This is a genomic window from Nonomuraea rosea, assembly GCF_039539705.1.
GTDB lineage: Bacteria > Actinomycetota > Actinomycetes > Streptosporangiales > Streptosporangiaceae > Nonomuraea > Nonomuraea rosea.
In genome coordinates this window covers 114,484-171,355 of record NZ_BAABDQ010000026.1, presented here as the reverse complement: position 1 = coordinate 171,355, position 56,872 = coordinate 114,484, and the positions used below count along the sequence as shown (strand labels likewise).

Sequence of the window (56,872 nt, the reverse complement as noted above, 5' to 3'; positions counted from 1 at the left end):
GTACACCTTGACCTTGTCCTTGTCGAAGGCCGGGTCGAGGCCGTTGTGCCCGTTCTCGTCCACCGTGAGCTTGGCGATGACCTGCTGGAGCGTGCCACCGTCGGCGGGGTTCCAGGTGAGGTCCGCCATCTCGCCGGCCTTGACGCCCTGCTCCTCCAGCATCGTGGTGTTGTAGACGACCGCCACGGTGTCCCAGTCCTTGGGCAGGCCGAACCGCTTGCCGTCCTTCGCCCACAGGTCGGCCAGGCCGTCCTGATACTGCGTCAGGTCCACCTTGTCGCGGTCGACGAACGGCTGGATGTCGAGGATCTGCCCGCTGCCGACGAACTGCGGGTAGTAGGAGCCGTGGTCGGTCCACACGTCTGGGGCCTGGCCGGCGGCGAGCTGGGTGGTCAGGCCCTGCCAGTACTGGTCCCACGCCGTCTGGGTGATCTTGACGGTGATGTTCGGGTTGGCCGTGTGGAAGGCGTCGGCGCAGGACTGGTAGGACGCGAGCTGGTTGTCGTCCCAGAGCCAGTAGTCGAGGGTGACGGCGCCGCCTGCCGCGCTGTCGTCGCCGCCGCCCGAGCCGCACGCGGCGAGCGTGCCGGCGAGCGCCAGTGACAGTATCGCCAGACCTGTCCGCTTGGTGGTGTTCATGATGCCTCGCTTTATGGGGGGTTATTTGATTCCGGAGAAGTTGAGCGACTGGACCAGCCGTCGCCCGAGGAAGATCAGCAGGAGCAGGACGGGAAGGACCGACAGCGTCGAGCCGGCCATGAGCCCGGTCCAGTCAGGAGCGGTGTTGGGCGACTGCTGCAGGAAGACGCCGAGCGCGACAGTGAGGACGCGGGTCTCCTCCTCGCGCCCGGTCAGCAGCGGCCACAGGTAGTCCTTCCACGCCCACACGGTCGTGGTGAGCCCGATGGTGATCAGCGGCCCGCGGCTCATCGGCAGCACGATGCGCCAGAAGATGCCCCACGCGCCGTTGCCGTCGAGCCGGGCCGCCTCCTCCACGTCCCGGGGGATGGACAGGAAGAACTGCCGCAGGAAGAAGACCGCGAACGGGGTCATCAGGATCGACGGGGCCACCATCCCGGCGAAGGTGTTGACCAGGTCGAGGTTCTTCACCAGCACGAAGTTGGGCAGCAGGGTGAAGACCGGCGGCACCATGAGCGCGGCGATCACGATGCCGAAGACGACCTCGCGGCCCGGGAAGCGGAGCCGGGCGAACGCGTACCCGGCCATCGCGCAGAAGAACGTCTGCAACGTCGCGATCAGGCCGCTGTAGACGATCGAGTTGAGCAGGTAGCGGGCGAAGTCGATCCGCGCGCCGGAGCCGCCCGCCGCGCGGGCCTCCTCCTGGCTGGTGAGCCCGAGGATGCGCAGGAAGTTCACCATCGTGGGGTGCGACGGGAACAGGGCGCCGCTGTCGGCGTAGAGGTCGGCGGCGGGGGTGATCGCCGTACGGACCATCCAGTAGAAGGGGAACAGAGTGAGTACGAGGGCTCCGGCCAGGATGACCCAGGCCCACGCGTTGCCGATGCGCCGCAAGATGTGTCTCTCCTCAGGCCAGGTCCGAGCGGGACGCCCGCAGCAGCCGCATCTGCACGACCGTGAGCACGCCGAGGACGAGGGCGAGCAGGAGTGCCGCCGCCGAGGCGTAGCCCATGTGGAAGTACTGGAAGGCCTGCTGGTAGATGAAGTAGTAGATGACCCTGATCGCGCTGGTCGCTCCGGCGCCGCCCGCGGCCACGGCGACCGTGTCGAAGATCTGGAACGAGCCGATCATCGACACGACCAGCACCAGGGCCAGGACGGGCCGCAACATCGGCAGCGTGATCGAGCGGAACATGCGCAGCTCGCCGGCGCCGTCGAGGGCGGCGCTCTCGTACAGGTGCGGCGGGATCTGCAACATGCCGGCGTAGAGCAGGAGCGCGGTGTAGCCGGTGTACGCCCACGAGTTGACCAGCCCGATCGTCGGCATGGCCCAGTCGGGTGAGACGAAGAAGCCGACCGTGCCGAGGCCGAGTGCCTTCAGCAGGTGGTTGACGAAGCCGAGGTCGGCGTCGAGCAGCCAGATCCAGAGCAGGGCGACGGTGACGTTCGGCACCAGCCAGGGCAGCAGCAACATCGCGCGCAGCGCCACCGACCGGGTGAGGCGATGCATGATCCCGGCCAGGAGCAGGCCGAACAGCATCTGCGAGCCGATGTTGATCACCACGTAATAGGCGGTGACCTGGATCGAGTGCCAGAACTGCGGGTCCTGGAGGACCTTGGTGTAGTTGTCCGCGCCGACGAACTCGGGGTCGTTGAGCAGGTTGAAGTCGGTGAGGGAGTACCAGAACCCGCGGACGCTCGGGTAGCCGTAGAAGATCACGAAGCCGGCCAGCGCGGGGATCAGGAAGATCCAGGCCGCCCGGCGATCGTCACGCGGCCGGGCTCGGCTTCGCCGGGGTGTGCCGGCGTCGTCGCTCGGCTCGGCGACCTGCGACCGTTCCTCGGCTCGCATCGTTCTCATCATCGTCCTCGGCGCTCGGTGAAATTGCCCTCTTGTCACGGGGTCACTTCCGAATAATGATGTGTGGCATCGGAAGTTTGTCAAGGGCTCCTCATATTTTGGCGAGCGCTCTGTAGCTGCTCCGAAGGCTTCCGTCCCACGTCAACCCCCATGTAGCGGGCCTTGCACGGCTCGCCGCAGGCTTCGGCCGCTCACGTATCTCGGAGGTTCCTCAGTCATGCCTGCCCCAGTTCTGCCATCGCGGCGGCGTCGCCAGGCCGTTCTCGCGGCCTTCGCCGCCGTCGCGCTGGCTCTGTTCCCGGCCGCCCAGGCGTGGGCGTTCGCGCCGGTCCCCGGCGGGGTGCCGTCCCGGCCCGCGGTCCCCGCGTCGCCCGACCCGTCGCTCCAGGCGCATCCGCTGGCGTCCGCGCCCTCGCCGCTGGACAATCCGCTCAAGGGGTTCGCCCGCTTCTACTCGCCGGGGAGCGACCAGAACACCGGCTACCCGCGCTCTCTCGCGTGGAGCTATTTCGGCCTGTCAGAGGTGATGACCGACGCGGCCGACTGCTCGAAGTACAACTGGGCCATCGTCGACAGCGCGCTGAACGAGATCGCCTCGTACGGCAACCAGGCGGCCGTGCGGCTCTACATGGAATATCCCGGCGGCACCGGAAGCCACCCGGGCAACGCCATCCCGCACTGCTTCGACGGGCACGTCACGTACCGGACCAACACCACCTGGGGCACCACCAGCCCGGACTACGACAGCCCGTACCTGCTCAGCGCGCTGAACAACTTCATCGCGGCCTTCGGCGCCCGGTACGACGGCGACCCGCGCATCGGGTTCATCCACCTGGGCCTGATCGGGCTGTGGGGGGAGTGGCACACCTGGCCGTACGACACCGACACCAGCGGTGACACCTTCCCGAACTTCATGCCGACCGACGCGCACGCCGCGCAGATCCTCCAGGCGTACGACAACGCGTTCGGCACGACCAAGCTGGAGCTGCGCTACCCCGACTCGGCGGCGGGCGCGGCCACGAACCGGGACATCGGCTACCACGACGACTCCTTCTGCTACCGCGAGGGCTCGCCGCTGGCCGGCGTCACGCTGCCGCAGTCGCTCGGCGGGGCCGGCTGGGCCCAGCTCCAGCGGGCGCTCAACGCCGGCGCGGAGAACAAGTGGATCACCAACTCGATGGGCGGCGAGGTGCGGCCCGAGATCCAGCCCTCGGCGTTCGCGTCCTGGCCCGGCGGCTCCGGGCAGGTCGACAACATGAAGGCGTGCATCGAGCTGGAGCACACCACCTGGAAGATCAACGAAGGAAGCCAGAGCTACGCGCCGGGAGACCCGAACGTCGCGGCCGCCGTCCGGCTGATGGGGTACGACCTCACCGTCGACAACGCCTACTTCAAGAACACCGCGAGCGGGACCACGAACGTGGGCGTACGGGTCAGCAACAAGGGCGTGGCGCCGTTCTACTATCCGTGGACGGTCACCCTCGGCCTGAAGAACAGCGCGGGGACCGTGGTCAAGACCTTCGACACGCCCTGGGACCTCCGCACGGTCATGCCGCTGAAGATCCGCGCGTTCCCCGACTGGGGCGTCGGCTCAGACCCGACATATCTGGACTACGGCTACCCGCAGTACTTCCAGACCGGCGTGAGCCTCACCGGCGTGCCCAACGGGAGCTACCAGTGGGTCCTGCGGGTGAAGAACCCGCTGGAAGCCGTCTCCGCGAACGCCAAGAAGCTCCGCTTCGGCAACGCCACCCAGGGCGGCGACGGCTGGCTCGGCCTCGGCTCGGTCACCGTCGGCACGGGCGGCGGCACGGACACCACGGCGCCGACCGCGCCCGCCTCGCTGACCTCCCCGTCGCGCACCACCAATTCGGTCACCCTGTCCTGGACGGCGTCGACGGATGACGTCGGCGTGGCCGGATACCGGATCTACCGCGGCGCCACCCAGGTCGGGACCTCGGCGACGACCTCCTTCACCGAGACCGGGCTGACCCCCGCGACCTCCTACACCTACACCGTCAAGGCGTACGACGCCGCGGGCAACGCCTCCGCCGCGTCGTCGGCCGTCACCGTCGTCACCCTGCCGTCCACGGCCGCGGGCCTGGTCGTGGACGACTTCGACGGCAACCCGGCGTACCCGTCCGCCGCGCGTAACGACCTCGGCAAGTGGACCGGCGGCAACGGCTTCGTCAACGGCGGCGGCTCGGGCGCGGTGTCCGGCGGGGCGCTCAGCCTGCGGTACGCCAACGGCGGCTGGTTCGGCAGCGACGTGAACACCGGCCTGTCCGCGCACACCTATCTCGTTCTCCGGATCAAGGGCGCGGCAGGGGGCGAGCAGAGCCACTTCCACGTCAGCCTCGGCGGGGTGACCAAGCTCCTCGGCGACTACACGCTCGACGGCGGCGGCCATCCGGCCGTCACCACCGCGTACCAGGACATCAAGATTCCGCTGTCCGCCAACGGGATCAACCGGGCGTCTCCGGGACAGCTCTCGATGGGCTTCTGGTACGGCGGCAACAGCACCGTCACCATCGACTCCCTCTCCTTCCAGTGACGCGCCGGGGAGGCCGGACCTGCCGGCCTCCCCGGTCACCGGTTGTAGAGCCTGCGCGCCCACAGGTAGCCGCCCAGGGCGATGACCGCGCTCCAGCCGGCCGCCGCCGCGAAGGCGGCGCCGGCCGGGCGACCGGCCAGCAACGCGCGCAGGGTCTCGATGACGGGAGTGAACGGCTGGTGCTCGGCGAACCACTGCAATCCAGCCGGCATCGACTCGGTCGGGACGAAGCCGCTGCCGAGGAAGGGCAGCATCATCAGCGGCATCGGCAGGTTGCTGGCCGTGGTGACGCTCTTGGAGACCATGGCCAGCGCGACCGACAGCCAGGTGATGGCGAACGTGAACATGGCCAGCACGCCGATCACGCCGAGCCAGTCCAGCGCCGAGGCGGCCGGGCGGAAGCCGATCAGCACGGCCGTCAGCGTCGCCGCCGCGATCGCGATGAACGTCTGCACCATCGCCCCGAGCACGTGCCCGGTGAGCACCGAGACGCGGGCGATGGCCATCGTCTTGAACCTGGCGACGATGCCCTCGGTCATGTCGGTGGCCACCGAGATCGCGGTGCCCTGCGCCGCGCCGGCGATCGTCATGATCATGATGCCGGGGGCGAGGTAGCCGACGTAGGCGGCGCGGTCGCCGCCGATGCCCGCGCCCATGGTGCCGCCCAAGACGTAGACGAACAGCAGCAGGAACACCACCGGGACGCCGGCGAACGTGAGGATCAGCGACGGGTAGCGCCAGATGTGCTTGACCTGGCGGCGCAGCATCGTCGCCGAGTCGGCGATCACTCTCATCGGGAGGACTCCTGGGTTGAGGGCTCCTGGGTCAGGCTGAGGAAGACGTCGTCCAGATCCGGGGTGTGCATGGTCAGCTCGGCGACCTCGATGGCCTGGGCGTCCAGCCACTCCAGGAGCTTCTTCAGCGTCTTGACGCTGCCGGAATTGGGGATCTGGACGGTGAGCGCCGCGTCGTTGCGCGAGGTGGCGCCGACGTGGGGCGCCGCCCTGCGGTAGCCGTCGGCGTCGGCGAAGCGCACGACGATGTGGCCGCCGGGGACCAGCCGCTTGAGCTCCGCCGAGGTGCCCTCGGCCACCAGCGCGCCCTGGCTGAGCAGGGCGATGCGGCCGGCGAGCTCGTCGGCCTCCTCCAGGTACTGGGTGGTCAGGAAGATGGTCACGCCGTCCTGATCGACCAGGTCCCTGACGATCTGCCACATGGTGCGGCGGCTGCGCGGGTCCAGTCCCGCGGTCGGCTCGTCGAGGAAGATCAGCTTGGGCGTGCCCACCATGGTCATGGCGAGGTCGAGCCGGCGGCGCATCCCGCCCGAGTAGGCGATCGCGGGCTTGCGCGCGGCGTCGGTGAGGTCGAAGCGCTCCAGCAGCTCGCGGGCGCGCTCGCGGCCTCTGGACCGGCCGAGGTGCAGCAGGTCGGCCATGAGGCGCAGGTTCTCCTCGCCGGTGAGGAGGCCGTCGAGGGCGGAGAACTGGCCGGTGACGCCGATCGAGGCGCGCACTTGGTCGGGCTCTCTGGCCAGGTCGTACCCGGCCACCCTGATCTCGCCGGCGTCGGCCTTGATCAGGGTGGACAGGATCTGCACCGTGGTGGTCTTGCCCGCGCCGTTGGGGCCGAGCAGGGAGAAGATCGTGCCCTGCGGGATGGTGAGGTCGATGCCGTCGAGGACGCGGTGCGTGCCGTACGCCTTGCGCAGTCCCCGTACCGAGATGGCGGGGGTGTGGGCCGGCATCGCGCTCACGCCCGGTCCCAGGTGACGGGCAGGCTGAGCACGCCGTGGATCAGCGAGGGGTCGGTGCGCAACGGCACCTCTTCCGCCGGTACGGCGAGCCGCAGCCCCGGGAACCGGGTGAGCAGCGCGGGAAAGGCGACGCGCATCTCGACGCGGGCGAGCTGCTGGCCGAGGCACTGGTGGACGCCGTGGCCGAAGGCGAGGTGCCCGGCGGCCGAGCGGCGCAGGTCGAGCAGGTCGGGGTCGGAGAACTTGGCCGGGTCCCGGTTGGCGGCGTTGAGCGCGATGACGACCGTGTCGCCGGCCTTGAGCAGGCGGCCGTCGAGCTCGACGTCCTCCAGGACGCCGCGCAAGCCGGTGCCGGCGATGGTCAGGTAGCGCAGCAGCTCCTCCACGGCGCCGTCGGCCAGGCCGGGGTCGGCCCGCAGAGCGGCGAGCTGGTCCGGGTTGCGCAGCAGGGCGAAGGTGCCGAGCGCGAGCATGTTGGCGGTGGTGTCGAGGCCGGCGCCGAGCAGGAAGGCGGCCACGCCGCCGAGCTCCTCGTCGGTCAGGTCGCTGCCCGCCAGGTCGCTGAGCAGGTCGTCGGTCGGCTGCGCGCGCTTGGCCAGCCCGAGGCTCCGCAGGTACTCGCCGAGCTCGATGAAGGCGGCGTACTGCGCCTCGGGCTCTTCTGCCTCCGCGAGGGCTCGCGTCTGGCCCTGGAACTGCTCGCGGTCCTCGTACGGCACGCCGAGCAGCTCGCAGATCATCAGGGCGGGGACCGGCTGGGCGAAGACCTCGACGAGGTCGGCGGGCGGCCCCTGCCGCTCCATCGCGTCGAGCCGCTCACGGGTGATCTCGGTGACTCGCTCGGTGAGCAGGTTCATCCTGCGGACGGTGAACTTGCCCGTGAGCATCTTGCGGAAGCGGGTGTGCTCGGGCGCGTCCATGCCGGTCAGGTCGCCGACGGGGGCCGGCGGCAGGTGCCCGCCCAGCGCGGGGTGGTACTGGGTCTCGTACCGGGAGCTGAACCGCGGGTCGGCGAGAATCCGGCGGACCAGAGCGTAGCCGGTGACCAGCCAGACGCCGGGGGCGCCCTCGGGCATGGCCAGAGGGACGATCGGCTGCTCGGCGCGCAGGGCGGTGACCTCGGGGGCCGGGTCGAAGGGACAGGCGGGCGCGCGGTCGAAGGACGGGGAGACCGGCTGGTCGCGATAGTACGTGTTTGACATGCTCTGAAAGCTACGTTGCGTTCAAAATAATTGTCAATCTGGCAGAGTGTATTTGCCCAGCTCAAAGCGATGAAATTGGTGCAATGACGATGAGCTTGAATGCAATGAAACGTTGCAATGGATGGCGGCGAACGCAATACTTGGCGGCATGCCAGGAGGAAGGTTGACCCAGCGGGACCGTCAGCGCATCGCGGCCGGTCTCACAGAAGGACTCTCCTATGCCGAGATCGCCAGGCGGCTCGACCGGCCGACCTCGACGATCGGCCGGGAGATCGGGCGTAACGGCGGCCCCGGCGGCTACCGGCCCGAGCAGGCGCACCGGGCGACGGAGCGGCGGGCGCGGCGCGGCACGCCCTCGGCCACGGGTGGATCGCGGGGCGGCACGCCGGGCGCGGTGGAAGACGGGATCATCGAGCTGGTGGTCGGCATGGGGCTGCCGAAGATGATGGCGCGCGTGCTCATCGGCCTGTGGCTGAGCGAGGACGGCAGGCTCGCCGTGGCCGACCTGGCGCGCACGCTGCAGGTCAGCCCGGCGTCGGTCTCCATGGCCGTCAACTACCTGATCCAGCAGGGGCTCATCAGGCGCGAGCGCGATGCGGGGCGGCGCCGCGACATCTACGTGGTCGACGCCGACACCTGGTACCACTCGACGATGATCAGCTCACGGCAGACGCTCAAGGCGGCGGCGATGGTGAAGGAGGCGGCGGAGACGTTCGGGCGCGACACGCCCATGGGGCGCCGGCTGGCCGGGGGCGGGGCGTTCCTGGAGCGGATCGGCCTCGACACGCTGGAGTCGGCCGAGCGCTGGCGCGGCCTCCTGTCCTGATCAGCCGGCGGCGGGTCCGGCCCACGCGAGGTCGTCGACCGCCAGAAACGGCTCGGCGGCCACGGTCGCGGGGGTCGCCCCGGTGAACGCCTTGACGTCCCGATGCAGGTGAGACTGGTCGACGTAGCCGGTGTCGGCCGCGACCCTGGCCGCGGCCTCACCCGCGACCAGGCGGTGGGCGGCATGGTCGAAGCGGACCAGCTTCACCGCGCGCTTGGGCGGCAGGCCCAGCTGCGACCGGAACCGGGACCACAGGCGCTTACGGCTCCATCCGAGCTCGGCCGCCAGGTCGTCGACCCGGACCAGGCCGCGGTCGCCGACGATCCGGTGCCAGGCCCAGGCCACCTCCGGGTCCACCGGCGGCCCCGCCTCGTGCCGGCGGGCGAGCGACGCGTCGGTCAGCGCGAAGCGATCCGCCCAGGAAGGGGTCTCGCCCAGCCGCTCACGGATCCGTGACGCCTCCCGGCCCCACAGGTCGTCGAGGGCGATCACGATGCCGTCGAGGTCGGCGGGGGAGGCGCCCAGCACCGCGCGGGCGATCACGGGGGACAGGCGGATCTGCACGCATTCGATGTTCTCGCCCCGCGCCCAGACCGCGCCGCCGGACCCGATCCCGGGGCCGGCGACGACGCTTCCCCGCTGCTGCCGTCCACCGGCACAGTCCATGACGGGCGAGCCTGCGCCGAACTCCAGCAGCAGCGTCACGGCCGGGTGCGGGACCATCCGGAGCGCGTCCAGGTCACGGACGCGGAACCCGGCCATGGTGACACCGGCGACCCGGCTGGGCCGCTGGGGGCAGGCGACGTCCCAGACAGCCGCACCGTGGACGAATGTCCGCATCGTCCCATGTTATGCGGGCCGGCTGAGGGAACATTTGTCCAATCCACCGGCGCGTACCAGCGGCGACACTGGGCTCATGACCTCTTCTGACCGCGGACCGCACGTGAACGGCGAGACTTCTTCTGTGGACGGCGACATCCACGTGCGCCAGGACGGCCCTCGCGACGCCCCCGCACTCCTGCTCATCCACGGGTCCGCCTCCTCCACCCGATCGTGGGACCCGCTGGTCCCGCTGCTGACCGGCTCCCACCACGTCATCAGGATCGACCTGCTCGGGCACGGCCGGTCGGCCAAACCGGCCGACGGCAGCTACGCGATCCCGGACCAGGCGCGCCGGGCCGGCGCGGCCCTGGACCGGCTCGGCGTCGAGCGCGCCATCGTCGTCGGCCACTCCAGCGGCGGCGTGGTCGCCACCGCCCTCGCCGAGCAGCGCCCCGAGCGGGTGACCGCGCTCGCCCTCATCAACACCGGTCCCAGCCTGGACGCCTTCATCGCGCCGCAGTCCGCCGCGATCGACCCCGCGCAGTGGCCGCCGACCGACGAGCAGATCCGCGAGTTCGCGAGCACCGGGTTCAGCCGCGCGGGCTACCGGATCCCGCAGGAGCTCCTGGACGAGGTGCGCGTGATGACCTTCCACTCGCTCACCGCGACCATGCAGGCCGCGCGCGGCTACCTGGCGGAACGGGCGCTTCCGGACCGGCTGGCGGGCCTCGGCAAGCCGCTGCTGGTGATCTTCGGCGAGGACGACCGCCGGTGGCGCTCGTCGTCCGCGGCCGGCTACCGCGTCGTTCCCGGCGCGAAGGTCGAGTTGCTGCCCGGTCTCGGGCACTCACCCCTGCTCGAGGATCCGCCCAGGACCGCCGCGCCCCTCCTGGCCTTCACCGCGATCCACGCTGCCCCGTCGGCGGCCGGCCCACGGTAGGGCCTGGGCGCCAGCTTGGGGTCTCAGCTGTCCAGGAGGCCGGCGGGGACGACGGTTTCCCGCCTTTTCCGCTCGGCGTGCATGTCCCAGAGGAGGCCGGCCAGCTCGGCGGGGTCGGCGGCGGGCATGTCGGGCACGGGCTCGCCCTCGGCCTGGCGCCGCTGGTAGTCCTCCTCGAAGGGGGTGCCCAGGATGCGGGCGCCGATGTAGAGCATGCCGACGTAGACGCCCTGGCCGGCGACCTCGGCCGCGAGCGACTGAAGGTAGTTCCGCTGTGCGGCCAGGACGGTGGGCCAGCCGCTCATGTACGGCCGGCCCTGGACGGCGGCGGCCCCCTGGGCGCTGAGGATGGCGCCGTCGCCCCGCTCGGCCATGGCGGGGAGGAACTCCCGGACCAGGGCCATGAGCGTGTACAGCGTCATCGGCAGGCGGTCCTGGATCCGCTCCGGGGTGAGCTCCACGGCGGGCACGAACGCCAGGTCCCTGGGCGCCGGGCCGTAGTAGAGGGCCGTGGGGTTCCCGGCGCTCGCGCGGATCCGCTCGGCGAGCGCCGGGACGGCATCGGTCCTGTCGAGGTCGCCGGTGATCACATGGGCGTTGACGCCGTCGGCGGACAGCTCCCGGGCGAGCAGGTCCAGGGGCTCCTGCCGGCGGGCGACCAGGACGACGTCGTACCCTTCCTTGCCGTATCGGCGGGCGATGGCCTGGCCGACACCCGGACCGGTGCCGAACACTGCGATGGATTTCGTCATGCCGTCCAGCCAACCTCACCGGCGTGCAGACGATCCATGGGAGAACGTCTGAAATGCCTTTGCGTTCGTCTAGGTTGGGTGGGTGGACGTCCTGACAGACCTGCTGCATCGAGCCCGCGCGCAGAACGCCCTGGTCCGGCAGCTGATCCAGCGGCCGCCGTGGGCGATGACGTACGCCGACGCGCCGCCGCTCACGGTCGCGGCCACGCTCGGCGGCCAGGCCTCGATCCGGCTCGGGGATTCGGCTCCCACACGACTTGCCGCGGGTGACATCGCCCTTATCACCGCTCCCGGCGGATACACGATCGCGGACGATCCGGCGACCCCGCCGCAGTTCGTGATCAGGGACGGGCGGAAATACCTTCCCACCGGCGAGCCGGTGGACTCCGTCCCGGAGCTGGCCCCGCGCACGTACGGCACCGGCCTGCCCGGAGCCACCGTCATGCTCCGTGGCGCGTACGAGCTCCGCGGCGACGTGGCCGCCCGCCTGCTTGAGCTGCTGCCGCCGCTGGCGATCGTGCCCGCGGGACCGCGTACCCGGGCGGCCCTCGATCTGCTCTCCGCCGAGACCGCCCGCGACGAGCCGGGCCAGGACGCGGTCCTCGCCCGGCTGCTGGACCTGGTCCTCGTGATCGCGTTGCGGGCCTGGTGCGCCAGGCCGGAGACGACGCCGCCCGCCTGGTACCGGGCGATGGCCGACCCCGCGATCGGGGAGGCGCTGCGCCTGCTGCACGAGGATCCGGCCCACCGGTGGACGGTCGCCGGGCTGGCCGCCAAGGTCGGCATGTCCCGCGCCGCCTTCGCCCAGCGCTTCGCCGCCCTGGTCGGCCGGCCGCCGCTCGGCTATCTCACCGACTGGCGCATGACCCTCGCCGCCGACCTGCTCCGCGACACCCGGCAGACCGTCTCCACCGTGGCCCGCCGGGTCGGGTACGGGGATCCGTTCGCGTTCAGCGTGGCGTTCAAACGCGCCCGCGGACGCACGCCCTCGGACTGGCGCGGCAATGTTTAGCAATCACGAGCCGGTTCTCCATCAGCGGGCCGTCCATCTCCCGCCATCTCGGCGTCCTCAAGGGCGCCGCTCTGGTTCTCAACGCCGTCCGTCCCGAGCAGATCGTCCTGCGCCACACCAAGTGGCGTAACAGCACGAAAGGTGAAGGAACATGAGGTACCCCAGCCTGTCCAGCGTGGTCGAACGACGCCGACCCCGAGAGGACGCTCCGTGGCACGCTCCACCGGATCCTGCACTGACGTGACCTGGCACGAACCCCTCCCACCGGACAGGACGCGGGGGGCAGGAGCCGGGCGCCCCGGCTGTCTCATGGGCGCCGCTCAGCGACCGGACCGGGTGACCGGAGGACGTCGTATCGCAGGTGGGTGACCCGGTCGCCGTGGACGATCTCCGGGTCGCCGAGAAGGGCGGGCGGGCCGTCGTACGCGCCGAAGAACCGCACGCCCTTGCCGAACACCACCGGGACCAGGTTCACCTGCAGCTCGTCCACCAGGCCGGCGGCCAGAGCCTGGCCCAGCAGGTCACCGCCGGTCAGCGACACCTCCTTGTCCCCGGCGGCGGCCTTGGCCTGGGCGATCGCGCCGGCCAGGCCATCGGTGACGAACGTGAACGGCGCGTCGGGGAACGGCCAGTCCTTCGGCGCTTCGTGCGTCACCACGAAGACGGCGTCGCCGGCGGCGGGGCGGCCGTTCCAGCCGTTGGTGAGGTCGAACAGGCGACGGCCGATCACCGCCGTTCCGATCCGCGACCAGGTCTCCTCCATGTAGGCGGCGCTGGCGGCCGAAACGTGGAAGACCCGCTCGGGGTCGCCGCCGTTGAAGGCGACGTCCCCGTTGCCGTACCAGTCGAAGAGCGGGCCCACCTGATCCGACTCGTCGGCGATGAAGCCGTCCAAGGAGACCGTCGCGCTCGCGATTACCTTGCCCATGGCCTGTGACTCCTTTTCCGAAGACCAGATTCGCCTGGGACGTCGGAGCCGGTGCCCCGGATCGGACAGCGGGCGGGCTCGTCACCCGCAGTCGGGAACGACCGCCCCATTGTTGTCGCGGGCCTCGTCGTTTCCCCACCGGCTGAGGTAGTACGCGGAAACGTAGGACCGTCCGCTCGCCCCGGAATTCACCGCGTCCAGGTCGGTCAGCAGCCACCAGTGGTGGTGATTACCGGAGGAATCCCTGATCTCCCTGCCCCATTTCTTGCAGAAGACATAGTTGGTCGCCGCCCAGAGAGTGCCCTGTGGAGTCGCGCCGGCCCCAGGGCGTCACACGCCCTGGCCTGCGCCGGGCCGGAATCACGCGGAATCGGGGGATCAGGACCGTTGAGGTCGTTTGGTTCGCGTCCAGTCTCTGACTGGCGGATGTCTCCTTGTCTGGCCTACTGTCAGCGAGGCCGCACCCCCCTCAAGGAGGTTTCGTCGATGGAACGCCGTAATTTCCTGCGTGCTTCGGTGCTCGGTGTGAGCACCGTCGCCTTCTCCGGCAGTCTCTGGCAGAGCGCCGCTCTGGCCGCACCGGCTCAGAACGCCACCGGTCCCTACGGCGCGCTGCAGGCCGCCGATGCCAACGGCATCCAATTACCGGCCGGCTTCACCAGCCAGGTGATCGCCCGCTCCGGTCAGACCGTCCCCGGCACGTCCTACACCTGGCACAACGCTCCCGACGGAGGCGCCTGCTTCGCCGACGGCAGTGGCTGGATCTACGTCTCCAACTCGGAGATCAACCCCGGCGGCGGCGCTTCGGCCGTCCGGTTCGACTCCGGCGGCGGAGTCACGTCCGCGTCCCGGATCCTGTCCGGCACCAGGACGAACTGCGCGGGCGGCAAGACGCCCTGGAACACGTGGCTGTCGTGCGAGGAGGTCAGCAGGGGCTTCGTCTACGAGACCTACCCGTTCGGCGGCACCGCCGTACAGCGGCCGGCGATGGGCCGGTTCAAGCACGAGGCGGCCGCCGCCGACCCCGTACGGCGGGTGATCTACCTGACCGAGGACGAGACCAACGGGCGGTTCTACCGGTTCGTCCCTGCGACGTGGGGCGATCTGTCCTCCGGCACGCTCCAGGTCATGGTGGCCGGATCCGCTACATCGGGCTCGTTCACCTGGGCGAACGTCCCCGACCCCGACGGCTCCCCGACTGTCACGCGGAGTCAGGTGTCCGGCTCCAAGTCGTTCAACGGCGGCGAGGGCTGCCACTACGCCGGCGACACGGTCTGGTTCACCACCAAGGGCGACAACCGGGTCTGGCAGGTCGATCTGACGAACAACACCTACGAGCTCGCCTACGACGACAGCCTCGTCAGCCCCGGCACCCCGCCGCTCACCGGCGTCGACAACGTCACCGGCTCCACCTACGGGGATCTCTACGTGGCCGAGGACGGCGGCACCATGGACATCTGCCTCATCACCCCGGACGACAAGATCTCCCCGTTCCTGCGGATCACCGGCCAGAGCGCGTCGGAGATCACCGGGCCGGCCTTCAGCCCCGCGGGGAACCGGCTGTACTTCTCCTCCCAGCGCGGCACCTCGGGATCGTCGTCCGGCGGCATCACCTACTGCGTGACCGGCCCGTTCAGGACCTGAAGCTCGCGCGCGAAGGCCGTCGTGTATGTGCCGGTGCATGCCCACCGGTTGACTCGTGACGCATTTGTTCCTGTCTCGTGATAGATGACCAGAATGAACTGATCGTTATCCTTCTCTTCAGCCTCTCTATGCACATCGTTCACATGGGCACTCCAACGTGTCCGCCCGGGAGCAGGCTGTCTTGCCGGTCTGTTCCGGCACGGTAAGAGAAGGGACAGGCCCTGATGCGGCCAGCAGTACGAACATTCCTGAGTGGTTTATCAAGCTGGGGGCGTCTCGCCACGGCGGGCGCGGTCGCGGTGGTGCTCGTGAGCACCCTCGTGACGGCGGCGTACGCCGACCCCCAGCCGGCCACTCCTTCCCCCACCCCATCGGCCTCCTCCTCAACAGGGCAGGAGCGGGGACGGCCCAGCCCGACGCCGACCAGCTCCAAGACCCCGCCGGCGCTCACCCCCGCCGCGGGCTCCTATCTGGAAGGCACGGTGAAGGTCGCGGCGGTCCCGGCCGCGGCCGGTGACAGCGTCACGAAACTCGCCGTGGACGACACCGCCCTCGAAGCCACCAGGACCGTGGGCGTCTCCAAGCTCGGCTTCGACGTCGGCTCGAACTCGACGGAGGCGCAGTACCACAGCTACGTGCTCGTCAACGGCACCTACCGCAGCGACATCGGCGACTACGTCAACCAGCGGGCCTCCATCGAGATCCCCAACGAGAGCCTGGTCAAGGGCGAGAACACCGTCGAGTTCGTGGTCGGCTCGATCACGTCCTCCTGCGGCGTCAACCACGACGACTTCGTGCTCTCCGACGTGGGCCTCGAACTGCTCGGCGAGGTCGCGGACGGCGAGGACAACCCGTACACCTTCTCCTTCGGCGACGGCAGCTGCGGCACGAACACCACGCTGCTCAAGCGGGCCACGCTCAAGTTCTTCGTGCTGGGCGACCCGCAGGGGACCAGCGGTCTCGCCGCGGACGTGGACACCACGAAGCTGGCCAACGGCGAGCACGCCATCACCGCGACCACCGCGTCCGGGGCCAGCGTCAAGAACACCGTCACCGTGAACAACGCCCCGGCCGGCGCGCCGCGGCTGACGCCCACGGACGGCACGCTCGTCGCAGGCACCAAGTCCGTCTTCGCGACCGTCCCGGCAGCCGGTGCGGGCGGCGTCAAGTCCCTCACCGTCGACGGCGACGAGCCCGCCACGAAGGCCACGCTCGGCAACGGCGCCGCGAAGCTCTCCTTCGACGTGGGGGCGGACTCGATCGACGACAAGTTCGACAACTTCCTGCTCGTCAACGGCAAGCGCATCGACCTGGGCGGCTCCTGGGCCGGCCAGCGGGTGACCGTGGGGGTGCCGGCCAGGTTCCTGGTGCCGGGCGACAACACGATCAAGGTCGTCACCGGGGACTACAAGGAGTCCTGCGGCAACAACCGCGACGACTTCACCATCGCGAACCTCGCCCTCGACCTGGACGGCGCCACGGTGACCGGCCAGGACATCAAGGCGTCGTACGAGCTGGGCGACGGCGCCTGCGGCAGCAGCCAGACCGCCCTGCGCGAGGCCGAGCTGCGCTACACGATCGACGCCCCGGCCGTGCACGTCACCGAGACGCTCGGCTCCGGCGACGCGACCCTCAGCTTCAACGTGGGCAGCAACTCGATCGAGGCGCGCTACCAGAACCACGTGCTCGTCAACGGCCAGAAGATCGTGCTCGACGGTGACTTCGTGAGCCGCCGCGTCGATCTGACGGTCCCGAACGAGTTCCTGGTGCCCGGCTGGAACACGATCGACTTCGTGGCCGGCACCTTCCCGACGTCGTGCGGCAACAACCGCGACGACTTCACGATCTCGAACGTCGCCCTCACCCCCGCGCAGGGCACGGCGGCCGGCCAGCTGCTCAAGGCCTCGTACGGCATGGGCGACGGCAACTGCGGCGACACCGTGAACCCGCTCATCGAGATCGACCTCGAATTCCTCGTGGACGGCCAGGCCCGCGGCCTGCGCGCGGACCTCGACACCACCGCGATCAAGGACGGCAAGCACACCCTGTCGGCCACGTCGGTCACCGGCGAGGTCGCCACCCGTCTCCTGATCTCCGACAACTCGGCGCCGAAGGTGGGCAAGAGCGTCCCGGCCGCGAAGGAGCGGATCACCGCCTCGGTCGTGCTCGACGTCAAGCTGGAGGACGCCTCAGGCGTCGTGTCCGGCCCTGACGTCAAGCTCGACGGGCAGCCGATCGAGCTCGGCGCCCAGGTGGGCCCCGGCCTCCGGGCCGGTGCGCACACGCTGACCGTGACCGGGGCCGACGGCCTCGGCAACACGGCGGTCCGCGAGATCGTCTTCGAGTCGGCGGGCATCCCGGACGTCCCCGCCGAGCTGAGCCCGGCGCTCGGCGCCGTGGACGTGTCGGACCCCGTCAAGCTCTCGGCGAAGGTCGCCGAGCCGGACGGCGGGCAGGTGACGGCCACGTTCTCCGAGGCCAAGATCCTCGCGCCGGAGCAGGTGTACCAGGGCACGGCCCAGACCCTCCCGACGACCCTGCAGGTGCCGGGGGAGAAGCGGGTCAGGACCGACGGACTCGACCCCGCCGACGGCAAGACGCTCGACGCGCCCGCCGGTCAGGAGCTCACCTACCAGCGGTTCGACGTCAAGGTCGAGGGCCACGTGGACGCGCCGGTGCTGCGCTGGGAGGGCGTCATCGACCCCCAGCGGCTGGCCTCGCTCCGGGTCTGGAACACCAAGGCCAAGGCGTGGGACCTGCTGACGAGCGCCCGCGGCGTCGCCACGGGCAAGACCGTGCTGACGGCCGTGGTCGACGAGAAGTACATCGACCGGCGGGAGGTGCACGTCATGGTGACGGGTGAGGACCCGTTCGCCGACGACATCGCGCCGGGCGACCCGAACGGCTTCGCCGACCCCGCCACGTACGACTTCTCGATCGTCCACTTCACCGACACGCAGTACATCTCCGAGGGCGCGGTGGAGCAGGAGACGCCCGAGGAGCGCGCGGTCTGGGAGTCCGCCTACTCCGGCGTCGTCAACTGGATCAGGGACAACAAGGACCAGCGCAAGATCTCGTACGTCGCCCACACCGGCGACATCATCGAGAACAACATCCGCAAGCCGGCCGACGAGGCCACGCAGCGGCAGATCACCGGCGAGTTCGAGGTGTCCTCGAAGCAGCAGCGCGTGCTGGACGACGCCGCCATCCCGAACGGCGTGATCGCCGGCAACCACGACAATCAGTCGGGCACCGAGAACGGCCCCGAGGCGATCTACAACCAGTACTACGGCCCCGGCCGTTACCAGGACGCCGCGAAGGGCTGGCAGCACGCCGAGTACGGCGGGCCGTGGAAGGAGGGCGACAACCAGAACCACTACGACCTGTTCTCCGCTGGTGGCCTGGACTTCGTCGTGGTCGGCCTGTCGTACGGGGTGACGAGGGAGGAGGCCGAATGGGCCGACTCCGTCTTCAAGAAGTTCCCCGGCCGCAACGGCATCCTGCTCTCGCACGACTACCTCGTGCCGAGCACCAACCCCGACGGCCGTGGCGCCGGATTCGCGGCGCCCGACGGCTCGATGCTCTACAAGACGGTGGTCGAGAAGAACGCGAACGTCTTCCTCATCCTCGCCGGTCACGAGCACGGCGTGGGCACCAACGTGAAGCCGAAGGTCGGCCAGGTCGGCAACGGCGTCGTCGAGCTGCTGGCGGACTACCAGTTCTACACGGTGTCGGCCGACCGGCTCGGGCTCACGGAGATCGGCGGGTACAACCCGCAGGACCAGCTCCAGTTCGGGGCGAGCTTCTTCCGGCTGCTGCAGTTCGACGTCAAGCGGGCCGAGCTGAGCGTGGACACCTACTCGCCGCTGCTCAACGACTTCGGCGCCGCCGAGTTCGACCCCCTGCGCCGCTACAACGGCCTGGAGGACAACATGGTGCTGCCGGTCGATCTCACCTCCCGTACGACGACCTTCCAGACCGACTCCCTGGCGCTCTACAAGCCCAGCCGGATCATCGGGAAGAGCAAGGTCGCCTCGGGCCAGGTCGCCTCGGTCACCTGGAACCGCCTCAAGGACGACACGGCCTACGCCTGGTTCGTCACGGCCCGTTCAGCCGGCGGCGGCGTGACCGCTTCCGAGCCGAGCGTGTTCGTCACGAAGGACGAGCACGGCCGTCCGGGCAAGTGGGGGCCTGACTCGCCCATGTACCACTGGTTCAACCGCTGATCCAGCGCCGCCCCGGACCTCGTCCGGGGCGGCTTCTACCCCTCTGACCGGGAGAAACGACACATGTTCCGCTGGCTCAGGCTGTCCGCCGTCGTCCTCGCCGTCCTGCTGGCCGGTCTGGCGCGGCCCGCTCCGGCGGCGGCGCACGACGCCACCACGACCGCGCAGGCCGTGGTGACCGGCACGGGCGCGAACGTCAAGGTCGTGCTCGACCTCGAATACGACCTGCTCATGAAGTCGGCGTGGCTCTACGCCGAGGCGTACGACGCGAAGGAACGAGCCGAGCAGCTCCGCCAGCTCACGATCAACCGGGCCGCGGTGAACGACTACATCACGGCACGCTTCGCCGTGGCGTACGACGACAAACCGTGCGTCCCCACGCAGACCGGCGACGCGGACGTGCGCCCGCGCGGCAAGGTGCCCTTCGCCGTGGTGACGCTCGCCTACGCCTGCGCGGGCGGCAGCGGCGGCACGTACGCGATCTCCAGCGCGCTGTTCCCCGACTCCGAGACCTTCGTGCACAGCACGAAGACCATGCTCACCTACGACCTCGACGGCGAGCGGGGCTCCGCCGTCCTCGCCGCGCTGAGCCCCACGGTGCGGGTCGGCGAGCAGCGGACGGCGAGTCAGATCGGGGAGTTCTTCCTGCTCGGCGCCGAGCACCTGCTGTTCGGCCTGGACCACGTGCTCTTCCTGCTGGCCCTGCTCATCGGCGCGCGCCGCCTGCGCGACGTCGTCGTCACGGCCTCCGCCTTCACGGCCGCGCACAGCATCACGTTCCTGCTGGCGGCGATGGGGGTCGTGACGGTGCCCGGCGCGATCGTGGAGCCGATCATCGCCGGCTCGATCATCGTCGTGGCGCTGGCGAACCTCCTGGGCCGGGACGAGGACCGGCTGGGCAGGTGGCGGCTGCCGATCGTCTTCGCCTTCGGCCTGGTCCACGGGCTGGGCTTCGCGGGCGCGCTGGACATCGACGAGAGCGGGTCATGGGGGCTGCTGCTGTCGCTGCTCAGCTTCAACGTCGGCATCGAGGTCACCCAGCTCGTGCTCATCGCGGTGCTCTTCCCGCTGCTGGTGCTGCTGCGCCGCACGCCCGCGACCCGCTGGGCGGTGGCCGCGCTGTCCGTGCCGATCGTGCTGGTCAGCCTGTACTGGTTCCTCGACCGCATCCCGCTGACCCTCTGAGTCGCCCGAACACTCAGCGCAGGCGGAGCAGGGCGGGGATGCTCGCGACGCCCGCCAGGAGGTGGGTGTGGCGGACGGCGCCGAGGGTGGCGGCGTCCTGGCTGCCGGTGAGGACCCCGGCCACGATGCGCGCGCCCGCGTTGGTGCCGGCCTGCAGGTCGCGGACGGTGTCGCCGGCGGTGAGGACGCGGCCGACGTCGCGGACACCGGTCGCCTCCATCGCCCGGAAGATCATGTAGGGCGCGGGCCGGCCGGCCGCCACGTCGTCGACGCACACCACCGCGTCCAGGACCCCGTCGTCCCAGCCGACCGCCGCCAGCAGCGCCGTGGTCACCTCGCGGTCGAACCCGGTGGTGAGCGCCACCTTGACGCCGGCCGCGCGCAGCGTGGCGATCGCCTCGGGAACGCCGGCCAGGGGCGACGGCGGCCGGGCGGCGTAGGCCGCGCTCAGCCGGGCGCGGAAATCGGCGAACGCGGCTTCGACGGTGCCGGGGTCCGGCGGGCCGCTCGGTGACTCGGCCAGCAGCGCGGTGATGGCCTCGCGCTTGTCGGCCCCCATCCAGCGCTGGATGGCGGCGGTATCGGGGGCGCCGCCCGCGGCGCGTACGGCCTCCTCCAGCGCGAGGTAGACGGCACCGTGCTCTTCCACGGTGGTGCCGGCGACGTCCAGGACCGCCAGTTCGATCATGGGGTTTCTCCTTGGCTCGGGCTGCGCAGCAGCGCCGGGTGTGCTTGCTGGGAGTTGTCGATGGTGAACGAGACCAGGTCGGGCCGGTAGCGGTCATCGGAGAACTCGACGGGCGCACCGCTCGCGGAGGAGGTGTGCCGGCGCTCGCGCAGCAAGGGCGCGCCGCGCTCGATCCCCAGGAGCCCGGCGTCGGTCTCGTCGGCGCCGACCGCGTCGACGACGTGGCGGGCCCGGCTCAGGTCCACGCCGCATCGGCTCAGGTAGGCGAAGACCGACCCGGAGTCGCAGTCGAAGTCGAACAGCAGCCGTCCGACGGGCCAGACGAACGTGGTGCGCTCGATCATGGCGGGCACCTCGTCCAGCAGCCGCAGCCGCAGCATCTGCACGACGGGCTCGCCCTCCGCCAGCCCGAGCGCGTCGCACGTCTCCGGGGTCGCCGGCCGGCGGGCGATCTCCAGCGTGCGCTGCCCGGGCGTGCGGCCCATCAGCTCCACCCATCGCGAGAAGGACAGGAAGGTCTCGAACGGCTGGGGCATGCTCTGGCTGCGCACCACCGGCGGCTTGCCGCGCCCGCCGCCGATGAGGCCTTCGGCGCGCAGCGTGGCCAGCGCCTGGCGGATCGGGCCGCGCGAGCTGCCCCACTGCTCGCACAGGTGCGACTCCGAGGGGATGGCCGCGCCCACCGGCAGCTCGCCCGAGCTGATCCGGCGGCGCAGCTCCGACGCGACGCGTTCGTGGAGTGGGACGTCCATGGCACTTGACCATACAAGAGTGCCGACACTCTCCGGAAGCCTCTTTTTCCCTGGTAGGTGACATATAAGCGAACACGGAATGATATGTCGGGAGCTGGGTTGACGGTGCACGGCCGAGCGGGGCAGCGTACTTATCATGACAAGTGACGCGGCCGATCTCGTGATCGTCGGTGCGGGCATCGTGGGGCTCGCCCACGCCGTGGACGCCGTGGCCCGTGGGTTGTCCGTCGTGGTGGTCGAGCGGGACGAGCGCGCCGTCGGCGCCTCGGTGCGCAACTTCGGGCACGGCTGCTTCACCGCCCAGGACGGCGTGGCCCTGCGGTACGCGATGGCCGCCAGGACCACGTGGCTGCGCCTGGCCGAGGAGGCGGGGTTCTGGCTGGAGGAGGGCGGCACCGTCGTGGTCGCCCGGGCCGACGACGAGTACGCGGTCCTGGAGGAGTTCGCCGCCGACCGGGACGGCCAGGCCGTCCTGCTCGACGCCCGCCAGGTGGCCGAACGGGTGCCGGTGGGCCCCGGCGTGGTCGGCGGCGCGTGGCTGCCGCTGGACGTACGCGTCGATCCGCGCCAGGCCGTCCACGCCATCGCCGCCTGGCTGGCCCGCCGGGGCGTGCGCTTCCACTGGGCCACCTCCGCGCACCTGGCCGAGCCCGGTCTGGTGACCACCGGCCGGGGCCGGATCCGGGCCGGGCACGTGGTCATGGCCGTCGGGCACGACGTCGATCGGCACTTCCCCGACCTGGCCGAGCGGGCCGGGCTGCGCCGGTGCGTCCTGCGCATGCTGCGCGTGGCCGACCCGCACGGACGCCACGTCGCCCCCGCCGTGTTGTCCGGCTTCTCACTTCTGCGCTACGGCGGCTTCCAGGCCTGCCCGACGCAGCCCGCCCTGCGGGCGCGGCTGGAGAGCGAGCAGCGGGCGCTGACCGACATCGGCCTGAACCTCATGTTCACCCAGCTCCCGGACGGCGACCTCACCATCGGCGACACGCACGCCTACGCCGTCACGCCGGAGCCGTTCGACGACGACGAGCTCGACCGGCGTGTCCTGGCCGAGAGCGCCCGCCTGCTAGGGGCCGGGCCTCTGGCGGTGCGGGAGCGGTGGCGCGGCGTCTACGCCTCGGCCCGTGACCCGTTCCTGGTCGCCGCGCCCATGCCGGGCGTACGAGTGGTGTCGGTCACCTCCGGCATCGGCATGACCACCGCTCTGGGCCTGGCTCCCGAGGTCCTCGACGACCTGGCCTGATCCCCGGCTCGGAGCGTCGTCCACCCGGACCTGGCCTGATCCCCGGCTCGGAGCGTCGTCCACCCGGACCGCGCCGTCACACCGCCATGTCGCCGGTCGTCAACGGCGGCCGTCCGGCGGCCGGGGGAGCCACCACCCTGATGGGCCGCATGCGTTCCCTCCGCAGCAGGACGGCAGCGAAGGACGGGATGTCGGGTGGCGGGAGGGTGATGACGATGGCCATGCTGAGCGAGCTCGCTGATGGCGCCTGGGACATGAAGACCCTTTCGCATCGACCCGATCAGCGCGGCGGCGACGACCGGTCATCTGTTGGGGGCAGCCTGACTCGCCGCAGCCTCTGCCCCTGTCCGGGGCGGGGAAACGAGCCTGAACGGCAGACTCGCCGGCGGCTCCTCAGACGCTGCGGTGATCCGCTTTTCGCCGAACCTCATCGCCGGCTGGTACGAGGGGCCGCACATCGTTGGGACCTACTTCGAGTCACAGGAGCAGGAGGCGTACCAGGTGGCGGCCACGGCCACCCCGTGAGCCGGGCCGCCCGCGCGGCCACGCCATGAGCCGGGCCGGCCGCGCGGCCACGCCGGCAGCCGGGCCCGACCCTGCGGCCCGGCTGCCAGTGTCACCGTCACCGGATCTGGGTCAGGTCGATCAGATGGAGCTGGTCCCCGAGCTGGTAGCTGAGGAGGAGGCTGCTCGGGTCCGTGCTGGGCACCGCTATCCACTGGCCGTCCGGGCGGAGGCCCAGGTCGCCGGACGCGCCGGTGTCCAGGTCGTAGAGTCCCACGCCGGCCGGCCTGCGGTCGCCGTACGGCGAGGGGTAGAAGCGGTCCTGGACCGGCGGGCTCGTCAAGACCGCGTTGCCGGGCGCGGCCTTGTAGCCGGAGCCGTCCCGGTGCCGGAAGAAGCTTCCACCCTTCGTGGTCCTGCCGAGGCAGATGGTCACGCCGCAGAACCTGAGGTTCTCGCCGGGGTGGGTGACGGCGCCTCTGGTCTCGCCGGTCTCGACGTTCAGGATCCGGGCGTACTCGGTGCCGTGGGGTTCGCCGCCCTGACCGGGCGTGCCGATCCACGGCCAGGCGAGCAGGTGCATCCCGGCACCGCCCTCGACGGGCGTCACCGTGCCGCCCGCGAGGGGGACGGTGAAGACCCCGCCGGTGTAGAGAGAGAACACGATCTGGTCGCCGGCCACCGCCAGCTTGTCGATCCCGCTGCCGTCGCCCTCCTTGATGCTCTGGCTGCCGACGAGCTTCGGCTTCCCGCCGCTCACGGGCACGCTCCACAGCTGGGCGACGCGGTCCTTGGTCCCGCTCCACCAGGCCACGTGCCCGCTCCCCACGGCGAAGCCGCCCGCGAAGCCGTGCTGCCCGGGCTCCGGCATGGTGGCGATCTTCTGGTGTACGCCCTTGTCCAGGTCGTAGGCGTACACCGCGACCGCCGCCCCCGTTTCCGCCGTCGAAGTCACCATCAGCGGTGTGCGGTCGCCGACCAACGCGACCGGCTGCCATCCAAGGCCGCCAGGCCCCTTCGCCGGGATCTTCGTCACGGCCTGCGGCCAGACCTTCTCCACGGACGCGGGCGGCTTGGCGGAGAACGACTCCGCGGCGGGCACGGCGGTGATGGTGTCGCCGCCGCGTACGACGGCGACCGTTCCGCCCCCGATCAGCACGACCGCCGCGGCGGCCAGCGTCATCCTGACCCGCCCCCTTTTGCGCCGATGGAGCTGTTCGAGCCGTTCAGGGAGCAGGGGGGGCAGGCGGGGCGCCTGGTCCGCCGCCTGGCCGAACGTCCTGCGCAATGTCTCCTCGACCTCGGTCATCGGGCGTTCCCCCTCGGCATCGGCTCGGTCGGGACGGTGCTGCGGAGTTTGTCCAGCGCGCGGGCGGCCTGGCTGCGTACGGTGCCGCGGGAGATCCCCAGCACGGCGGCGATCTCCGCGTCGCCGAGCTGCTCGTAGTAGCGCAGCACCAGGACGGCGCGCTGCTTGCGCGGCAGGCCGGCCAGCGCCTGCCACATCCGCTGTTCGTCGCCCCCGGGCAGCCGGTCGTGGTGTTCGAGCTCCGGCAGGTCCCAGGCGAGTTGCTCGCGCCTGCGCAGCCGCCAGGCGGCGATGTGCAGCCTGGCCATCGTGGTACGCGCGTAGCTCTCGGGGTTCTCCTTGCGCCGCAGCCTGGGCCAGGCGGCGCGCATCTTCAGCAGCGCCTCCTGCACCAGGTCGGCGGCGTCGTGCGGATTGCCCGCGAGCACGTAGCCGTAGCGCAGCAGCGCGTCACCGCGTTCGGCGACGAACTCCGCGAAACGCGGATCAGCTTCCAACACTCCTCGCCCTTCGTCGTTCCTCCACCTCCCAGAGGAACAAGGTGCGAAAACTGTTGCACGAGCGGCTCAGCGCCCGCCGATGTCCTCGCTCCACGCTTCGGCGTGGCGCCGCTGGAACTCCCGCATCATCGAGACGCACCGCTCGTCGCCGGCCAGCAGGACCTCCACGCCCCGCGATCGGAGGAACCCGATGTCCCCCGCGTAGGTCTCGCATTCGCCGATGACCACGCGGGGGATCTGGAAGAGCAGGATCGCGCCGGTGCACATGGGGCAGGGCGACAGCGTCGTGTAGAGCGTGGTGTCCCGGTAGGACGGGCGCCGGCCCGCGTTGCGCAGGCACGACATCTCGCCGTGGGCTATCGGGTCTCCGGACTGGATGCGTTCGTTGTGCCCTGAGGCGAGGAGCGCGCCGTCGTGCGCCAGCGCCGCCCCGACGGGGATGCCCTTCTCCTGGAGGCTCTTCCCGGCCTCCTGGACGGCGAGGTCGAGCATGCTCTGGTCGGCCGTGGACAGCAACTGATCGGGCATGTCTCGCTCCAGGTGGGTGGCCGCTTCTCAGCAGAAGCATTCCCCATCACCGCGCGATGTGCTCCGGTCGTACGCCGAGGCCGATGAAGCGGCCCATGAGGTGGCGCAGCGGCGGAAGCGCGCGGAAGGCGGTGAAGATGGGCGGCACGTGCCCGGCACCGTCGTCGGCCAGGTCCTTGGGGTAGAGGTCGCGCAGGATGCCGAGCTGGAAGGCCTGCGTCAGCCGCGCCGGCCGTTCCCTGCGGGCCTGTACGCGGGCCAGGTCCGCCTCCTCCGGGCGGTCCTGACGGAGGAGCACGGGGCCGAGCGCCTGCGCGGCGGCCACCGCGTCCTGGATCGCGAGGTTGATGCCCACGCCGCCCGCGGGCGACATCGCGTGCGCGGCGTCGCCGATGAACAGCAGTCCCGGCCGGTGCCACCGGCGCAACCGGTCGACGCGGACGGTGAGCTGGTGGAGGCGCTCCCAGTCGTCGATCAGCGGGAGGCGGTCGCGTAAGGCGGGCGCCAGGCCGGCGATCCGCTCGTGGAAGGCGGGCAGCCCGGCCGCCTGGAGCTCGGGGTAGGCGGAGGTCGGGATCGCGTAGGCGAGCTGCCAGTAGTCGCCGCGGTCGATGGAGATCAGCGCGCCCCGCCCGCCCTGGAAGAACGGCACCTGATCGCCCGCGTGGCGGGGCAGCCGGAACCAGAGCACGTCCAGGGGCGGCGAGCCGGCGGTCGGCTGGAGACCGGCCTGCGCGCGCATGGCGGAGTGGCGTCCGTCCGCCGCGATCACCAGATCGGCCCGCACCTCCAGCGGCCCGTCTCCGGTGACGGCCCGTACGCCGGTCACCTGCCCGTCCGCCTGCACGAGCTCGGTGACCTCGGCGCTCCGGACGAGCCGGAAGGACGGGTACTGCTCGGCCTTGCCCGCCAGGAAGTCCAGCACGTCCCATTGGGGCATGAAGGCGATGTACGGGCACCGTACGCCGAGCCGGGTGAAGTCGGCGAAGGTGACCGCCTTGCCGCCGATGCTGACGGTGACCTCGCTCATCCGGGTGTGCGGCAGCCGCAGGAACTCCTCGATCCAGCCGAGCTCCGCGATGAGCTCCAGCGTGGAGGGATGCACGGTGTCGCCGCGGAAGTCCCTGAGGAAGTCCGCGTGCTTCTCCAGGACGAGCACCTCGACACCCTGACGGGCCAGCAGCAGCCCCGCCATCATCCCGGCCGGTCCACCGCCGGCCACGCAACACCGTACGGACTCGGTACGCATGCGCCTCACCTTTCTGCCTGCGGGAACAGCAGCTCGACGAGCTGTGCGACGTCGACGGGAGAGCCGGTCCTGCGGCCGATGGCCACCGTGGCGAACAGGGTCCTGGCCGCCATCGCGGAGTCGTGCGGGCGCAGCTCGCCCGCCGCGGCCCGCGCGGCCAGGAAGTCGCCGATCAGCCGCTGACCCTCGGCGGCCAGCTCGCCGAGCGCCGCCCGCGCGTGACCGGCGCTGAAGAACACGGTGACCAGGTCGGCGTTGTCGGCCAGCAGCCGGTCGAACGCGCCCAGCAGCCCGGCCAGCACCTCGGCCGCCGGCCGGGCGTCGTGCTCGCCCGCCAGCCTCTCGCGCAGCTGCGGCAGGAAGCCGCGCTCGGTGAGCAGCGCCTGGACCAGGGCTTCCTTGCTGTCGAAGTAGCGGTAGAGCAGGCCGGGCGTCACCTCTGCCGCCTGCGCCAGGTCCTTGACGGTCGCGCCGTCCACGCCCTTGTCCGCGAACACCCTCAGCGCCGCGTCGAGCAACTGCTCGCGTCGCCACTCCGCCTGTTCTCGTCGTGTTCTGGCCATCCCGACCCATTCATTGAATAAATGTTTACTCAATTAACCATACACGACGAGAGACAGGGGGAGCGATCTCAGCGGCTCCTGGCGACGACGTGGACCAGCACGGATTCGTCGGGGAACAGCGGCGGCACGGCGATGCCCGAGCCGGCCAGCGCGGCGCCGGGCAGGGCGAAGTCGCCGGTCGTCCAGGCGGGAGCGGTCCCGTGCGAGGTCACGGGCATGAGCGGGCGCACCGAGTAGACGGTCGCCGGGTCGAGCCCGGGCAGCCGGACGTGACCCGGCGGCCAGGTGGGCGGGCGGTCCAGCATGGCGATCTCATAGACGGCCTCGGAGGCGTCGGCGGCGACCACGCCATGCGCCTGCACGCACTCGGGGGCGTCGTCCACGCGGACCACCACGCCCGTGTGCAGCAGGTGACGGTGCCGTTTGTGCAGGGCGACCCACGAGGCCAGCTCGTCCAGCTCGCCGCCGGTGAGCGTGGTGAGGTCCCATTCGATCCCGTAGTGGCCGAAGAACGCGGTGGCGGCGCGGAAGGCGAGATCGTGGCGGCGGCCGGTGGTGTGGGAGCGGCCGGCGCCGATGTGGCTGCCGATCAGCTCGGGCGGCAGCAGCTGCCCGGTCCAGCGCATGATCTGCTGGCGTTCGGCCGGGTCGATGCAGTCGCTGGCCCACACCCGGTCGGTACGCTCCAGGATGCCGAGGTCCACCCGGCCGCCGCCGCCCGAGCACGACTCGATCTCCAGGCGCGGGTGCTCGGCCCTGATCTCGTCGAGCAGCCGGTAGACGGCGTGCGTCTGGGCGTGGACGGCGGCCCGGCCGCCCTTCGCCGTGGAGCCCGCGTCCACCAGGTCGCGGTTGTGGTCCCACTTGATGAAGTCCAGGTCGTACTCACTGATCAGGGCGAGCAGCCGCGTCCTGACGTACGTGAACGCCTCGGGGTTGGTCAGGTCCAGCACCTGCTGATCGCGGGCGAGCGGCGGCAGGCGGTCGCCGGTCTGCATGATCCAGCCGGGGTGGGCGCGGGCCAGGTCGGAGTCCGGGTTGATCATCTCCGGCTCGAACCAGAGCCCGAATTGCATGCCGAGCTCTCTGACCCGCTTGACCAGCGGCGCGAGCCCGTCCGGCCAGACGGTGGCGTCCACGGTCCAGTCGCCGAGCCCGGCCCGGGCGTCGCGGCGGCCGTGGAACCAGCCGTCGTCCAGCACGAACCGCTCCACCCCGATCCTGGCGGCCCGGTCGGCCAGCTCCAGCAGGCGGTCGAGGTCGTGGTCGAAATAGACGGCCTCCCACGTGTTGAGCATCACGGGCCGGGGCCCGGACGGGTGCGCGGGCCTGGCGCGCAGGTGTTCGTGGAAGCGGTGGGCCGCGGCGTCCAGGCCGCGGCCGTAGGCGGCGTAGATCCAGGGGCCCCGATAGCTCTCGCCCGGGGCCAGGATGATCTCGCCGGGCAGCAGCAGCTCGCCGCCGCCCAGCATGGTCCGGCCGCTGGAGGTGCGCTCGGCGTAGTGGCGGTGGTTGCCGCTGAAGCCGACGTGCAGGCCCCAGGCCTCGCCGCGCCCGAAACCGAGGTCGGAGGTGCCCGCGAAGAGGACGGTGGCGGCGTCGGGGCCGGTCCTGCCGCGCCGGTTCTCGCGCAGGTGGATGCCGGTGGTGAGGGGACGGCGCTGCGGGATGCGTTCCTTGGCCCACCGCCCGGCCTGGTCGAACAGATCCGTGGGGGTGCCGGGCACCGGGAAGGCGAGGTTGAGCGCGTCCAGGGTGTACGGGGATCCGGCCTCGTTGCGCAGGTCCGCGCGGGCCCGCAGGAGACCGGAGTCGCCCAGCTCGACGGTGATCGTGAGGCCGAGGCGGGCGTGCTCGTCACCGGCGGTGGCGGTGAGGGTCTGCCCGGTCCGCCGGTAGGCGACGCGGGTGAAGGCGGGGGACCAGTTCTGTCCCAGGTGATGCCCGGACAGGCCGGGCAGTCCCATCCAGCCGGTACGCGCCTCGGGCACCAGCGGGGTCCGTACGGGCACGTCGACGCTGACGTCCAGCCGGGGACGCAGGTCGGCCGCGAGGTGGGCCAGGGCCTCGTCGTCGAGCGGGCCCAGGTCGGGACCCCAGTGCAGGATCGCGGGCAGGGCGTCGGGCGGGCACTCGATCACCACGGACACGCCGGCGGCTCTGAGGTGCAGAATCTCCATGGACAGCGTTTTCAACCTTTCAATCCGCCGCTGAGCAGGTCCAGCCGCCAGAAGCGCTGCAACGTCAGCAGCAGGACGATGAGCGGGATCACCGACACGGCGGCGCCCACGATGGCGATGCCGTACAGGGTGGGCTGGCCCGAGCCCTTGCTGAGCACGGTGTACAGGCCCACGGTGATCGGGAACTTGGACTCGTCCGAGAGCATGATGTAGGGCAGCAGGAAGTTGTTCCAGATCCCGACGAACTGCAGCAGGAAGATCGTCACCATGCCGGGCACCATCATGGGCAGCCCGATCGAGCCGAGGATGCGATATTCGCTCGCCCCGTCGATCCTGGCCGCCTCCATCGTCGCGTCCGGGACGGAGGCCATCGCGTAGACCCTGGCCAGGTAGATGCCGAACGGGGAGATGAGGCTCGGCAGCAGGACCGACCAGTAGCCACCCACCAGGTCGAGCTCGGACATGATCAGGTATTGCGGGATGGCCAGCGTCATGCCGGGCACGAGGACGCCGGCCAGGATGGCGTAGAACAGGATGCTCCGGCCACGGAACTCGTACTTGGCCATGGCGAACCCGGCCAGCGCCGAGATCAGGGTGGAGGCCGCGGCGCCGGCGACGGCGTACAGAGCGCTGTTGGCCGTCCACCGCAGGTAGAGGCCGTCCCCGTAGGCGAACAGGTCGCGCAGGTTGTCCAGCAGGCCGGTCCCCGGCGCGAACGTGAACGTCGAGAACAGCTCGCCGCTCGACTTGGTCGAGGCCACGAGCACCCAGGCGACGGGCACCAGGCAGTAGATCGCGCCGAGGAGCAGGACGAGGGTGGGCAGGACCTGCCCGCGACGGCGCGGGAGCGCGCGGTGGACGGCGCTCACTGCATGCCTCCGAACGCGCGCTTCTGGGTGACCTTCAGGAGCACGACCGAGATCACGAGCGTGCCCGCGGCCAGCAGGACGGAGGCGGCCGAGGCCAGCGGCAGGTCGTCCCGCGTGAAGGCGTCGCGGTAGATGTGCATCAAGGGCACCCAGTCCTGGGAGATCTCCGGGGTCATCGGTTTCAGGGTGGTCGGCTCGCCGTACACCTGCAGCGTCCCGATCAGCGCGAACAGCCCGGTGAGCACGAGGGCGGGCGCCACCAGCGGGATCTTGATCCGCCAGGCGATCTGCCATTCGGAGGCCCCGTCGATGCGCGCCGCGTCGTACAGCTCCGACGGGATGCCGCGCAGCGACGTGTAGATGATGATCATGTTGAAGCCGACGCCGCCCCACACCGCGATGTTGGCCAGCGACGGGTAGATGGCGCCCGCCCCGAGAAAGGGGATCTCGCCCAGCCCCAGCTCCCGGGTCAGGAAGCTGAACGGGCTGGTCGACGGCAGGTACATGAAGCCCCACAGCAGCGAGGCCGTCACCCCGGGCACGGCGTACGGGATGAAGATCGCCGTGCGGGAGAACCTCTTGGCCCGCGAACCCGCGTGGTCGAGAAGCAGCGCGAACACCAGCGCGAGCCCGAGCGTGAGCGGCACGCTGATCAGGCCGTAGAGCGCGAGCCTGCCGAAGCCGGCGAAGAACTCGGGGTCGGTGAGCGTCTTGACGTAGTTGTCGAGCCCGACGAACACCTCTTCGCGCGTGCCGAAGATGCCCTTGCCGGTCAGCCGCAGGCCGCGCGCGCTGAGGTAGATCGCGTAGCCGATGGGGACCGCCAGGAAGGCGACGAAGAGCAGCACGGCGGGCGCGACGAAGAGATAGGGAGCCCGGGTCCGCCGCTCCGCCCTGGGCAGAGCGGTCACGGGCCGGCGACCTTGAAGCCGGTGGTCTTCATGTCCTCCACCACGGTGGTGTTCGTCTTCGTCAGGGCGTCCCGCAGCGGGGTGTGGTCACGGACCGCGGCGGCGACCGCGTCCTGGTAGGCGCTGCTGGCGGTGCCGACGTTCGGGCCCCAGCTGATGTGCGGGATCGTGCTCTGGGCCGCCTTCGTGGCGATGTCCCAATAGTCCTTCTGGTTCGCCGTCAGCTTGGGCGGCGCGCTGCTGCTCGCGGCCTGCTGCCCGGCCAGCGACGCCGGGTACTCGCCCAGCTCGATCTGGACGTCGTACGCGGCCTTGTCGGTGTTCATCCACTTGGCGAACGTGGCGGCGGCCTCGGCGTGCTTGGAGGTCTTGGTGACGGTCAGCGCGGAGCCGCCCTGGAAGGCCACCCGGCTGTCACCCGCCGTCCACTGGGGAAGCGGCGCGATGGCCCAGTCGCCGGCCTGCTTCTCCGCGATGCCGTACAGCACGCCCGGCGCCCACAGCGCGCTCGGCCAGGTGAGGATCTTGCCCTTGTTCAGCCTGTTGTTCCACTCCGGGGTGAGCAGCGGCTCGGCCTTGACCAGGTCCTTGTCGATGAGCCCCTGCCAGTAGTCGGCCACCGCGAGGGAGGCCTGGTCCGCGATGCCCACGGTCCACGTCTGGTCCTGGACCTTCCACCAGGAGGCGCCGGCCTGCTGGGCCAGCCCGGCGAAGTTGCCGAACTCGGCGGGCGCGAAGCTCGCGAGGTAGCTCTCCGGATCCTTCTTGCGCACGTCGGCCGCGACCTTGGCGAAGTCCTGCCAGGTGGCCGGCGGCTCGATCTTCAGCTCTTCGAAGCGCTTCTTGTTGTAGACGAGGACCATCGGGCCGACGTCCTGCGGCACGCCGTACACCGCGCCGTCGAAGCTGGTCAGGTCCCACACCTCCGGGCTGAAGGCGGTCTTGATGTCGCCGGTGTGGGCGGAGATGTCGGCCAGCGCACCGGCCACGATCATGGAAGGCAGCGTCTCGTACTCGATGCAGGCGGCGTCGGGGCCGTTGCCCGCCCGGGTCGCCGTGAGCAGCTTGGCCGCCGTGTCCGTGCCGCCTCCCACGTCGGTCTGCTTGACCTGGATGTCCGGGTGGGACTTGTTGAACGCTTCGACCTTGGGCTTCTGCGTGGTGCCCCAGCACCAGAACTCCAGCGTGACCGGCCCGGCGGCCGCCGCCGGCGTGCCAGTGCTCCCGGACGTGCTGCCGGACGTGCCCGACGAACAGGCCGCGAGGACGGCTGCCGTGCCGAGCACTGCGATCGATCCGGCGAGCCTCGTGATACGCATTCGTGCCTCCTTCATGCAAAGCGAGCTGGCTTTGCAACAAAGCCAACCTAGAGAGAAGGTGAGAGGCATGTCACTACTTGTGCATAGATTTCGTGCGTGTTATGTGAACGCGTCGTGACGTAATCGACATGCTAGCTTTGCCGCGAAATCAACTGAGAGAGGCTGGCGCTGATGCGGGTGGAGCCCCAAAGATGGTGCGGCATGTGGGACGTCTTGCCCGACGCGGCACGCTCCATCGTCAAGGAGCTCATCATCCACGGTCCGCAGTCCAGGACCGCGCTGGCCAGGACTCTGCGCCTGTCCACCGGCAGCCTCACAAGGCTGACCAAGCCCATGGTCGACGCCGGGCTCCTCGTCGAAGGCGACGTGGTGCACGACCCGGTCAACGGCCGCCCGACCCGCCCGCTCGACGTGGCCGCGGGAGAGCACGGCTTCTTCGGCGTCAAGCTGACCGCGGACCGGGTCCACGCGGTCGTCACCGACCTGCGCGCCCAGATCGTCGCGGCCCGCGACGAGCCGATCTCCGACAAACGCCCCGAGGCCGTGTGCCGCCAGATCAGAGGGCTGCTCGACGAGCTGTCCGGCGAGGAGAAGACGCTCGTCGGGGCCGGTGTCACGCTCGGCGGCGACGCCCGCTCGGCGGCCCAGCTGGGCGGCGAGCGGCTGGTCGACTCGTCGTATCTCGGCTGGCGGCAGGTGCCGCTCAAGTCGCTGCTGGAGCAGGCGCTGGGCGTCCCGTGCGTGGTCAAGAACGACGTGGCGGCGCTGGGCAACCAGCACCACTGGTTCGGGGCGGCGCGCGGGCTGCGCGACTTCGCGCTCGTCTCGATCGGGGCGGGGGTCGGCTACGCCCTGGTCGTCCACGATCATCTGGTGGCCACGTCCGAGTCGGACCTCGGCATGTTCGCCCACCTGGTGCTGAACGCGGGCGGGCCGATGTGCGGCGAGGGCCACCGCGGCTGCGCCTCCTCCTACCTGGCCAGCTCGTCGATCGTGGCCGCCGCCGGGCAGGGGCTGCGGCGGCCGGTGACGTACGAGGAGGTGCTGCGCCTGGCCGCGGAAGGGGACAAGGTGTGCCTCAGCGTCGTCGGCGAGGCCGCGGACGCGCTCGGCAGGCTCATCGCCCACATCGCGACGTTCTCCATGGTCAAGACGGTGATCGTGGCCGGTGAGGGCGTGGAGCTGGCCCGCGTCGCCAAGGACGGCCTCGACCGGGCGCTCGGCGCGAACCGGCGCGGCCAGCCCGAGTCCGTAGACGTGCTGATCGAGGTGGACGACTTCCGCGAATGGGCCCGTGGCGGCGCGGTGGTGGCCATCCAGAGTTTCGTGACCGGCAGCGACTGACAGCGCGCCCGGGACAGTAGGACGGCCGGGACAGCGCGGCCGAGACACCCCTGATGGAGAGAAGCATGTATTTCGGCGGAGACTACAACCCCGAACAGTGGCCGGAGGAGGTCTGGCTGGAGGACGTCCGGCTGATGCGGGAGGCGAAGGTCAACCTCGCCACCGTGGGGGTCTTCTCCTGGGCCCGGCTTGAGCCGTCGGAGGGCGTCTACGACTTCGGCTGGCTCGACCGCGTCATGAACCTGCTGCACGACAACGGCATCCAGGTCAACCTGGCGACCCCGACGGCCTCGCCGCCGCCCTGGTTCGGCCTGGCGCATCAGGACGCGATGCCGGTTCGGGCCGACGGGACCCGGCTCACGCACGGCAGCCGCGACACGTACTGCGTCAACGCGCCCGCGTACCGGGCCGCGTCGCGCGGCATCGCGACGGCGCTCGCCGAGCGGTACGGCGCGCACCCGGCGACGGTGATGTGGCACGTGCACAACGAGTACGGCACGACCTGCCACTGCGACCACTGCGCCGGGGCCTTCCGGGTCTGGCTGCGTGACCGGCACACGTCACTCGACGCGCTCAACGACGCGTGGAGCACGGCGTTCTGGAGCCAGCACTACTCGGCGTGGGAGCAGATCATGCCGCCGCGGACCACCCAGTACCGGTCGAACCCCGCCCACCTGCTGGACTACCGCCGCTTCTGCTCCGACGCGCTGCTCGCCCACTACCGCGAGCAGCGCGACATCCTGCGCGCGCACGGGGACCAGCCGGTGACCACCAACTACGTCATGGCCGGGTGGACGCCCCTGGATCACTGGAAGTGGTCGGCCGAGGTCGATCTCGTCGGCATCGACCACTACACCGACGAGCCGGGCGACGCCGGGCTCGCCCAGGTCGCGTTCGCCTCCGACCTGGCACGCTCCTGGGCGCGCGGGAAGCCGTGGCTGCTCATGGAGCAGGGTGTCGCGGCCATGTACACCCCCGGCGGGACGCTCCCGCTGGAGCCGGGCGAGCACACGCGGCGCAGCCTCGACTACGTGGCCCGCGGGGCGACCGGGGTGCTGCACTTCCAGTGGCGCGCCTCGCAGGGCGGTGCGGAGCAGTGGTGCCAGGGCATGGTCCCGCACGCGGGCGCCGACAGCCGGATCTTCCGTGAGATCGCCGGCCTGGGCCGGACGCTCAGCACCCTGCCTCCCGCGGAGCCCGCCGCGGCCGAGGTGGCCATCCTCTGGGACGACGAGGCCGCCTGGGCCCTGCAGAATCCCGCGATGCCGGTGGCCGGGCTGGACTTCCGCGCGTCGGTGGAGGCGGCGCACCGGGTGCTGTGGCAGCGGGGCCTCACCACCGACTTCGTCCACCCTTCTCACGATATTTCGCGTTATCGGGCGGTGCTGGTGCCGTCCCTGTACCTGATCTCCGACGAAGCCGTCGCCAACCTCACCGCGTACGTCGAGGGCGGCGGCACCTTGATCGTGTCGTACTTCAGCGGCATCGCCGACCCCGACACCCGCGTCCGGCTGGGCGGCTACCCCGGCGCGCTGCGCGACCTGCTCGGCGTCCGCGTCGAGGAGTTCCGCCCGCTGTCCGCCCCCGTCACGCTGTCCGACGGGACGACCGCCACCTTCTGGAGCGAGGACGTCACGCTGACCGGCGCGACGGCGACCGTGACCTACGCCGGCGGCGGCCCGGCGGTCACCCGGCGCCAGGCAGGCGCGGGCACCGCCTGGTACGTCTCGACCAAGCTGGACCCGGCCGGACTCGCGAACGTCCTGACCCAGGCCGGCGTCTGACACCGGTTCACGCCCGGCTCCGCCGTCCGGTCGTACAGGCATGAGTCCTGTACGGCCGGACCGCGGTTTCTACCACTTTGGCGATAACGAAGTGCGGCCTCTGACGTCCAGCGACCGGCGTCGCGCGAACACCAGGAAGACGGCGATCAACGGGGAGCCGGTTCATTCGCGGAGGGGCTCGTGGGGGATTCACCGGGGGAGACGTGCACGCAACGGGTCGTGGCCGGGCGAGCGGGCGAGCTGCCCGCGTGGCTGCTCGACGGGATGTTCCGGCTTCGTCATGAGGTGTTCTACGAACGCCTGCGCTGGGACGTCCACAGCGCCCACGGCCGGGAACGCGATCTCTACGACGACTGCGACCCGGTCTATGTGATCGGTTACGTGGAGGGCTGCGACGAGGTGACGGGCTGCTGCCGGCTGCTGCCCACCGATGGTCCGTACATGCTCCGTGACGTCTTCTCCGAGACGCTGCGCGGCGGCCCGGCCCCGCACGATCCGGCCGTCTGGGAGCTCAGCCGCCTGGCCGCCGGCCGCGCCTGGTCGCGCGGCCTGTCGGCGGGGTTCGGCCCGCTGGCCCGCGCGCTGATCTGGGAGGCGTTCCGCTGGGTCGATCGGCACGGCGACACGGTGATCGGGGTGTCCAGCGTGGCCGTGGAGCGCAGCGTGAACGCCATGGGCATCGAGACCCGGCGGTTCGGTGACGGGAGGGCGACGCGCGTCGGCAAGCTGCTCTGCTCCGCCTATGCCACGTCGACCAGGGATTTCCTGGACAACGCGGCTCCGGTCCCGATGGCGGAGCTGCGTTGCGGGAACGGGCACAGGGGCCGGTGACCCACGCCTACGCCACGCTCTGCCACCCGGGCAAGGGCCAGGCGCCGAAGGGGTGCGTGACCGCGGGTAGCTCGTGCACCTGGACAAGGACACCGGCAAGGTGCTCAGGAAGGTCCCGGTGCGGGGCCTGTCCATGACGGCCAATTTCGTCTACCTGCGCAGCTGGACCGGACCCCAGGAGATCATCGCGCTCGCCCGGCCCTTCAAGTGCCTGGACCGCCGCGACGACGCCCCGGCCCCGACCGCGGACCCGGAGTACGTCCCCTTCACGGCTTACGCGGTGAACGTCAACACCGGGCAGGCCAGGAAGCTCGCCACCTGCACCGCCCAGGACTTCTTCCCTATCGTGCTCCCGGGCTTCCCGGGCACATTGTGACAGCACTTATATAAGTACTGTTAAGATTGGTCGCGTGACCGATCCTCATGTGCCAGACCCCACCCAGGAAAGCCTCTGGCGTCCGTTGCGGCTCCTGCAGGCCTCGATGGACGACGACATCGCCCGGCTCTACGCCGCCAAACGCATCGACGGCCTCAAGCCGAGCTACGTGATGGAGCTGCTCCGGCTGCACGCTCACGGGCCCATGACCATCACGGAGCTGGCCGAGTCGGTCGGCCGCACGCATTCGGCCCTCAGCCAGAAGGTGGCCGCGATGCGGGCGGCCGGCTGGGTCCGCACCGTCGCGGGCGACGACGCGCGCAGCAAGAAGGTGACGCTCACCCGCAAGGCCCGCGACGTCGCCGGCCGGCTGGCCGCCGAATGGCGGGCGACCGAGGCGGCCATCGCCGAGGTCGAGGCCGAGATCCCCTATCCGCTCTCCCGGGTCGTCACCGACATCGAGCAGGCCCTGGCCCGCAAGAGCTTCCACGACCGGATCGCGGAGAAGCTGGCGGAGGACCCCGGGTGGAGCTGAGGCACACGCTCCTCGACGTGTCGCCGCTCCGGTCGTCGCCGCCGTTCCTGCGGTTATGGATCGGGCAGACCCTGTCCGGGTTCGGCAGCCAGATGACCATGGTCGCCGTGATGTTCCAGGTCTGGCAGACGACGAAGAGCACCGCCTGGACGGGCGCGGTCGGGCTGGCGCAGGCCGTCCCGCTCATCGTGCTCGGGCTCTTCGCCGGGTCGCTCGTCGACCGGATGGATCGCCGCAGGCTCTACCTGTTCGCGCTCTGCGGCCAGGCCGTGTGCTCGCTGCTCTTCGTCCTTCAGGGCCTGCTCGGGCACCTCCCGGCCGCCGGCGTCCTGGGGCTGGTCGCCGTGCAGTCCTGCCTGTCCGCGGTCGGCGGTCCGGCCGCGCGCACCTTCGTCTCGCACCTGCTGCCGAAGGAGCAGGTGGCGGCCGGTCTGGCGCTGCGGCGGATCGCCTTCCAGGGCGGCCTGCTGGCCGGCCCCGCGCTCGGCGGGCTGATCGTGGGCGCGCTGGGCGTCGGCGGCTGCTACGTGATCGACGCGCTCACCTTCGCCGCCGCGCTCTACGGCGCCTCCGGCCTGCCGCCGATGGGTCCTGGCGACGAGCCCGCCCGGCCCGGCCTGCGCGGGGTGCTGGACGGCCTGGCCTTCCTGGCCCGCACTCCCGTCATCCGCGGCGCCCTGCTCACGGACCTGGCCGCCACCGTGCTGTCGATGCCGATCAGCCTGTTCCCGCTGGTCAACGCCGAGCGGTTCGGCGACGATCCGCGCACGCTCGGGTTGTTCCTGACGGCCATCGCCACCGGCGGCGTCGCCGCCTCGCTCTTCTCCGGCTCGTTCACCCGGCTGCCGCGCCCCGGCCTGGTCATGCTCGGCGGCTCCGCGGCGTGGGGTGCGGCGCTCACGCTGTTCGGGCTGTCGGCGCACCCATGGGCCGGGCTGGCCTGCCTCGTCCTGGCCGGCGCGGCCGACACCGTGTCCGTGGTGGCCAGGAGCACGATCGTCCAGACGCACACCCCGCGCGAGCTGCTCGGCCGGGTCGGCGCCGCCGAACAGATCGTCGGGCAGGCCGGGCCCGACCTCGGAAACCTGCGCGGGGGCCTCGTCGCGGACGCGACTTCGGGGGCGACCGCGCTGATCAGCGGCGGCCTGCTCTGCCTGGGCGCGGTCGCCCTGGTGAGCGCCACGACGCCGGGCCTGCGCCGATCCGTCAAATGACGCATACTGCAACCGATTGCAGTGGCTTTCCTGGCTTTATGTCGAAAATTCCCCTAGATCACTGCAATGGGTTGGCATATCATCCGGGGTGTTCCGAGCGGGTTGGGAGCCCTCCATGCTGAGCCGCCGAAACGCCATGCGCGCCATGGCGATGTCCGCCTTCGCCGTCCCCGCACTCGACGCGGAAGCCGCGCATTCCCTGACCGGAGGCGATCCGTGGGCGCGGGCGAACCGCGTCGCGGCGCGGGTGCGCGGGCCGAGGTTCCCGCGGCGCCGGTTCGACATCAGGGACTACGGTGCCGTCGGCGACGGGGTGACCGACTGCACGGCGGCCATCAGGTCCGCGATCGGGGCGTGTCATGAGGCCGGCGGCGGCCACGTGGACGTGCCGGAGGGCCGCTACCTCACCGGCGCCGTCCGCCTGCTGAGCGACGTGGACCTGCACGTCGCCGCCGGCGCCAGGCTGCTGTTCAGCACCGATCCCAAGGCGTACCTGCCGCTGGTGCTGACCAGGTTCGAGGGCGTCGAGCTGTACAACTACGCACCGCTGATCTACGCGTACGGCCAGCGGAACATCGCGGTGACCGGGTCGGGCGTGCTCGACGGCCAGGCGGACAACGATCACTGGTGGCCGTGGAAGGGCTCGGACAGCTACGGCTGGGAGCCCGGCGAGCCGCGCCAGGCGGAGGCCAGGGCCGCCCTGTTCGCCCAGGCCGAGGAGGGGGCGCCGGTCGAGCGGCGGGTGTACGGCGAGGGCGGCTACCTGCGCCCGTCCTTCATCCAGCCCTACCGGTGCCGGAACGTGCTGATCGAGGGCGTCACCATCGTCAACTCGCCGATGTGGGAGATCCACCCCACGCTGTCGGAGAACGTGCTCGTCCAGAACGTCACGGTCGAGACGCACGGCCCGAACAACGACGGCTGCAACCCCGAGTCCAGCCGGATGGTGGTGATCCGCGGCTGCACGTTCGACACCGGCGACGACTGCATCGCGATCAAGTCGGGCCGCAACGCCGACGGCCGGCGGGTGAACGTGCCCAGCGAGTACATCGTCGTCGAGGGCTGCACCTTCCGCGACGGGCACGGCGGCATGACGATCGGCAGCGAGATGTCCGGCGGCGTGCGCGAGGTCTTCATCAGGGACTGCGCGATGTCCAGCCCCAACCTGAACATCGCGCTGCGATTCAAGACGAACTCCGTGCGCGGCGGCTTCGTCGAGGGCTTCCACGCCAGGAACCTGGAGATCGGCCAGGTCGGCGGCGCGGTCATCGACGTCGACTTCTTCTACGAGGAGGGGCCGGGGCACGGCTTCAACCCGGCGGTGGGCGGGATCGACGTCCGGGACGTGACCGTACGGACCGCCAAGCGGGCGCTCAACCTGCGCGGCTACGCGGACGCGCCCATCCGCGGGGTCACGCTGACCGACGTGGACTTCGGCGCGACCGCGACGCCGAGCGTGGCCGAGCACGTGGAGAGCCTGGTGCTCAGGAACGTCATCGCCAACGGCGAACCGCTGATCGTGCCCTGACCGCGCGAAAGGCGAAGGGGCGCCTCCGCCCCTCCGGCCTGGCTAGTTCTTCTCCGCGAGGGAGCCGCAGGTGTAGCCCTCCTCCCGGTCCGGGTCGAGCTGGAGGGTGGAGAGGTTGGTCGTCTCCATGGGGCGGCGGAAGGTTTCGAGCTTGTCGCAGTCGTAGAAGACGTACGTGCCCTCGCTCTCGCCGAGCAGCATCATCCAGCGGCCGTCGTAGAGCGGCTTGTCGTTCTCGGCGTTCTTGATGACGGTCCACTGGTCCTGGAAGCCGACGAACCCGATCAGGTCGTTGGCCTGGCCGGTCTCCTGCACCTCGATCGCCCCCTCGATCATCCCCAGGATCAGCAGGAAGCCCAGCCCGACGCTGGTGAGCGCGCTGACCAGGACCTTCGTTCCCGCGCGCCCGACGGGCTTGCGGCGCATCAGCCGGAACGGGACCAGGAAGGTCAGCACGCCGAGCCCCGCCGCGATGACGACCATGATGCCGAGGGTGAGGTCGGCGAAGATGTTGAACAGGCCCCAGTAGGTCATGCCGCACCACAGCGCGGCGATCAGGGCGGCGAGCCACGGCCGCCGCCGGATGCCTGCGACCGTCCGGCCGAGCGCGCCGCCCGTCAGCTTGTCGGCCACCCAGGAGAGCCCGACGATGAGGCCGAGCGCGGGGATGAGGGCCAGCAGCAACAGGATCAGGGTGCCCACGAGCCGGCCCAGGAGGACGGACTGGTCGACGCCGGCCTGCTGCGCGGTGATGCCGAAGACGCCGTACATCTCGGAGATGCCGAGGTAGAGCACTGCATAGAGGGTCACGGCGATGGGAACGATGACGGAGCTGATGCGCTCCAGCAGCCCAAGCACGCTGCCTTTGTCGTCGCTCTCCTCCGGGGAGGAGCCGCTCTCGGTGAGCGGGGATATATCGGTGCGTTCTTCCGCAACCTGGTGAGTGGACATGGCGCTTGAAGATAGGGGTCGCATGTTGACAGATCATTGACGACGGGTAAATGACCCACCCATCGGACCCCCCCTCAGAAGTGGGTGGCGATCCCGAAGACCCGGCGGAGTTGCGCCATGTCGTGCCGGTCACGATCGGAGGGCTCGTATCCCTGATGGAAGTAGACCTGCTGCGCGGCCGACAGGCACGGGACGGTCGTGCCCTCGATGGTGCCCGTCACGAAGCAGGAGGCGGGGTAGGCGAACGGGCGATCAGGCTCCGGCGCGGCCTGCTCGGCGGACCCGTCATCGGCGAAGACGAGCGGATGCAGGTCGATCTCCCGCCCGTCCGGTGCGGTGACGACGAACCGGACGGGCCGCCAGTCCAGGGTCTCCGCGAAGCCCTCGCGGGAGAGTGCCGCCAGCACGGTGGCCTCCTGGTCCTGCCGGTGCATCAGGTCCAGGTCGCGATGCTCGCGCGTCTGCGCGCCGACCAGCGCGTCGATCCCCCAGCCGCCGCCGATCCAGACGTCGGCCCCGGCGTGCCGCAGCAGGGCCAGGAGGGACAGCACGTCGCCGGCCGTCATCGGACGGCCCTTCAGGACCGGCTGGTCCGGTGTCGTGTCGTTCGCATGCACGCGTCAGAACGTAGTGGCCGGGCATCCGGCGGGCAACAGGCCGCAAAGTCGGGGGCGCCGCACAGTGAGCCGGCCCGATGTCTAGCCACCTAACTCACTAGTACGTACATTAGGGAAATCATGTCGCGCGGACTGCGCGCCGGCGCTCACGTACCTGCTGGAAAGGAAAGACGGATGGCCTCGTTCCTGGTGGGGTTGATCGGCGCGGGCATCGGTCCTTCCTTGAGCCCGCCGTTGCACGAGCAGGAGGCCGCCCATCACGGGCTGCACTACGTCTACCGGCTGCTCGACACCGATCGGCTGGGGCTCGACGTGGGCGAGCTGGTCCGTACGGCCCGGCGGTTCGGCTTCGACGGCCTGAACATCACGCACCCGTGCAAACAGAGCGTCATCCCGCACCTGGACGAGCTGTCGCCGGACGCCCGCATGCTCGGCGCGGTCAACACCGTGGTCTTCGACGGCGATCGGTCCGTGGGCCACAACACCGACTGGACGGGGTTCGCCGAGTCGTTCGCCCGCGCCCTGCCCGACGCGCCCACGCACCGGATCGTGCAGCTCGGCGCCGGGGGAGCGGGGGCCGCGGTCGCGCACGCGCTGCTCACCCTGGGCGCGGACCTGATCACCGTCGTGGACGCCGACCCGGCGCGGGCGCGCGCCCTGGCCGGCGAGCTGGCCGGCCGGTTCGGCGGGCAGCGCGCCCGCCACGCGGCCCCGGCGGAGCTGCCGGCGCTCCTGGCCGGCGCGGACGGCCTGATGCACGCGACCCCGACCGGGATGGCCCACCATCCGGGGCTGCCGCTGCCCGCCGAGCTGCTGCATCCGGGTCTGTGGGTGGCCGACATCGTGTACCGGCCGCTGGAGACCGAGCTGCTGCGGCACGCGCGGGCGCTGGGCTGCCGGACGCTGGACGGCGGCGGCATGGTCGTCTTCCAGGCCGTGCACGCCTTCCGGCTGTTCACCGGCCGGGAGCCGGACGCCGAGCGGATGCTCGCCCACCTGACCGACCTCGTGGCCGTCTGATCTTCTAAGGAGCACGCACGATGCGGAAGTCCATCGCCACCGTCTCGGTGAGCGGCACGCTGACCGAGAAGCTGGCGGCCATCGCCGCCGCCGGGTTCGACGGCGTGGAGATCTTCGAGAACGACCTGCTGGCCTGCCCGCTGCCTCCCGAGCAGATCCGGGACCGCGCCGCCGACCTGGGCCTGACGATCGACCTCTACCAGCCCTTCCGCGACTTCGAGTCGGTGCCCGCCGACCTGCTGGCGCGGAACCTGCGCCGGGCCGAGCACAAGTTCCGGCTGATGGAGCGCCTCGGCGCGGACCTGCTGCTGGTCTGCTCCAACGTCTCGCCCACCGTCGTCGGAGGCGACGAACTGGCCGCCGGCCAGCTGCGGCTGCTGGCCGAGCGGGCCGCGGAGCGCGGGATCCGGATCGCGTATGAGGCGCTGGCGTGGGGCCGGCACGTCAACGAGTATCTGCACGCCTGGCGGATCGCGCGCCTGGCCGATCATCCGAACCTGGGCCTCTGCCTGGACAGCTTCCACATCCTCTCGCGCGGCTCCGACCCCATCGGCATCGAGGCCATCCCCGGCGAGAAGATCTTCTTCCTGCAGCTCGCGGACGCCCCGCTGCTGGCCATGGACGTGCTGCAGTGGAGCCGCCACTACCGCTGCTTCCCCGGACAGGGCAACTTCGACGTGTCCGGGCTGGTCTCCCACGTGCTGAACGCCGGGTACGCGGGCCCGCTGTCGCTGGAGGTGTTCAACGACCACTTCCGGCAGGCCGACACCCGGCGCACCGCGCGGGACGGCATGCGCTCGCTCATCGCGCTGGAGGACACGCTGAAGGGTGCCGGGCGCGCGCATCCGGTCGTACCGTCCGGGTTCGCCTTCGCCGAGCTGGCGGACGGGGATCCCGCGGAGGGGAGACGGATCAGCGAGGTGCTGGCCGGGCTCGGCTTCCTGCGTACGGGGACGCATCCCACGAAACCGGTGGAGCTGTGGCAGCAGGGCGGCGCGCGGCTGCTGCTGAACGCCACGGGCGGCGACCCCGCACTCGTCGCGATCGGGCTGGACAGCGCCGATCCGGGTGGCGCGGTCAAGCACGCCGAGTCGCTGCTGTCGCCGGTCCTGCCGCGTGAGCGGGCGCCCGAGGAGGCCCGGCTGGACGCGGTCGCCGCGCCGGACGGGACCGAGATCTTCTTCTGCGACGGCTCCTGGCTGTCGGACTTCGAGCCGGACCGGCAGGTCCCCGGGGAGATCACCGGCATCGATCATGTGGCGCTGACGCAGCCGTGGCACTACTTCGACGAGGGGGAGCTGTTCTACCGCAGCGTGCTCGGGCTGCGGCCGCAGGGCAGCCTGGAGCTGCCCGACCCGTACGGGCTCCTGCGCAGCAAGGCCATGGCGAGCCCGGGCGGCGCCGTCCGCATGGTGCTGAACATCGCCCAGGTCGGTCCGGGCGACATCCCCCGGCAGCACGTCGCGCTGGCCTGCGACGACCTCATGGCGGTGGCCCGCAGGCTGCGCGCGGAGCATCCCGGCCTGCTGCTGCCGATTCCGGCCAACTACTACGACGACCTGGAGGCCCGCCACGAGGTCGATCCCGAGCTGCGTCACCTCGGCGTGCTGTACGACAAGGACGAGCGTGGCGGCGAGTTCCTGCATCTGTACACCGTCACCGTGGGACGGGTCTTCTTCGAGATCGTCCAGCGGATCGGCGGATACGAGGGGTACGGCGCCGCCAACGCGCCCATCCGGCTCGCAGTGCAGCATTCCGGCGGTAACTAGGATGACTGCGTGACTGTCTCCGCCTCATCCCCGTCCGGTGCCGCCGATCGCCAGCGCGATGCCGATCGCACCAAGGCGGAGATCCTGGAGGTGGCGCAGCAGGAGTTCGCCCGCCACGGCTACGCGGGCGCGCGCGTGGACGAGATCGCCGCCCGGATGCGCACGACCAAGCGCATGATCTACTACTACTTCGGCAGCAAAGAACGGCTCTACATCGCCGTGCTGGAGAAGGCGTACGCCGAGGTCCGCGCGGTCGAGCGGACGGTCGACGTGCAGCACCTGGCCCCGGTCGAGGCCATCCGCACGCTGGCCGAGCTCACCTTCGACCACCACGACGCGCATCGCGACTTCATCCAGCTCGTCGCGATCGAGAACGTCCACCAGGCCGAGCACATCCGCAAGTCCGAGGCCCTGGCCAACCTGGGCACGCCGGTGCTCGACGTGATCTCCCGCATCCTCGACGCCGGGCAGGAGTCGGGCGACTTCGTGACCGAGGCCGACGCGATCGACGTGCACATGCTGATCAGCTCGTTCTGCTTCTTCCGGGTGGCCAATCAGCACACGTTCAACGCGTTGTTCGGGCGTGACATGACCGCCCCGGAGCACCGTGCCAGGCTGCGCGGGATGGTGGGGGAGATGATCGTCGCCTACCTCCGCGGCCAGGGCGCCAAAAGCTGATCGGGAATGACGGGTGACCCGCCGCGACACCCTTGTAATGTACGAACCGGTGAGTTAGTTTCCTGACACCGCACTAACCCCCCAATCACACCGTGAGGAGCATAGCGTGACGGTGCAGGGCAAACCTCGCAAAGCGGCTATAGCGGCCTGGATCGGCAGCGCCTTGGAGTACTACGACTTCTTCATCTACGGCACCGCCGCCGCGCTGGTCTTCAGCAAGATCTTCTTCCCGTCGAGCTCGCCCGCCACCGGCACGCTCCTGGCACTGGCCACCTTCGGCGTCGGATACCTGGCCAGGCCGGTGGGCGCCTTCGTGCTCGGGCACATAGGCGACCGCTTCGGCCGCAAGAAGGTGCTCGTCACCACGCTGGTGATGATGGGCGCGTCGACGTTCCTGGTGGGCTGCCTGCCCACCTACGCGGACGTTGGCGTGCTGGCGCCGATCCTGCTCGTGCTCCTCCGCCTGCTGCAGGGCTTCTCGGTCTCCGGCGAGCAGGCCGGCGCGAACTCCATGACGCTGGAGCACGCGCCCGAGGGCCGCCGCGCGTACTACACGAGCTTCACCCTCAACGGCACCCAGGCCGGGCAGATCATCGCTACCGCGATCTTCCTGCCGATCGCGGCGCTGCCCGAGGAGCAGCTGCTGAGCTGGGGCTGGCGGGTGCCGTTCTGGCTGAGCATCGTGGTCGCCGTGGTCGGGCTGATCATCCGGCGGACGCTGGAGGAGACCCCGGCGTTCGAGCAGGAGGTCGCCACCAACACCGTGGCGCGGATGCCGCTGCTCGTCCTCTTCCGCGAGCAGTGGCAGGACGTGCTGCGCGTCGTCGTGGCCGCGGTCATCGCCTCGGTCAGCACGATCTTCACCGTGCACGCCCTCTCCTACGCGGTCAACACCATGCACCTCGAACGCGGCCCCATGCTCTGGGTCGGCGTCCTGGCCAACGTCGCCGCGGTCATCTCGATCCCGCTGTGGGGCAGGCTGTCGGACCGGATCGGCCGCAAGCCGGTGTTCGTCGGCGGCTCGCTCGGCTGCGCGGTCCTCATGTTCGCCTACCTGTGGTCGATCTCCATCGGCAACTACGCCCTGATCTTCGTCGCCGGCATCGTGATGTTCGGCATCGTGCACAGCGCCACCAGCGCGGTCTGGCCGGCGTTCTACGGCGAGATGTTCACCACCCGGGTACGCCTGTCCGGCATGGCGATCGGCACCCAGATCGGCTTCGCCATCGCGGGCTTCGCGCCCACGATCGCGACCGCCGTGGCCGGCACCGGCCAGGACAGCTGGTTCGGGGTCGCGCTCATCACCGCCGCGCTCTGCCTGATCAACGTGGCCGCCGTGGCGACCGGGCGGGAGACCTACCGGATCTCCACCGAGCAGCTCGGCCGCACGTCCCTCCGGCAGGTGAAGGCATGAGCCGCTTCCGCGTCTACGCCGTACGCTACGCCCAGCGCGACGCGAAGCGCGGCGAGCACTTCCACGGCTACGAGCCCGGCGGCGAGAGCTCCCATCCGACGGCCTACTACGTGTGGCTGGCGGTCTCCGACGAGCACACCGTCGTCGTCGACACCGGCATCGCGCCGGGCCGGGCGGCCCGGGTGCCGGGCATCGACTACCGCTGCTCGCCCGTGACGGCGCTGGCCGAGCTGGGTGTCAGCGCCGAGTCGGTCGATCACGTGGTGCTGACCCACCTGCACTACGACCACACCGGCACCGCCCGCGAGTTCCCCCGGGCCCGCTACGTCGTGCAGCAGGCCGAGCTCGACTACTGGAGCGGCCCGTGGGCCGGGCGGATCGCCCGCGAGCGCTGGCTGCTCGAAGACGGCGACCTGGCGCACCTGCGGGCGGCCGGGAAGGAGGGCCGCGTGCGGGCGGTGGACGGCGACGCCCCCGTCGTGCCCGGCCTGAGCGTCCACCTGGTCGGCGGGCACACCGCGGGCATGCAGGTGGTACGCGCCGACACCGTGCGCGGCCCCGTGGTGCTGGCCTCCGACGCCAGCCACTTCTACGAGAACATCGAGGCCGACCGGCCCTTCCCGATCCTGCACAGCATGACCGGCGTGTACGGGGCCTTCGACCGCATCAAGGAGCTGGCCGGCGGCCCCGAGCTGGTGGTCGCCGGCCATGATCCGCTGGTGCTCGAACGCTTCCCGTCCCACGGCCCCGACGTCGCGCTGATCGCGCCCTGATCGAGGTCAGGCGGGCAGGACCTCGATCTTGCCCGTCGGGCGCGGGCTGTGGGAGTCGTTGAAGAAGTACTCGCCCGGCTTGGTGAAGGTGTACCGGAACGACTCGCCCGGCTTCAGCCGCACGTCGAACAGCCCCTCGAAGAACTGGGTGGCCCCGTGGACGTTGACGTTGTCCGCGGGGTTGACGAAAGTCACCGTGGTGCCGGCCGGCACCCGCAGGTGGGTGGGCGCCATCGCGTTCACGGCCGTGGACTCGACCGTGCCCACCTGGCCGTTGTCGTACACGCGGCCGAGCACCACGGTGTCGCCGACCGCGCTGCCGTCCACCGGCTGGCCGGAGACCGGCCGCCGGACCACCGGCGGGGGCGGGGTGGCGGCGGGCGGCACGGCGCCGCCGAGCCTGAAGGCCCACAAGTGGTCGCCGCGGGCAGCCGAGTTGCCGTACGGGATGCTCGTCCCGCCCGCGTAGACGGCGAGGTACTGCTCGCCGTCGATCTCGTAGGAGATGGGGGAGCTGCTGACCGCGGCCCCGGTCTGCCACCGCCACAGCTCGCGCCCGTTCCGCGCGTCGAGGCAGAGCAGGTTCCCGTCCGGCTGGCCGATGAACAGCAGGTCGGAGGCCGTGGTGAGGATGCCGTTGCCGTGCGCCAGCGAGTACGGCAGGTTCCGCTTCCAGCGCACCCGGTTGGTGCTCGGATCGACCGCCACGACGCCGCCGGTCATGTATTCGCCCGGCGGGCGCAGCCCGTTGGCCGCCTCGGTCAGGGAGTGCGCGGCGGCGACGTACCCGAAGCCGGTGTAGACCAGGCGGGTGCTGTGGCTGTAGGACTGCTGGTTCCAGTCGGCGCCGCCGCCGTGACCGGGGATGGTGAGGATCGGCTCGTCCCAGTGCGGGGTGAACAGCGAGCCGATCCGGTAGTTCGGCACGGCCCGGTGCGGGAGCCCGGGGACCTCCGTGCCGAGCGGCTGCCACACCGGCGTGAGCTCCGTCCACCCGCCCTGGCGCGGGAAGGGCTGCGTCGGCCAGGTCTTCTGCCGGGGCTCCTGGGGGACCGGCCGTTCGTCGATGCCCAGCGGGGCCGAGCCGTCGGCGCGGTCGAGGATGTAGTGCATGCCGGTCTTGCTGCCGTACACGACCAGCTTGCGGGTGCGGCCGTGGACGCGGGCGTCCAGCAGGACGGGGGCCATGACGTTGTCCATGTCCCAGATGTCGTGGTGGATGGACTGGAAGTGCCAGCGGTAGGCGCCGGTCTTCAGGTCCATGGCCACGATCGAGTTGGCGAACAGGTTCTGGCCGCCGCGCTCGGAGCCGTCCTGGGAGGATCTGCCGCCCCTGGCGTTGCCGAACGTCCAGTAGACCAGCTTCAGGTCCGGGTCGATGGCGCAGTGCATCCAGGGCGTCGCGCCGCCGTTCTGCCAGGAGTCGCCCTCCCAGGTGTCGTTGCCGAACTCGCCGGGGCCGGGCGTGCCCCAGAAGTGCCAGACCAGGTCGCCGGTGGCGGCGTCGAAGGCGAGCGCGGCGCCGCGTGGGCCGTCGTTGGTGCCGCAGTAGAGCATCCCGTCGTGGTAGGTGACCGCGACCTTCTCCAGGTTGCCGTACCCGTTGTGCTGCCGCTCCCAGAGCACCTGGCCGGTGCGCTGGTCAAGGGCGATCACCCAGTTGTCGTTGGCGCAGGTGTAGACCCGGCCCGCGCCGACCGCGACGCCGCGCCGGGTGACGGCCCCGCGCGTCTGCGCGTACTTCCAGATCGTCGCTCCGGTACGCCCGTCCACGGCGACCACGTTGCCCAGGGCGGACTCGATGTAGAGGACGCCGTCCACGGCCACGGCGGTGCTCTGGCTGTTGCCGGCCATCAGGCCGCCCTCGATGTTGTTCACCCAGGCCGCCCGCAGCCGCCGGACGTTGCCCTGGTGCAGGTCGCGCAGCCCGGTGTAGCTCTGGTTGGCCAGGTTGCCGCCCACCTTGGGGAAATCCCGGTCGGCGCGGTGCGTGGTGGCGGCGGCGGCCTCGCCCGGGCGGGTCAGCGCCGCGACGGCGAGGGCGCCCATGAGTAACTCTCGTCGACGAACCATGTTCTTCCCCTCACTGATGGTCGGCTCGCCTCTGGGGAGACGTCAGAGGCCGAGGTAGATGCGCCGGACCTGCGGGTCGTCGCGCAGCTCCGCCGAGGTGCCGGTGGCGGCGATCTCGCCGTTCTCCATGACCAGGCAGGTGCTGGTGACGTCGAAGGTGAGCTTGGCGTTCTGCTCGACGAGCAGGATGGACAGGCCGTCGGCGTTGAGCTTCTTGAGCACGGCGGCGATGTCGCCGACGAGCTTGGGCGACAGGCCCATGGAGGGCTCGTCCAGCAGGATCACCTTGGGCCGGCACATCAGGGCCCGGCCGACCGCGAGCATCTGCTGCTGGCCGCCGGACAGCGCACCGGCCAGCCGGTGGCGCATCTCCTGCAGCACCGGGAACAGCTCGTACACCTCGTCGATGGGAGTGCGTTTCCAGTTGCTCGTGTACGCGCCGAGCAGCAGGTTCTTCTCGACGCTGAGGCCGGAGAAGACGTGCCGGCCCTCGGGGACGTAGCCGATGCCGTGCCGCACCAGCGTGTGGGCGGGCGCGCGGAGCAGGTCGTGCGTGCCGAAGCGGATCGTGGTGGCCTGGCGGGGGGCCAGCCCCATGACGGCCTTGAGAGTCGAGGTCTTGCCCGCGCCGTTGGCGCCGATGATGCCGAGCGACTGGCCGGGCTCGACGGTGAAGGTCACGTCATGGGCGGCGCGGACGCCGCCGTAGTGCACCGACAGCCCTTCCACGGTCAGCGTCGTCATCGACTCGCCTCCTCTACGGCCGCTTCCTGGGTGGGCGCGGTCATGGAGTCGCCGAGGTAGGCGGCGACCACGTCGGGGTGCACGGCGACCTCGGCCGGCGGGCCGTCGGCGATCACCTTGCCGCTGGACAGCACGGTGACCTGGTCGCACAGGGACATGACCAGGCCCATGTTGTGCTCGATGACGACCACGGTGACGCCGGAGTCCCTGATGGAGCGGACGATCTCGGCGAGCTGGCGGACCTCCTCGCCGTTGAGCCCGGCGGCGGGCTCGTCGAGCAGCAGCAGCGTGGGCGACATGGCCATGGCGCGGGCCAGCTCGATGCGGCGCTGGATCCCGTACGGAAGGGAGCGGGGCTCGCCGCCGGCGACCTCGGCCAGCCCGAACCGTCCGATGAGCTCCTCGGCCCGCCCGCGCAGCGTCCGCTCGTAGCCCAGGACCTTCCACGGCAGGCCCGGGTAGCGCCAGATCCAGGAGGTGCGGGTGCGGTCGAGGGCGAGGAGCAGGTTCTCGCGCACGCTGAGGTCCTCGAACAGGCGCAGGTTCTGGAAGGTGCGCGCGACGCCGAGCAATGAGAGCCGGTACGGCGCCATCCCCGTCACCTCGCGCCCGCGCAGGACCACCCCGCCCCGGGTGGGCGTGTAGAAGCCGCTGATCACGTTGAACAGGGTCGTCTTGCCCGAGCCGTTCGGGCCGACGATGCCGCGGATCTGTCCCGAGGGGACGGTGAGCGACACCCCGTCGAGCGCGACCAGGCCCTTGAACCGCTTCGTCACCTCCCGCACCTCCAGCGCGTCCTCCTCGCCGGCCTGGGCCGCGGCCTCGTACGGAAGGAACGGGCCGAGCTGGGCACGCCCGCTGTCACAGCGTCCGCGCAGCAGGGACCGGACCTGACCGGGCAGGCCCGCCAGCCCCTGCGGCGCGAACACCACCACGAGCACGACCACGAGGCCGTAGCCGAGCTGGGCGTAGCCGGAGGCGTCCAGCAGCGCCTCCCTGACCAGGGACAGCGCGATCGCGCCGACCACACAGCCGAGGATGCTGCTGCGGCCGCCGATGATGACCATGGCGAGCAGCAGGAACATGTTGGCGATGTTGAAGGACTCGGGGGCGACGAAGCGGATGAGCCCGGCGTACAGGACACCGGCCAGGCCGCCGTACAGGCCGGACAGGACGAACGCGGTCATCCGCAGCAGCGGGATCTCCGCGCCGAGCGCGCCCGCGGCCAGGTCGTCGTCGCGCATCGCGCGCAGCCGCCGGCCCAGCGGCGAGCGGGTGACCAGCAGCGCGAACGCCAGCGCTATGGCGAAGACGATCAGCTCGACGTAGTAGAACAGGTAGCCGCTGGACAGGTCGATGCCGAACATCGGCGGCACCGGGATGTCGCTGATGCCTTCCGCGCGGCCGGCGACGTGGGCGTTGGTGACCCAGTTGGTGAAGGCCAGCGCCAGGCCGAGGGTGACGATGCCGAGGTAGTGCGACTGCATGCGCAGCGCGGGGATGCCCACGAGCACGCCGAAGATCACGGCGGCCAGCACCGCGAGCAGCGCGGCCGTCCAGAAGCCGAAGCCGGCCTGGGTGGTGAGGATGGCCACCGTGTACGCGCCGACGCCGAAGAAGGCGACCTGGGCCAGGTTGATCTGCCCGGCCACGCCCATGGTCAGGCCGAGCCCGATGGCCAGGACGGCGAAGATGATCGCGACGTCGGCCACGTGGATCGCGTATCCGCCCAGGGCGTAGGGGAGCAGCCAGGCCGCCACCGCCACGGGCCCGAGCCAGAGGAGACGTTTCACGCGCGGTTCACCGTGGCCTCTCCGAAGATGCCGGTCGGGCGGATCATGACGATCAGGGCGAAGACCAGGAAGGTGACGAGCTCGGAGTACTCCTGGAAGTTGCCGGCCGCGAAGGAGTCGAGCAGGCCGAACGCCAGGCCGCCGACGATCGCGCCCGGCATGCTGCCGAAGCCGCCGAGCATGGCGGCGGCGAAGCCCTTGATGCCCAGGGTGCCGCCCATGGTCGGGTTGACGTACAGCATGGGGCCGATCAGGCTGCCGGCCAGCGCGGCCAGGCCGGCGCCGATCGCGAAGGCCATGGCGTTGCTGCGGCCGACGTGGATGCCGACCGCGGTGGCCGCCTGGTGGTCCATGGCGACCGCCTGCATGGCCGCGCCCCGCTTGGTGCGCTGCAGGAACAGCGCCAGCAGCCCGGTCGCCGCCGCCGCGATGGCGATGACGAGGAGGCTGTAGGTGGGGATGCGGATCCCGGCCAGATCGAGCGGCCCGGTGGCGACGGGGGAGGGCACGGCGTGCCCGGTCGCGCCCCAGACCAGCACCGCGCCCGCTTCGAGGACGGCGCCGAAGCCGATCGTGCCGATCAGCATCAGCGTGAAGTCCTTGTTCTCCAGCGGGCGCAGGAACCGTTCGATGACCAGGCCGATGAGGCCCGTGACCGCGATGGCGACGATGATCGCCACGGCGAAGGGCAGCTGGGTGGCCAGGTAGAACGTGGAAGCGGCGTACGCGCCGATCATGACGACGCTGCCGTGGGCGAAGTTGACCAGGCCCATGGTGCGGTAGACGATCGAGAATCCCATCGCCACCAGCGCGTACACCGCTCCGAACGTGATCCCGCCGATCAGGGTCTGAAGGAAGACCTGCACGTCAGCTCGCGGCCTCGGGAACGACCTTGCCGTCCTTGACCAGGCCGATCTTGGTTTCGTGGATGCCGACGCCGTTCGCGTCGTAGTTGTAGTTGCCCAGCAGCCCGGCCCGCTTGACGCCGCGGATGGCGTCGGCCAGCTTCTGGCCGCCCTCGCCGTTCGTCTGCTTGAGCGCCTCGATCAGGATCGACGCGCCGTCGTACGCCTTGGCGACGTGCATCCTGGCGTCCTCCTTGTAGGCGGTCTTGTACTTGGCGGCGAACTCCTTGATCGGCTCGCTGGCGTCGTTGCTCAGGTAGGGGGAGCTGACGACCGAGCCTTCGGCGTTCTTGAGCCCGGCCGTGCTGGCGTACACGTCGGTGCCCATCGGGGCGCCGCCCGCGAAGACCGCCTTGATGCCCAGCTCGCGGGCCTGCTTGGCGATCAGCCCCGACTGCACCTCCTCCGCGCCGATGAACAGCACGTCGGGGTTCTGCTCGCGGATCTTGGCGAGGTTGGAGTTGAAGTCCTTCTGGTCGGGGGTGACGACCTCGTCGGCGACCGGGGTGACGGTCCTGGTCTTGAGCGAGGCGAGGAACGCGTCGTGCTCGCCCGACCCGTAGGCGCCGTTGTTGCTGATCAGCGCGATCTTCTTGTGGGCCTTGTCGTCGACCAGGTATTTGGCGAGCGTCTCGTCGAAGGTGACGCTGGTCGGCGCGTTGAGGAACAGGAACGGGCTCTTGAGCTCGGCCAGCTTGGGGGACTGGCCTGAGGTGATGTTCGGGATCTTGGCGTCCTTCAGGATGGGCGCCATGGCCAGCGTGACCGCGCTCTCCGCGGTGCCGAGCATCGCGATGTAGCCCTCGGCGGCGATCTTCCTGGCCACGTTCGTGCCGACGGTGGGGTCGCCCTGGCTGTCGAAGAGGTCGAGCTTGATCTGCCGGCCGTTGACGCCGCCGGCCTTGTTGACCTCGTCGATGGCGAGCTTGACGCCCTTGTGCTCCCATTGGCCGAGCGAGCTGAGCTGGCCGCTCTGCGCGTTGACGTTGGCGATCTTGATGGGCCCGGTTGCGCTGGCGCCGGTCTCGGCCTGCTGGCCGGGCGGAGCGCAGGCGGCGAGGGCTATGAGGGCCGCGGCTGCGATGGAGAATCTCGTGAAATACACGGTTCACCTCGTAGGGGGGTGGGTGAGGATTAATTCACGGACTAGTACGTTCGTTATAAGCGACGGGGAAGGTTGAGGGAATCTCGAACGTGCAACGGTTTCCGCCAGGTCAGCTCGGCCGGGTCAGTCGGCGAACAGGCCCTGGTAGATGTCCTTGATGTTCCAGTGGCCGGGCGTCGGCACCGGTTCGTTGACCATCGGGACGTCGATCAGCGCGGGCCGCCGGTTCGCGACGGCCGCGCGTAGTGCCGCACCGAACTCGGCGGGCGTGGTGACGGTGTGGCCGTCGGCGCCGCACGCCCTGGCGAGCGCGGCGAAGTCGGGGCTGTAGGGCCGCCCTGCGGGATCGGTGAAGTCGCAGCCGTGGCTGCGGCCGAAATGTGCCGACTGCAGGTCGGAGATGGTGCCGTGGGAGCGGTTGTTCATCACGACGAACACGACGGGCGCGCCCTGCTCGACCGCGAGCGGCACGGCGGGCAGTTGCGCGCTCATGCCGCCGTCGCCGATGAGCGCGATCACGGTGCGCTCCGGCTGGGCGAGCTGGACGCCGACCGCGGCGGCCGGGCCGAAGCCCATGGTGGAGGCGCCTCCCGGGGTGATGAACCGGCCCTCGGGCGGCAGCTCGTAGCACTGGGCGACGCCGTTCTTGTTCCAGCCGACGTCGGTGACCAGCACCGCATCGGCCGGGATGCAGTCACGCAGGTCGGCCAGGATGCGCTCGGGGCGCAGCGGGAAGTCTTCGCTCCTGCCGCGCTCCCTGCTGGCCGCGAACAGCTCGGTGCGCGCCTCCGAGATCTGCATGCGCAGCTCGGGCCGGCTGCGCGGAGGGTGCGACTTGGCGGCGGCGGCCAGCGCCTTGACCGCGAGCCCCACGTCGGCCACCGCGCCGATCTCCACGGGGTAGTTGCGGCCGAGCTCGGCCGGGTCGAGGTCGATCTGGATCAGCGTGCTGCCGGAGAAGTCCCAGGTGAAGCGGGGATCCCAGGAGCTGGAGTCGGTCTCGGCGAACCGGGTGGCGAGAGCCAGCACCACGTCGGCCTCGCGGGCGTAGGCGTTGGTGAGCTCCAGCCCCCAGAACCCGGGCATCCCGAGCAGCAGCGGATGGGCGTCGGGCACGGTGCCCTTGGCCATGAGCGAGTGCGCGATCGGCGCGTCCAGGTGCTCGGCCAGCGTGATCAGCGCCTCGGCGTCCTCGCGCAGGCCGCCGCCGACGTAGATCAGCGGGCGCTCGGCGGCGGCCAGCCGGGCCGCGATCAGCTCCGCCGTGGCCTCCGGCAGGTCGGGCGGCGCCGCGTGGCTGCTCGCCGGATAGGGCTCGGCGGGCCGGGAGAAGATGTCCATCGGCACGTTCACCAGCACCGCTCCCGGCCGGCCCGACGTGGCCGTCCAGAAGGCGCGCTCCACGGCCCGGCCCAGGTCCCGCGCCCGGTGCACGTTCCAGGCCCGCTTGACGAACGGCCGGAAGATCGACGCCTGGTCGGCGTCGGCGTGCAGGTTGACCTCCTGGTGCGGATGGCGGCCGTGGTAGTAGGAGGGGATGTCGCCGCTGATCACCACCATCGGCACGGAGTCCAGCGCGGCGGTCATGACGCCGGTGGCGGCGTTGGTCAGGCCGGGACCGACGTGGACGAGCAGCACGCCCGGCTTGCCCGACGCGCGGGTGTAGCCGTCGGCGGCGTGCGCCGCGGCCTGCTCGTGGCGGGCGATGACGAAGCGGATGCGGCTGTCGGCCAGCGCGTCCAGGACGGCGATGTTGGTGTGCCCGCAGGTGCCGAAGACGTACTCGACGCCGAGCTCTTCGAGCTGGGCGACGAGCGCGTGGGCCGCGGTGGCCGATTGTGGCGTGGTCAACGCTCTCCCCAGATGGTCAGGCCCTTGAGCATGAGGGTCTTGGTCACGGTGAAGTCCTCGATCATCCAGCGCGGCGACTCGCGGCCGATGCCGGAGTCCTTCACGCCGCCGAACGGGACGTGGTCGAGGCGGAAGTTCGAGGAGCCGTTCACGATCAGGCCGCCGACCTCCAGCTCGCGCCAGGCGGTGACGATGCGCCGGATGTCGTGGGTGAACAGCCCGGCCTGCAGCCCGTACGAGCTGCGGTTGCACTCCTCCAGGACCTCGTCGAAGCCGTCGTAGGGCAGCACGGCCACGAGCGCGCCGAACACCTCCTCGCGGACGACCCTGGCCTCGGCGGGCGGGCCGGCGACGACGGTCGGCGCCATCACCGCGCCCGTGCGCATGCCGCCGGTCGTCACCCTGGCGCCCTGGCCGGCCGCCTCGGCGGTCCAGGTGACCACCCGCTCGGCCGCGGCGTCGTCCACCATGGAGCCGACGTCGGTCGCCGGGTCCAGGGGATCGCCGACGACCAGGGCCTTCACCTCCGTGGTCAGCGCGTCGGCGAACTCCTCGAACCGGCTGCTGTGGACGTAGACGCGCTGGACCGAGATGCAGCTCTGACCGGA

50 protein-coding genes (2 of these 50 running past the window's edge) are annotated in these 56,872 nt (G+C 70.7%); 20 read left to right on the top strand and 30 right to left on the bottom strand.

Annotated features, from left to right (window positions below; translation table 11 throughout):
• The 3 genes in view from ABEA43_RS43500 to ABEA43_RS43490 are tightly spaced (at most 21 nt apart) and all read right to left on the bottom strand, a layout consistent with a single transcriptional unit that may run on beyond the window.
• On the bottom strand, nucleotides 1-639 hold the 5' portion of the coding sequence (locus ABEA43_RS43500; protein WP_345571610.1) for an ABC transporter substrate-binding protein. Its footprint begins 720 nt before the window's first position; only the first 639 of its 1,359 coding nucleotides appear in the window; its start codon is at nucleotides 637-639; its stop codon lies beyond the left edge, outside the window.
• Between the two features lie 21 nt (nucleotides 640-660).
• A complete protein-coding gene (locus ABEA43_RS43495; RefSeq protein WP_345571608.1) occupies nucleotides 661-1,533 on the bottom strand; it encodes a carbohydrate ABC transporter permease in 873 nt (290 codons plus the stop codon).
• Nucleotides 1,534-1,546: 13 nt separating this feature from the next.
• On the bottom strand, nucleotides 1,547-2,491 hold the full coding sequence (locus ABEA43_RS43490; protein ID WP_345571607.1) for a carbohydrate ABC transporter permease: 945 nt from the start codon (nucleotides 2,489-2,491) through the stop codon (nucleotides 1,547-1,549).
• 226 nt (nucleotides 2,492-2,717) lie between these two features.
• On the opposite strand from ABEA43_RS43490, the gene ABEA43_RS43485 reads away from it, so the two are divergent.
• Nucleotides 2,718-5,054 carry a fibronectin type III domain-containing protein gene (locus ABEA43_RS43485; protein WP_345571605.1) on the top strand — a complete coding sequence of 779 codons (2,337 nt, stop codon included), beginning with the start codon at nucleotides 2,718-2,720 and terminating at the stop codon, nucleotides 5,052-5,054.
• 35 nt (nucleotides 5,055-5,089) lie between these two features.
• On the opposite strand, the gene ABEA43_RS43480 is transcribed toward ABEA43_RS43485, so the two are convergent.
• The 3 genes from ABEA43_RS43480 to ABEA43_RS43470 are packed head-to-tail and all read right to left on the bottom strand — an operon-like array spanning nucleotide 5,090 to nucleotide 8,009.
• Entirely contained in the window at nucleotides 5,090-5,848 is a 759-nt protein-coding gene (locus ABEA43_RS43480) for an ABC transporter permease (RefSeq protein ID WP_345571603.1), read from the bottom strand.
• Nucleotides 5,845-6,798 (bottom strand): ATP-binding cassette domain-containing protein, encoded by a 954-nt coding sequence (locus tag ABEA43_RS43475; protein ID WP_345571673.1) that lies wholly within the window; start codon nucleotides 6,796-6,798, stop codon nucleotides 5,845-5,847. Before ABEA43_RS43475 ends, ABEA43_RS43480 begins: the two co-directional genes overlap by 4 nt.
• Before the next feature lie 5 nt (nucleotides 6,799-6,803).
• On the bottom strand, nucleotides 6,804-8,009 hold the full coding sequence (locus ABEA43_RS43470; RefSeq protein WP_345571601.1) for a cytochrome P450: 1,206 nt from the start codon (nucleotides 8,007-8,009) through the stop codon (nucleotides 6,804-6,806).
• 163 nt (nucleotides 8,010-8,172) lie between these two features.
• Between ABEA43_RS43470 and ABEA43_RS43465 the strand changes: the two genes are divergently transcribed.
• Nucleotides 8,173-8,835, top strand: coding sequence for a helix-turn-helix domain-containing protein (locus ABEA43_RS43465; RefSeq protein WP_345571599.1), 663 nt, complete (start codon nucleotides 8,173-8,175; stop codon nucleotides 8,833-8,835).
• On the opposite strand, the gene ABEA43_RS43460 is transcribed toward ABEA43_RS43465, so the two are convergent.
• Nucleotides 8,836-9,675, bottom strand: coding sequence for an AraC family transcriptional regulator (locus ABEA43_RS43460; RefSeq protein WP_345571597.1), 840 nt, complete (start codon nucleotides 9,673-9,675; stop codon nucleotides 8,836-8,838).
• 76 nt (nucleotides 9,676-9,751) lie between these two features.
• On the opposite strand from ABEA43_RS43460, the gene ABEA43_RS43455 reads away from it, so the two are divergent.
• Nucleotides 9,752-10,597, top strand: coding sequence for an alpha/beta fold hydrolase (locus ABEA43_RS43455; protein ID WP_345571595.1), 846 nt, complete (start codon nucleotides 9,752-9,754; stop codon nucleotides 10,595-10,597).
• A gap of 23 nt (nucleotides 10,598-10,620) precedes the next feature.
• Here the strand turns inward: ABEA43_RS43455 and ABEA43_RS43450 are convergent, their stop codons facing one another.
• Entirely contained in the window at nucleotides 10,621-11,349 is a 729-nt protein-coding gene (locus tag ABEA43_RS43450; RefSeq protein ID WP_345571593.1) for an SDR family NAD(P)-dependent oxidoreductase, read from the bottom strand.
• Between the two features lie 82 nt (nucleotides 11,350-11,431).
• Here ABEA43_RS43450 and ABEA43_RS43445 point away from each other — a divergent pair, with 82 nt between their 5' ends.
• Nucleotides 11,432-12,361: an AraC family transcriptional regulator gene (locus ABEA43_RS43445; RefSeq protein ID WP_345571591.1), complete on the top strand. Its 930-nt coding sequence runs from the start codon at nucleotides 11,432-11,434 to the stop codon at nucleotides 12,359-12,361.
• Nucleotides 12,362-12,668: 307 nt separating this feature from the next.
• Here ABEA43_RS43445 and ABEA43_RS43440 read toward each other — a convergent pair whose 3' ends face one another.
• Nucleotides 12,669-13,289 (bottom strand): dihydrofolate reductase family protein, encoded by a 621-nt coding sequence (locus ABEA43_RS43440; RefSeq protein ID WP_345571589.1) that lies wholly within the window; start codon nucleotides 13,287-13,289, stop codon nucleotides 12,669-12,671.
• Between the two features lie 486 nt (nucleotides 13,290-13,775).
• On the opposite strand from ABEA43_RS43440, the gene ABEA43_RS43435 reads away from it, so the two are divergent.
• The 3 genes from ABEA43_RS43435 to ABEA43_RS43425 all read left to right on the top strand — a co-directional run bounded on the left by ABEA43_RS43435 (nucleotide 13,776) and on the right by ABEA43_RS43425 (nucleotide 20,344).
• A complete protein-coding gene (locus tag ABEA43_RS43435) occupies nucleotides 13,776-14,933 on the top strand; it encodes an alkaline phosphatase PhoX (RefSeq protein WP_345571587.1) in 1,158 nt (385 codons plus the stop codon).
• A 308-nt stretch (nucleotides 14,934-15,241) separates the two neighbouring features.
• Nucleotides 15,242-19,159 (top strand): metallophosphoesterase, encoded by a 3,918-nt coding sequence (locus ABEA43_RS43430; RefSeq protein WP_345571585.1) that lies wholly within the window; start codon nucleotides 15,242-15,244, stop codon nucleotides 19,157-19,159.
• Between the two features lie 63 nt (nucleotides 19,160-19,222).
• On the top strand, nucleotides 19,223-20,344 hold the full coding sequence (locus ABEA43_RS43425; protein WP_345571582.1) for a HupE/UreJ family protein: 1,122 nt from the start codon (nucleotides 19,223-19,225) through the stop codon (nucleotides 20,342-20,344).
• A 13-nt stretch (nucleotides 20,345-20,357) separates the two neighbouring features.
• On the opposite strand, the gene ABEA43_RS43420 is transcribed toward ABEA43_RS43425, so the two are convergent.
• Nucleotides 20,358-21,032: a phosphonatase-like hydrolase gene (locus ABEA43_RS43420; protein WP_345571580.1), complete on the bottom strand. Its 675-nt coding sequence runs from the start codon at nucleotides 21,030-21,032 to the stop codon at nucleotides 20,358-20,360.
• Complete coding sequence (locus ABEA43_RS43415; protein ID WP_345571578.1) at nucleotides 21,029-21,784, bottom strand: GntR family transcriptional regulator; 756 nt, start codon at nucleotides 21,782-21,784, stop codon at nucleotides 21,029-21,031. Before ABEA43_RS43415 ends, ABEA43_RS43420 begins: the two co-directional genes overlap by 4 nt.
• Before the next feature lie 136 nt (nucleotides 21,785-21,920).
• Between ABEA43_RS43415 and ABEA43_RS43410 the strand changes: the two genes are divergently transcribed.
• A complete protein-coding gene (locus ABEA43_RS43410; RefSeq protein WP_345571576.1) occupies nucleotides 21,921-23,027 on the top strand; it encodes a TIGR03364 family FAD-dependent oxidoreductase in 1,107 nt (368 codons plus the stop codon).
• Between the two features lie 76 nt (nucleotides 23,028-23,103).
• Here the strand turns inward: ABEA43_RS43410 and ABEA43_RS43405 are convergent, their stop codons facing one another.
• The 10 genes from ABEA43_RS43405 to ABEA43_RS43360 form a co-directional block, all read right to left on the bottom strand.
• Nucleotides 23,104-23,250 (bottom strand): hypothetical protein, encoded by a 147-nt coding sequence (locus tag ABEA43_RS43405; RefSeq protein ID WP_345571574.1) that lies wholly within the window; start codon nucleotides 23,248-23,250, stop codon nucleotides 23,104-23,106.
• Between the two features lie 399 nt (nucleotides 23,251-23,649).
• Nucleotides 23,650-24,840 carry a TolB-like translocation protein gene (locus tag ABEA43_RS43400; RefSeq protein ID WP_345571572.1) on the bottom strand — a complete coding sequence of 397 codons (1,191 nt, stop codon included), beginning with the start codon at nucleotides 24,838-24,840 and terminating at the stop codon, nucleotides 23,650-23,652.
• Entirely contained in the window at nucleotides 24,837-25,340 is a 504-nt protein-coding gene (locus tag ABEA43_RS43395; protein WP_425570479.1) for a SigE family RNA polymerase sigma factor, read from the bottom strand. The genes ABEA43_RS43400 and ABEA43_RS43395 overlap by 4 nt, the downstream gene beginning before the upstream one ends.
• Nucleotides 25,341-25,406: 66 nt before the next feature.
• A complete protein-coding gene (locus ABEA43_RS43390) occupies nucleotides 25,407-25,868 on the bottom strand; it encodes a nucleoside deaminase (protein ID WP_345571568.1) in 462 nt (153 codons plus the stop codon).
• Between the two features lie 46 nt (nucleotides 25,869-25,914).
• Nucleotides 25,915-27,117, bottom strand: coding sequence for an FAD-dependent oxidoreductase (locus tag ABEA43_RS43385; protein ID WP_345571566.1), 1,203 nt, complete (start codon nucleotides 27,115-27,117; stop codon nucleotides 25,915-25,917).
• 5 nt (nucleotides 27,118-27,122) lie between these two features.
• Complete coding sequence (locus ABEA43_RS43380) at nucleotides 27,123-27,680, bottom strand: TetR/AcrR family transcriptional regulator (protein WP_345571564.1); 558 nt, start codon at nucleotides 27,678-27,680, stop codon at nucleotides 27,123-27,125.
• Nucleotides 27,681-27,748: 68 nt separating this feature from the next.
• Entirely contained in the window at nucleotides 27,749-29,860 is a 2,112-nt protein-coding gene (locus tag ABEA43_RS43375) for an alpha-galactosidase (protein WP_345571563.1), read from the bottom strand.
• 11 nt (nucleotides 29,861-29,871) lie between these two features.
• Entirely contained in the window at nucleotides 29,872-30,729 is an 858-nt protein-coding gene (locus ABEA43_RS43370) for a carbohydrate ABC transporter permease (RefSeq protein WP_345571561.1), read from the bottom strand.
• Nucleotides 30,726-31,640 carry a carbohydrate ABC transporter permease gene (locus ABEA43_RS43365; RefSeq protein WP_345571559.1) on the bottom strand — a complete coding sequence of 305 codons (915 nt, stop codon included), beginning with the start codon at nucleotides 31,638-31,640 and terminating at the stop codon, nucleotides 30,726-30,728. The genes ABEA43_RS43370 and ABEA43_RS43365 overlap by 4 nt, the downstream gene beginning before the upstream one ends.
• Entirely contained in the window at nucleotides 31,637-32,959 is a 1,323-nt protein-coding gene (locus tag ABEA43_RS43360) for an ABC transporter substrate-binding protein (RefSeq protein WP_345571557.1), read from the bottom strand. Before ABEA43_RS43360 ends, ABEA43_RS43365 begins: the two co-directional genes overlap by 4 nt.
• 201 nt (nucleotides 32,960-33,160) lie before the next feature.
• Here ABEA43_RS43360 and ABEA43_RS43355 point away from each other — a divergent pair, with 201 nt between their 5' ends.
• The 7 genes from ABEA43_RS43355 to ABEA43_RS43325 all read left to right on the top strand — a co-directional run bounded on the left by ABEA43_RS43355 (nucleotide 33,161) and on the right by ABEA43_RS43325 (nucleotide 40,571).
• Nucleotides 33,161-34,303: an ROK family protein gene (locus ABEA43_RS43355; protein WP_345571555.1), complete on the top strand. Its 1,143-nt coding sequence runs from the start codon at nucleotides 33,161-33,163 to the stop codon at nucleotides 34,301-34,303.
• 65 nt (nucleotides 34,304-34,368) lie between these two features.
• On the top strand, nucleotides 34,369-36,087 hold the full coding sequence (locus ABEA43_RS43350; protein WP_345571554.1) for a beta-galactosidase: 1,719 nt from the start codon (nucleotides 34,369-34,371) through the stop codon (nucleotides 36,085-36,087).
• A gap of 180 nt (nucleotides 36,088-36,267) precedes the next feature.
• Nucleotides 36,268-36,918, top strand: a complete 651-nt coding sequence (locus tag ABEA43_RS43345) for an acyl-homoserine-lactone synthase (protein WP_345571552.1) — start codon at nucleotides 36,268-36,270, stop codon at nucleotides 36,916-36,918.
• Between the two features lie 73 nt (nucleotides 36,919-36,991).
• A complete protein-coding gene (locus ABEA43_RS43340) occupies nucleotides 36,992-37,294 on the top strand; it encodes a hypothetical protein (protein WP_345571549.1) in 303 nt (100 codons plus the stop codon).
• Between the two features lie 34 nt (nucleotides 37,295-37,328).
• Complete coding sequence (locus ABEA43_RS43335) at nucleotides 37,329-37,829, top strand: MarR family winged helix-turn-helix transcriptional regulator (protein WP_345571548.1); 501 nt, start codon at nucleotides 37,329-37,331, stop codon at nucleotides 37,827-37,829.
• Nucleotides 37,820-39,043: an MFS transporter gene (locus tag ABEA43_RS43330; RefSeq protein ID WP_345571546.1), complete on the top strand. Its 1,224-nt coding sequence runs from the start codon at nucleotides 37,820-37,822 to the stop codon at nucleotides 39,041-39,043. The genes ABEA43_RS43335 and ABEA43_RS43330 overlap by 10 nt, the downstream gene beginning before the upstream one ends.
• A gap of 115 nt (nucleotides 39,044-39,158) precedes the next feature.
• Nucleotides 39,159-40,571, top strand: a complete 1,413-nt coding sequence (locus ABEA43_RS43325) for a glycoside hydrolase family 28 protein (RefSeq protein ID WP_345571544.1) — start codon at nucleotides 39,159-39,161, stop codon at nucleotides 40,569-40,571.
• A gap of 42 nt (nucleotides 40,572-40,613) precedes the next feature.
• Here ABEA43_RS43325 and ABEA43_RS43320 read toward each other — a convergent pair whose 3' ends face one another.
• Nucleotides 40,614-41,522 carry a hypothetical protein gene (locus tag ABEA43_RS43320; RefSeq protein ID WP_345571543.1) on the bottom strand — a complete coding sequence of 303 codons (909 nt, stop codon included), beginning with the start codon at nucleotides 41,520-41,522 and terminating at the stop codon, nucleotides 40,614-40,616.
• Between the two features lie 74 nt (nucleotides 41,523-41,596).
• Nucleotides 41,597-42,139: a nucleotidyltransferase domain-containing protein gene (locus tag ABEA43_RS43315; RefSeq protein WP_345571542.1), complete on the bottom strand. Its 543-nt coding sequence runs from the start codon at nucleotides 42,137-42,139 to the stop codon at nucleotides 41,597-41,599.
• Between the two features lie 174 nt (nucleotides 42,140-42,313).
• Between ABEA43_RS43315 and ABEA43_RS43310 the strand changes: the two genes are divergently transcribed.
• The 5 genes from ABEA43_RS43310 (at nucleotide 42,314) to ABEA43_RS43290 (ending at nucleotide 47,793) form a co-directional block, all read left to right on the top strand.
• Nucleotides 42,314-43,159 carry a shikimate dehydrogenase gene (locus ABEA43_RS43310; protein ID WP_345571540.1) on the top strand — a complete coding sequence of 282 codons (846 nt, stop codon included), beginning with the start codon at nucleotides 42,314-42,316 and terminating at the stop codon, nucleotides 43,157-43,159.
• 20 nt (nucleotides 43,160-43,179) lie between these two features.
• Nucleotides 43,180-44,928, top strand: coding sequence for a bifunctional sugar phosphate isomerase/epimerase/4-hydroxyphenylpyruvate dioxygenase family protein (locus ABEA43_RS43305; RefSeq protein WP_345571539.1), 1,749 nt, complete (start codon nucleotides 43,180-43,182; stop codon nucleotides 44,926-44,928).
• A 9-nt stretch (nucleotides 44,929-44,937) separates the two neighbouring features.
• A complete protein-coding gene (locus tag ABEA43_RS43300; protein ID WP_345571537.1) occupies nucleotides 44,938-45,606 on the top strand; it encodes a TetR family transcriptional regulator in 669 nt (222 codons plus the stop codon).
• Between the two features lie 106 nt (nucleotides 45,607-45,712).
• Nucleotides 45,713-47,020 (top strand): MFS transporter, encoded by a 1,308-nt coding sequence (locus ABEA43_RS43295; protein ID WP_345571535.1) that lies wholly within the window; start codon nucleotides 45,713-45,715, stop codon nucleotides 47,018-47,020.
• Entirely contained in the window at nucleotides 47,017-47,793 is a 777-nt protein-coding gene (locus ABEA43_RS43290; protein ID WP_345571533.1) for an N-acyl homoserine lactonase family protein, read from the top strand. The genes ABEA43_RS43295 and ABEA43_RS43290 overlap by 4 nt, the downstream gene beginning before the upstream one ends.
• Before the next feature lie 6 nt (nucleotides 47,794-47,799).
• On the opposite strand, the gene ABEA43_RS43285 is transcribed toward ABEA43_RS43290, so the two are convergent.
• From ABEA43_RS43285 to ABEA43_RS43255, 7 genes are all read right to left on the bottom strand, one after another.
• Complete coding sequence (locus ABEA43_RS43285) at nucleotides 47,800-49,866, bottom strand: outer membrane protein assembly factor BamB family protein (protein ID WP_345571531.1); 2,067 nt, start codon at nucleotides 49,864-49,866, stop codon at nucleotides 47,800-47,802.
• 42 nt (nucleotides 49,867-49,908) lie between these two features.
• Complete coding sequence (locus ABEA43_RS43280) at nucleotides 49,909-50,610, bottom strand: ABC transporter ATP-binding protein (RefSeq protein ID WP_345571530.1); 702 nt, start codon at nucleotides 50,608-50,610, stop codon at nucleotides 49,909-49,911.
• Nucleotides 50,607-52,403, bottom strand: a complete 1,797-nt coding sequence (locus ABEA43_RS43275; RefSeq protein WP_345571529.1) for a branched-chain amino acid ABC transporter ATP-binding protein/permease — start codon at nucleotides 52,401-52,403, stop codon at nucleotides 50,607-50,609. Before ABEA43_RS43275 ends, ABEA43_RS43280 begins: the two co-directional genes overlap by 4 nt.
• Nucleotides 52,400-53,269 carry a branched-chain amino acid ABC transporter permease gene (locus ABEA43_RS43270; protein ID WP_345571527.1) on the bottom strand — a complete coding sequence of 290 codons (870 nt, stop codon included), beginning with the start codon at nucleotides 53,267-53,269 and terminating at the stop codon, nucleotides 52,400-52,402. Before ABEA43_RS43270 ends, ABEA43_RS43275 begins: the two co-directional genes overlap by 4 nt.
• Nucleotide 53,270: 1 nt before the next feature.
• A complete protein-coding gene (locus ABEA43_RS43265) occupies nucleotides 53,271-54,413 on the bottom strand; it encodes an ABC transporter substrate-binding protein (RefSeq protein ID WP_345571525.1) in 1,143 nt (380 codons plus the stop codon).
• Nucleotides 54,414-54,536: 123 nt separating this feature from the next.
• Nucleotides 54,537-56,264 carry a thiamine pyrophosphate-binding protein gene (locus ABEA43_RS43260; RefSeq protein ID WP_345571523.1) on the bottom strand — a complete coding sequence of 576 codons (1,728 nt, stop codon included), beginning with the start codon at nucleotides 56,262-56,264 and terminating at the stop codon, nucleotides 54,537-54,539.
• Nucleotides 56,261-56,872: the 3' portion of an aldehyde dehydrogenase family protein gene (locus ABEA43_RS43255; protein ID WP_345571521.1), read on the bottom strand. The gene runs 837 nt beyond the window's last position; only the last 612 of its 1,449 coding nucleotides appear in the window; the start codon falls outside the window, past its right edge; its stop codon occupies nucleotides 56,261-56,263. Before ABEA43_RS43255 ends, ABEA43_RS43260 begins: the two co-directional genes overlap by 4 nt.

Bases quoted from the DNA above. Each gene is read 5' to 3' on its own strand.
- ABEA43_RS43490 (WP_345571607.1), bottom strand. From the start codon at position 2,491: ATGCGAGCCGAGGAACGGTCGCAGGTCGCCGAGCCGAGCGACGACGCC.
- ABEA43_RS43485 (WP_345571605.1), top strand. From the start codon at position 2,718: ATGCCTGCCCCAGTTCTGCCATCGCGGCGGCGTCGCCAGGCCGTTCTC.
- ABEA43_RS43480 (WP_345571603.1), bottom strand. From the start codon at position 5,848: ATGAGAGTGATCGCCGACTCGGCGACGATGCTGCGCCGCCAGGTCAAG.
- ABEA43_RS43475 (WP_345571673.1), bottom strand. From the start codon at position 6,798: ATGCCGGCCCACACCCCCGCCATCTCGGTACGGGGACTGCGCAAGGCG.
- ABEA43_RS43470 (WP_345571601.1), bottom strand. From the start codon at position 8,009: ATGTCAAACACGTACTATCGCGACCAGCCGGTCTCCCCGTCCTTCGAC.
- ABEA43_RS43460 (WP_345571597.1), bottom strand. From the start codon at position 9,675: ATGCGGACATTCGTCCACGGTGCGGCTGTCTGGGACGTCGCCTGCCCC.
- ABEA43_RS43455 (WP_345571595.1), top strand. From the start codon at position 9,752: ATGACCTCTTCTGACCGCGGACCGCACGTGAACGGCGAGACTTCTTCT.
- ABEA43_RS43450 (WP_345571593.1), bottom strand. From the start codon at position 11,349: ATGACGAAATCCATCGCAGTGTTCGGCACCGGTCCGGGTGTCGGCCAG.
- ABEA43_RS43440 (WP_345571589.1), bottom strand. From the start codon at position 13,289: ATGGGCAAGGTAATCGCGAGCGCGACGGTCTCCTTGGACGGCTTCATC.
- ABEA43_RS43435 (WP_345571587.1), top strand. From the start codon at position 13,776: ATGGAACGCCGTAATTTCCTGCGTGCTTCGGTGCTCGGTGTGAGCACC.
- ABEA43_RS43425 (WP_345571582.1), top strand. From the start codon at position 19,223: ATGTTCCGCTGGCTCAGGCTGTCCGCCGTCGTCCTCGCCGTCCTGCTG.
- ABEA43_RS43420 (WP_345571580.1), bottom strand. From the start codon at position 21,032: ATGATCGAACTGGCGGTCCTGGACGTCGCCGGCACCACCGTGGAAGAG.
- ABEA43_RS43415 (WP_345571578.1), bottom strand. From the start codon at position 21,784: ATGGACGTCCCACTCCACGAACGCGTCGCGTCGGAGCTGCGCCGCCGG.
- ABEA43_RS43410 (WP_345571576.1), top strand. From the start codon at position 21,921: ATGACAAGTGACGCGGCCGATCTCGTGATCGTCGGTGCGGGCATCGTG.
- ABEA43_RS43405 (WP_345571574.1), bottom strand. From the start codon at position 23,250: ATGGCCATCGTCATCACCCTCCCGCCACCCGACATCCCGTCCTTCGCT.
- ABEA43_RS43400 (WP_345571572.1), bottom strand. From the start codon at position 24,840: ATGACCGAGGTCGAGGAGACATTGCGCAGGACGTTCGGCCAGGCGGCG.
- ABEA43_RS43390 (WP_345571568.1), bottom strand. From the start codon at position 25,868: ATGCCCGATCAGTTGCTGTCCACGGCCGACCAGAGCATGCTCGACCTC.
- ABEA43_RS43385 (WP_345571566.1), bottom strand. From the start codon at position 27,117: ATGCGTACCGAGTCCGTACGGTGTTGCGTGGCCGGCGGTGGACCGGCC.
- ABEA43_RS43380 (WP_345571564.1), bottom strand. From the start codon at position 27,680: ATGGCCAGAACACGACGAGAACAGGCGGAGTGGCGACGCGAGCAGTTG.
- ABEA43_RS43375 (WP_345571563.1), bottom strand. From the start codon at position 29,860: ATGGAGATTCTGCACCTCAGAGCCGCCGGCGTGTCCGTGGTGATCGAG.
- ABEA43_RS43360 (WP_345571557.1), bottom strand. From the start codon at position 32,959: ATGCGTATCACGAGGCTCGCCGGATCGATCGCAGTGCTCGGCACGGCA.
- ABEA43_RS43355 (WP_345571555.1), top strand. From the start codon at position 33,161: ATGTGGGACGTCTTGCCCGACGCGGCACGCTCCATCGTCAAGGAGCTC.
- ABEA43_RS43350 (WP_345571554.1), top strand. From the start codon at position 34,369: ATGTATTTCGGCGGAGACTACAACCCCGAACAGTGGCCGGAGGAGGTC.
- ABEA43_RS43325 (WP_345571544.1), top strand. From the start codon at position 39,159: ATGCTGAGCCGCCGAAACGCCATGCGCGCCATGGCGATGTCCGCCTTC.
- ABEA43_RS43320 (WP_345571543.1), bottom strand. From the start codon at position 41,522: ATGTCCACTCACCAGGTTGCGGAAGAACGCACCGATATATCCCCGCTC.
- ABEA43_RS43310 (WP_345571540.1), top strand. From the start codon at position 42,314: ATGGCCTCGTTCCTGGTGGGGTTGATCGGCGCGGGCATCGGTCCTTCC.
- ABEA43_RS43305 (WP_345571539.1), top strand. From the start codon at position 43,180: ATGCGGAAGTCCATCGCCACCGTCTCGGTGAGCGGCACGCTGACCGAG.
- ABEA43_RS43290 (WP_345571533.1), top strand. From the start codon at position 47,017: ATGAGCCGCTTCCGCGTCTACGCCGTACGCTACGCCCAGCGCGACGCG.
- ABEA43_RS43285 (WP_345571531.1), bottom strand. From the start codon at position 49,866: ATGGTTCGTCGACGAGAGTTACTCATGGGCGCCCTCGCCGTCGCGGCG.
- ABEA43_RS43280 (WP_345571530.1), bottom strand. From the start codon at position 50,610: ATGACGACGCTGACCGTGGAAGGGCTGTCGGTGCACTACGGCGGCGTC.